This window comes from Elusimicrobiales bacterium (assembly GCA_041651175.1).
In the GTDB taxonomy this organism is placed as follows: domain Bacteria; phylum Elusimicrobiota; class Elusimicrobia; order Elusimicrobiales; family Elusimicrobiaceae; genus JAQTYB01.
On sequence record JBAZJT010000018.1, the window covers coordinates 1 to 43294 of the forward strand.

The following is a 43294-nucleotide window of genomic DNA, read 5'->3' on the forward strand; positions in this document are numbered from 1 at the left end:
TGAACCGCCCCGTAACGATAACCGCCCCCGGCGGGACGCAGTTCCAATTCACCTACGACGCCGCAGGCCGCAGAACGCGCATGGACATGGGCGTGGCGGTAGCGGCGGAATATGTTTACGACGCCGCCAATCAGCTTACCGGAATAACCTACCGCCGGAAAACCGACAATGCGGTAATCGCCAGCGTCGGCTACACATACGACAATGCCGGCAACCGCGCAACCATGGCTGACGATTTCGGCAGCCACGGATTCGCTTATGACGACCTGCACCGTCTGACAAGCGCGGTACACCCGTCCAGCGGCGCGCTGACGACGCAGAATGAAACTTTCGCCTACGACGCGGTAGGCAACCGCCAGTCGGATGCGGTACGCGCCGGTTACGCATACGACGCGGCGAACCGTCTGAATAGCGATTCGCTCTATACCTACAATTACGACAACAACGGCAACCTGACAACAAAAACGCGCATATCGGACAACGCGCAGACCGCATACATCTACGACGCGCAGAACCGGCTTACGCAAGTAAACCTGCCGTCGGGCTACAGCGAGACGCTCCGCTACGACGCAACAGGCCGTCGCATAGCAAAAACGATAACGCACAACAGCGAGACAATCCGGGAGCAGCATTACATCTACGACGGCGAGGACATCGCATTTGTAACCGACGCCGCCGGCGCACTGAAAAGCCTGTATACGCACGGCCCCGGCACGGATGAGCCGCTGATGTTAAGAAAAGGAGCAAGCGATTATTTCTTGCTGGCGGACGGCCTTGGCAGCATAATAGCGATAGCCGACCAGACGGGAACCGTGGTAGAGCGCACGCAATATCAGGCCTACGGCAGGCCGGTGTTCAAGAACGAGGTAACCGGCAGCACAAGCAGTTGGTCGCAGACGGGCAGTCTTTACAGCTACACCGCCCGGGAATGGGACGCCGAAACCGGCCTGTTCTATTACCGCGCCAGATACTACGCCCCCGACACCGGCAGATTTATCCAGAAGGACCCCATAGGCTTCAACGGCGGAGATACGAACTTGTATGCGTATGTGTACGATAATCCGATGAACCTAACAGATTCACTCGGCTTAAGCGCTGCCGATGTGGAAAGAATTAAGAGTATTTTCAATCGAACAGTGAATAGGATGAATAGGGAGAAAAAGCGTACTAGAATTTCACCGTTGAATAACTTGATATCGATTTTCCAAAGATTGGCACATGGGCGTTTTGGAAAACCGTATTTGTTTTGCTATGAACAGACTGATGAGCTTTTAGGTGCACTTAGGAAGGAACAGAAAAGGCAATCTTTTGATGATAAATGGGATTTTAACAATGTGAGCACCGAATTTCATGAGTATGCGGTTGCTTTGTCGCATAATCCAGTAGATCCATTTCTAAAACTGGATCCCTATTGGAATTTACTTAGAGAGGTTAACAGATGATAACTAAAAAAATCTTGTTTTTTTCAAACTTAGTAAGTGCGATTACAAGTGTTTTGTGCTTGTGTTTTGTGCTTTACGCCGGTCCATACATAATTAGATATCCAGGTTTCATATTTAAGAAATTGCTGGACAGCAACACTGGCAGTATAGCAGAACTGTTGCCAGAAACTGTTAGAAGGATGGATGCTTTACATTCATCTTCTGTATATTTTGTGGGAATCGTGATGGCAGAATTAATGATAATCGTTGGCATATCCTGTATGAATGTTTTTTTAGTGCATCGCTCATATCAGGAGGCCAGTAGAGATGAGAGGCAATAAATCATGGGTGAGCGATTATCAGCGATAAGAAGAACTGACACGTTAAGTTGGGTTGCTTGCGCTGTTAATTGCGCGAAAGGCAACAGTTTCGCGTTCGGCTACGATATCTTGGGCCGGCCGGCATCCGCGACTGGCCCCGACGGTCAGACGGCCTACGGCTACGACCTTGCAAACAATCTCACGAGCATAGAGGACCCGCGGACAAAGTTGCAATTCGGCTACAACGCGGCGGGAAGGGTAACGGCAACAAGCGCGCAGGACAAGATTGCAAACCTCGGCGGCGCGTTCACCTACACATACGACGCCGCCGGGAACCGGCTGGCGATGACGGCCTCCGGCTACACCTGGAGCTACAGTTACGACGCGCTGAACCGCCCCGTAACGATAACCGCCCCCGGCGGGACGCAGTTCCAGTTCACCTACGACGCGGCAGGAAGGCGCACGCGCATGGACATGGGCGCCGCTGTCGCCGCGGATTACGTCTACGACGCGGCAAACCAGCTTACCGGAATAACCTACCGCCGCAAAGCCGACAATGCGGTAATCGCGCAGGTTGGCTACACATACGACAATGCCGGCAACCGCGCAACCATGGCTGACGATTTCGGCAGCCACGGATTCGCTTATGACGACCTGCACCGTCTGACAAGCGCGGTACACCCGTCCAGCGGTGCGCTGACGACGCAGTCCGAGACCTTCGCCTACGACGCGGTCGGTAACCGCATGCAGGACGCGGTCCGCGCCGGTTACGCCTATGACGCGGCGAACCGTCTGAATAGCGATTCGCTCTATACCTACAATTACGACAACAACGGCAACCTGACAACAAAAACGCGCACATCGGACAACGCGCAGACCGCATACATCTACGACGCGCAGAACCGCCTTACGCAAGTAAACCTGCCGTCGGGCTACAGCGAGACGCTCCGCTACGACGCGACAGGCCGGAGAATCGCAAAAACGATAACGCACAACGGCGAAACAATTCGCGAACAGCATTACATCTACGACGGCGAGGACATCGCATTTGTAACCGACGCTGCCGGCGCGTTGAAAAGCCTGTATACGCACGGTCCCGGCACCGACGAGCCGCTGATGTTAAGAAAAGGCGCAAGCGATTATTACCTCCTTGCCGACGGCCTTGGTAGCATAATCGCCATCGCCGACCAGACCGGGAGCATCGCAGAGCGCGCGCAATATCAGGCATATGGCAGACCGGTGTTCAGAAACGAGGTAACCGGCAGCACAAGCAGTTGGTCGCAGACGGGCAGTCTTTACAGCTACACCGCCCGGGAATGGGACGCCGAAACCGGACTGTTCTATTACCGCGCCAGATACTACGCCCCCGACATAGGCCGTTTCATCCAAAAAGACCCCATAGGCTTCAACGGCGGCGATACAAATTTGTATGCGTATGTCGGGAATAGACCTAATAGATACATTGACCCCACGGGTTTAGTTCGCTGGGGTGATTTGGGCAATGCTTCTTTGGGGGCGGTTTCAAATGCTGCTGGTATAATCGGTGGAGCGGCTACTATTAGCGCATTTGGGTGGACTGGCATAGCTGGTATTACAGGTGGGGCCATCGCTTTGAAATCCGCTTATGGCTTGGGAGCAAATTTAGGCTTAATGGGGGAAGCCTTGTTGGATATGGACCCGACGTTTAAAGGCAGTTTGCTTGGGGAATTGGCGTATTTATATGACCCATGCAACAAAAGTTTGCAAAATCTCGCAACGGCAGCGGATCTTGGCATAGATTTACTGGGGTTGCAAGTGCCCAAGTATGTGACTATCCCAAATAAATATTGGGGAGGTGTGAGATTACTAGGCGGCGGCAAGATGGGAGATGTTTTTTACGGGCAAAAGGCGTTGGATGTGCTTGGTGGTGGTCAAGCGGTTAATGCAGCATTAATAGAAACTCGAGGCCACAAACAGAGGAGGTAGTATGATGCGGTTGCAGGAATTTTCGGAAAAGCATTTCTGTATTAGCGTAGAGGTGATGCATCCCGCGATATTTTCGACTATTGGAATTTTCGTGGGAAAGATAGCACTTGAAGTAATTACCCAACTAGGAAATATACACTTAAAATCCGAGACGAATATATTCACTTGGGTGATAATTTTCTCTCTGGCCGCGGGCGGTTTATCGTCATTGTGGATACTAAAGCCGCGTCTAAAAATGGGTGTGGCTGATAAACTGTTCTATTTTTTGCACGCGGGAGTATATTTTGCTTTGGCACTCTATGGTGTGATTGTGGAGATATGCTATCGCTAAGATGTTATTACCTGAATAGAGTCGACTGGATGGAAATGCGCTAATGGAACGCAAGAGAACAGCAATTTTAAGTTTACTTGTCGCGGCACTGTTAACCGCGCCGTATCTTCACGCCCGGACTCTGCCCAAATCTCCCACGCCCGAGACGTGCCAGTTGCCTTCCACGGAGGCTCCGTCGGACTGTCCGCGGTGCTACGACGAGGTGTCGGGCGGCGTTTCCGTCAGCGGCGATCCGGCGGTCTATGTCCCCAACTTCGCCGGGCCGGTGGATTTCCGGGTGTTCTACCTCAGCGAGAATTATGACATCGGCGACATCGGCAGGTCGTGGCGGACAAGAATATTTCAGATTAGAAATAGTGAAGGGAAGCCTATTTTTAGATTGGATGCTGATAAACGGGGATACATTATCGTCGGTGGCCTGAGATGAAACTACATAGGCCATGGGATGGTAGACTCTAAAATAGGGGAGCGCTATGAAAACGATAACAGTAGGTGGTTTTATGCAAGAGATGTCACACCAAAAAGCCGAACAATTGATACACATTTTTCAAGGGTTGTGTACTACAAAAAGAAAAGTGTTGTTTTTGACACAGTTACCGAGTGATTTAAAATCCAAAGTGTTTCAAAAGGTTGAATACAGTTCCTATAAAAATTGGCAAATTGGAATCATTGAAGTAAATGTATCCGGGGCAGATGACCTAATCCAGCGGTTGTGGAGTTGGTCATTTGGAACCCCCTTATTTTTTATTATTACCGATACTATATCCAGTGACGTTTTAGCAATAGCCAAGAACTGTGTTGATGATATTAGAAAAAATTTCAGGCAACGGCTTATTAGTTTTTTTAGAGGAGATGCTTATTCATTTTACTCTTCTGTTTTTTTAAAGCAGTTTGCCCTAGTGTTCGAAATGGGGCATGATGGTGAGACTTTAGAGATACATACAATTCAAAAAAATCCCAAGTTCGAAGAAATTCTAAATGGTTTATTAGGGTAATGGAAACAAAAAAGGGAATGAAAGGCATTAGGCGCAAGCGATTATCATCGATAAAAAGAACTGACCCGTTAAGTTGGGTTGCTTGCGTTGCTAATTGCGCGAAAGGCGGCAGTTTCACGTTTGGCTGCAATGGCAAGGGTATCTCCGCAGTATTAGATTTCAGATTGATTGGCGGTGTATATGGCAAATAATGGCAGGATGCTGATAAGCATGGCGGCAATATCGCTTGCGTGTCCGGTTTTGGTTGCCCGCGCAGCGGAGGTGAAGTATATCTCCTGCGATGAGCTTTCGGCGGTTATGTCCGGCGGCGCGGCGACCCCCATAGTGGCCGATGTGCGTGCGCGGGCGGATTACGGCATGGGGCATATAAAAGGCGCGGTATCCGCGCCGTTCAACCAGGTAACCTCCGCCGGGTGGCCGAAAACGGCGGACATTGTTGTTTATTGCGCGGGCGTGGGTTGTCCGCTGAGCGCAAACTGCGCCGCCCTGCTGGAGCGCGCGGGCTACGCGTCGGTCCGCGTGCTCAAGGGAGGATATGCCGACTGGAAAGCGCGCGGATATCCTGTAGAAGGGGATAGCGGCGCGGCGGCGCAAAAGACGGTCTGCGGCGCAATACAGCCTGCGGAGCTGTATGCGATAATCAAATCTTCGCCCGCCGCCGTAACCGTGCTGGACATCCGGCCCGATATGGAATATCGGGCGGGGCATATAGCCGGCGCGCGCAACGCGCCGCTTGAGGAGATTTTGAAGGCGTTCCCTGCGGTTCAGCAGGGGAGCGAGATTGTGCTTGCGGACAGGCAGCCGTCGCGGACCCAACAGGCATGCGAGGCGGCGGCAAAGGCGGGGATTCGGGCTAAACTGCTTAGCGGCGGCCCGGCGGTGTGGAATGCGCTGGGGTATCCGTTAAGCGCGGGAGCGGGGGATGGAAAATAAAAAATTCTCCATATTAAAGCTGTCTGCATGGCTGGCGCTGGCACTCGCGGCATTGCCGACGTGTCCGGGAATCGCTGTGTCCGGGACGGTGTGCGCGGTTGTAAATTTGCAGCTTAACCAGGAGGCCGCGTTGGAGCGGGAAGGCTTCATAGCCAAGCTGACGCTGACCAACAGCCTTGGCGACCTGCCGCTGAGCAATCTGCGCATAGATGTCGCCATAACCGATGCGGATGGCAACGCGGCGGACTCGCTGTTTTATTCCCGGGTTACGGATTTGCAGGGAGTGGGCGCGGTGGACGGGACGGGGCTGGTGCAGCCGTCGGCCAGCGCGGCGGTGCAGTGGCTGATAGTGCCTTCGCCAGGGGCGGGCGGCGGGGCGGCAGGCGGGGCAAAATACAATGTAAAGGCGCAGATGACATACAACACCGGCGGCGTCGCGCGGGTTACCACCACTTTCCCGGTTATAATCACGGTCAAGCCGCAGCCGCTTATACGGCTGGAGTATGTGCTTCCGTTCGAGGTATTCGGCGACGAACCGCTGACGCCGGAGGTCGCCGAATCCACAGTTCCGTTCTATCTGGGGGTGCGGGCGGTGAACGCGGGGTCCGGCACGGCGGTGAATTTCAGCATAGATTCGGCGCAGCCGGTCATAATGGATTCCAAGCAGGGACTGCCGGTGAATTTCATGATTGCAAATGCCTGGCTGCCCGGCGGCCAGCCGGCGGACAAGACGCTCAAAATCAACTTCGGCAATATCGCGCCGAATGTCAGCGCAATGGCGGCGTGGAGCATGGTCGCCTCCCTTTCCGGCAGGTTCACCAGTTTCGGCGCAAGCTTCACACACAGCGCCGCGCTGGGTGGGGCGCTGACCTCGCTGATAGACAGCGCCAGCACCTACACGCTTATCAAGGACGTTCTCGCAGACATGCCGGGGCGGGATTCGCAATTTGATTTTCTGATAAACAAAACAACGCCGCGCGAACAGATGGAAATTCTGCTTGCCTCCGGCCAGGATATCCAACCGGAATATGTGATGGAATCGGACCGCGCAGGCCTTTCGCCCGTGACCAACGTGCCGGCGCATCTGAACGGGACGCTTTCCGGTTCCAATGCGGTGCTGCATCTGGTCTATGACGCCGGCGTTTCAACCGGCGTCTGGATTCACGCATCGGTGCCGGCGCCGGCGGGCGGGCAGGCCGATATAGCCTCCGCCATGCGCGCAAACGGAAGCGTGATCAATCCCCGCGACATATGGGTAAGCAGGCATTTTGACAAGGCCTCGCTCTCGTATGTTTACCGGCTGCATATACTGGATTATGTGACGGAAGCCGCCCCGGATTATGCAATAACCTTCAATGCTTCTTTGCTGGATATGCCGCCTTCCGCAGTGGCGGATTTGTCGGCGGATGTGTCCGCCGGGGGCGTTGCGTTGCGCTGGACGGCTTCCGGCGAGGACGGTGCTGCCGGCGCCATTTACAACGGGAAAATAGCGGTGTTCCGCTCCACTGACACTGCGGCGGCGCCGCAGGCCGGCGCGGCGAACGTGGTTATATCCACCACGGTTCAGCCCGGCGCAGCGCAGTATTACGTTTTGGGCGATTTGCTGGGCAATGCCGCCTACCAAGCGCAGGTGTGGATGGCCGATGCGAGAGGCAATTATTCCGGTCCGTCCAACAAGGCGGTGTTTTTTACATATGCAAGGCAGCCATCGGATGTAGCGGTTTCGTCGGTTGCCACCACGGGGTTTTCGCTGGAATGGATAAACAGCGCCAATTTGCCGGGCGCGCAATACAGGGTAAAAGTTTCCTCGCAAGCGGGCGATGCGGGGTCGGAAAGCGGCTTTGCGGCCGATATAACTTCGTACACCTGCTCCGGTCTTGCGCCGGATGTTGATTACACGGCGTCGATACAGCCGCGGGATTTGGAAGGCCGCCTGTCGCCTTATTCCGACGCGGCGCATGTGACCACGTTGGCGAATGCTCCGGCTGCGGCGGATGCGCCGATTATAAACGTGGCGACCGGTTCCGTCGCAATAGCATGGAATGCAAACGGCAATCCGGCCCGGACTTTGTACCTTGTGCAGGCATCCACTGCGCCGGATTTCTCCGGGATAGCGGCTTCGGCGTCAGTGAGCGGCTCCTCTGCGGCGCTGGACAATCTCCTGCCGAACAGGATGTATACGGCAAGATCTGCGGCCATAAACGGCGCAGGAATGCGCAGCGCTTTCGCCACGATTGGCTCCACTGTCACTCTGGCCGCAATGCCGGCTTCGGCTTTGTTTACGGGTGTTTCCAGTGTTACGGCTTCGGTTTCATGGGACTCCGGCGGCAATCCGTACGATACCTTGTATCATCTGGATATTTCCACTTCGCCGGATTTCCTGCCGGTTGCCGGTTCGTCCGACGTTCTGCATGAAGGATTTACGTTTGCGGGTCTGGCGCCCGCCACCACTTATTTCGCACGGGTGAGGGCGGAAAACCGCGCCGGAGTTCCGACGGATTTTGCCGCCGCCATTTCAACAGTAACAGGCAAATCTTACGGTATGACCATAGCTTCGTTCTCGCCGCAATCGGGACCTATAGGGACGGTGTTTGCTCTGGCTGGGGGCGGGTTTGGGGCGTATAACGGGTCAAAGACGGTTGTTCTGATAGGCGGGGCGACGGCGCAGCTTTCGCTGTGGAACGGGACTACGATACAGGGGACCATTCCCGGCACGCTTGCGGCGGGGACTTATACCGTGGTCGCCCAGCGGATTTACACCAGCAGCGCGGATGTTTCCAATGCGGTGTCGTTCACCGTTACCACGCCTTCCGTGTACGGGGTGTCACCGTCTTCCGGGCCGATAGGGCAGACATTTGTTCTGGCCGGCGCGGAATTCGGGCAGTATGCCGGTTCGCTGACGCGCGTTTTGATTGGCGGGGCCACATGCCCGCTTTCTTTGTGGAACGGCACGACGGTGCAGGGGACCATTCCAGGCACGCTTGCCGCGGGGACTTATCCGGTTGTTCTGGAGCGGCGCACTTCGGACGGCGGGAGCGTGGTTGCCGGCACGGTCGCCTTCACTGTTGTTGCGCCGCGGTTTGATTCGGTTTCGCCGTCGTCGGGGCCGATAGGGATGCCGTTTACGGTTTCCGGTTCCGGGTTCGGCAGCTATGCGGGCAGCTATACCCGCGTGCTGGTGGGCGGGACCACCGCGGCGCTGTCTTTGTGGAATGACGGGAAGATACAGGGCCGCATTCCGGGGACGCTTGCCGCCGGGAGTTACGAGGTCGCGGTGGAGCGCGCCACGTCTGACGGCGGGCTGGTGCGCTCGTCCACCGCGTCGTTTACGGTAACCGAGCCTGCCATCACGGGGCTTGCGCCCGACAACGGGCCGATAGGCACGGCATTCACGCTGACCGGACATGATTTCGGGCCTTATGCGGGCGCGAACACTCAGGTGCGCGTCGGCGATAAACTGGCTCCGCTTTCGCTGTGGAACGGGACGACGGTGCAGGGAACCATCCCCGGGCTTGAAGCGGGCCAGTATCCGGTCGTCATAGAAATCGCCAGCGGCGGCGGGTTGGTGGCGACCAACACCTATTATTTCACGGTTACCACTCCGGCGGTAACGGCGGTAACGCCCTCCACCGCGCCGATAGGGCAGCCGTTTACGATTACGGGCAGCGGTTTCGGCGCATATGCGGGAAGCTATACCCGCGTGCTGATAGGCGGCGTAACAGCGCAGCTTTCGCTGTGGAACGGCACGACGATACAAGGCACAATTCCCGGAGCGCTGGCCTCCGGCGCCCGGAGCGTGGTGGTTGAACGCGCGGTTGCGGACGGGATGGTTGCGCGCGCTGTTGCGCCGTCAATAACGGTAGCCGGATTGGAAGTGTATTCGTTGACGCCCTCCACCGCGCCGATAGGCCAGCCGTTTACGATTACCGGCGGCAATTTCGGCAGCTACAGCGGCAGCTACACTACGGTGCTGATAGGCGGCGCGACGGCTCAGCTGTCGCTCTGGAACGGCACAACGATACAGGGCGTCATACCCAATATCGCCGCCGGCGCTCAGCCGGTGGTTGTCAGCCGGCGTACCGCCGACGGCGGGCTTGCGGCGTCGGCCACGATGTATCTCAATATCGTCGCGCCGGTTGCATATTCGGTGACGCCGTCCAGCGGTCCCATCGGCCAGCCGTTTACGATTACCGGCGATAATTTCGGCAGCTACAACGGCAGCTACACGACGGTGCTGATAGGCGGTGTTACCGCGCAGCTTTCGTTATGGAACAGCACGACGATACAGGGAACCGTTCCCGGTGCGCTGTATTCCGGGAGCTATCCGGTCGTCGTGCGGCGGACAACGTCCGACGGCGGCGTGGCGGAATCCGCGCCGCTGAGCTTTGCGGTGGTTGGCATCAATGTAAGCACGCTGACGCCGGTCGCCGGGCCGATAGGCAGCGTGTTCACTATAGCCGGCGAAAATTTCGGTTCGTATAACGGCGCGAATACCCGCGTGCTGATAGGCGGGACGACATGCCCGCTCTCGCTCTGGAACGGGACGACGATACAAGGCACTGTTCCCGGACTGCTGCCCCCCGGGCCGCAGCCGGTGGTTGTGGAACGTGCGTCCGGCGGCTATGTCATCCGCAGCGCGACGTCGTATTTTGAAATCACCGTGCCGGTGTTGCAGAGTGTCTCGCCCTCCACGGGGCCGATAGGGATGCCGTTCACGCTTGTCGGCGCGAATTTCGGCGCATATAACGGCTCCAACACGCGTGTCAAAATCGGAGGCGTTGTCGCGCCGCTGAGCCTCTGGAACGGGACGACGATACAGGGCACGGTTCCCGGCAGCCTCGCCGCGGGCGATTACGAGCTTGTGGTGGAACGCGCAACCTCCGACGGCGGGCTGCAGGCGTCGGCCACCGCATATTTCGGCGTGATTCTGCCGCAGCTGAATTCCGTGTCGCCGTCCACCGCGCCGGTTGGCGCGCCGTTTGTGCTGACGGGTTCGGGCTTTGGCAATTACTCCGGCGCGAATACGGCGGTGCTGATAAACGGCGCGACACAGCCGCTAAGCCTGTGGACGGATACAAAAATCCAGGGTTCGCTGACTTATTTCACGACGGGGCAGTACCCGGTCGCGGTGAAGCGGCTGGCGTCAGGCGGTGCGGCGCAATCGCAGGAATTGTCCATAGGCGTCATATCGCCAACGATAACCGCGCTGACGCTGGCCACAAACGGCAGCGGCACATCGTTTGTGCTGACGGGAACCGGCTTCGGCCCCTACAACGGCGCGCAAATCAACGGCAAGCCCGCCACCCGCGTAATGCTGGACGCGACAACTGTCTGTTCGCTAAGCGCGTGGACGGATGTTCAGATACGCGGCATTATCCCCGACAGCGCGGCGACCGGCTCGCATATGCTGACGGCGGTGCGCGAGGTTTCGGGCGGATTGCAAAGCTCAAACGGCGCAAGCTACGGTTCGGGAGGGGTTATCATACTCTCCGGCGCGGCAAAAGGCGGAACGCGCGGCGCGGTGGCGGTTTCATACGCCGGCGCCGCTGACCCGAACGCCGGGCTGCCGCTGCCCGCGGAATGGGGCGGGCGGGTGGAATCGTCCAACCGCGCGGCGGTAGACATTGCGCCCGGCGCTATGGCGGAGGATGCATTCATCACAATCGCCACCGCCGCCGTAACGGAAGAAATATCGCGGCAAATGATGCAAAGCGAAGCCAGGGCGCTGATAATGCCGGTCGGCCCGGCGCTGAACTTCGGGCCGGAGGGCATGAAGCTCGCCTCGCCCGCCGCATTGACCGTGCCGTTTGACCGGACGCAAATCCCCTACGGCAAGACGGAGCGCGACCTCGCGCTGTATAACTGGGATGAGGGTTCCGGCTCGTGGATTCCGGTCAATACCGAACTTAAAAACGGCAGGCTTGAGGCGAAGACAAGCCATCTCTCGCTGTATCAGCCGATGGTGCAGGGGGTTAACCCGCTGGCCAGCAACGCATTCGCGTTCCGGCAGTTTTATGTGTATCCCAACCCTGCCAAGAACGGCAACACGCCGAAACTGCACCTTGAATGCGGCGTGGGCGACGGCGCGGACATCCGCATCTACGACGTGTCCGGCCAGTTGCGCCACAGCGGCCACATGGACGGCGGGCCGAATGTGCTTTCACCGGAATACGCATACGAGTACGAGTGGAACATGTCCGGCGCGGGCTCCGGCGTGTACACGGCGGTGATTGAAGCGCATAAAGCCGGCGAGACAATCAAAGCCAAAAAGAAATTCGCGATAGTGAGGTAACTGTATGCGCAAATTATCAATAGCACTGATGGTTGCCTCCGCGCTTTCGCAGTTGGCGCATGCCGGCACGACGGGTTCGGCATTTCTGAAAATCGCACCCGGCGCGCGCGAGCAGGGCATGGCAAACGCGGTAACGGCGTTATCAGGCGGCGCGCAGTCGGTTTACATCAACCCCGCCTCCGTCGCGAGTGAGGGAACGGAAGCCGCGTTATCGCACGTGGAACTTGCGCAGGAAAACAAGCTGGAAAACGTCGCGTTCGCGCACAATGCGCTGGGCGGACGAATGGCTTACGGCCTCACATATCTGCACTATGGCGATTTAGACGGGCGCGACACCACCGGCGCGCAGACCGGCACATTTACCGCCTATGATATGGCATTGCAAGCCGCATACGCGCGCAGTTTCGGCAAGCTGTCGCTGGGCGGCGCGCTGAAAGCGGTGCGCAATAAAATAGAGGAAGAATCCGGCACAGGCTACGGTTTTGACGCGGGCGCGATTTACGATTTGGAACTATTCCGGCTGGGCGCGTCAATCGTCAACGTCGGCAAATCCGGCAAAGTGGGAACAATAGACGAGAACCTCCCCGCGACAGCATCATTCGGCGCGGCGACAAAAATCAAAGAGGTAACGCTGGCGGCGGATTTCAAACGCAATATCCCGGAAAATTGCAGCACACTCGCGGCGGGCGCGGAAGTCGCGTTGCACAGCATTCTGGCCCTGCGCGCGGGGTACAGCAAAGACATCACAAACAACAATATCCCGTCGGACAACCTGCTGGGTTTTAACGCGGGTTTCGGGATAGCGATAAGCAGGCTCCGCGTTGATTACGCCTACACCTCGCAAGGCGAGCTCGGCAACAGCCACCGGTTCACGCTCACCACGAAATTTTAAACGGTATCAGCGAGAAATTTTACGTCGGACTGTCCCCGCCATCCACCGTCTCGGTCCTCGCTCTCTATTCAATCTGGGGTCAATATCCGCAAAATCCTGAGCCGGCGCGCTGCCAACCGCGCGCCGTTATAGACCGGGATGACTACGCTGATTTCCGGCATAACTCGCGGTAGAGGCGCTCGTGCTCGTCCAGATAGCGGGCGGGCGCAAAATGCTTTTCGGCGAAGGCTTTGCCGGCGGCGCCCATCCCCGCGCGCAGTTCAGGCGCGGCGGCCAGCCTGCCCAGCGCGGCGGCCAGGGCGCGCGGGTTTCCGGGTTCCACCAGAATGCCGGTTTCATCTGAGACGGCCTCCGGCAATCCGCCTGCGCGGGATGCCACCACCGGCAGGCCGCAGGCCATCGCCTCGGTTACCGCCACGCTCATCGCCTCGGTGAGCGAAGGCTGGACGTAAATGTCCGCCGCGGCGAGGAAGGGGCGGGAGTCGGCGGCATTGTCCACAATGGCTGTGCGGGAGCCTGCGCCGGAGCGGGCCAGAATATCTCCGGTTTTGCGGCGGAAGGCGGCGCGCTGCGGGTCGCTTCCGGCGGAGCCCACGATTACCAGTCTTGCCCTGTCCGTCATTGCGGCGAAGGCTTCGGCCAGAATGTCCTGGCCTTTGACCGGATGAAAATTGGCCACGCAGATTATGGCGGTTTCGTCGCCGGCGATTCCGAGCGCTTTTCTGGCGGCGGTCCGCTCCTGTCCGGTTACAGGCATGAAAAACCGTTCCTGCGGGGAGTTAAATATTACTGAAAAGGGTTTGCCGCGGAAAGCGGGCAGTTCCGCGGCCCTGCCGGCAAGCAGGCGCGACACGGAAATAATTCTCCGCAACGCGCCGCAGTGCCTGGAATATAGGTTCTGCCGCCGCGACGCCCAATCTATATAGGAGAAACTATGCATGGTTATCACAAGCGGAATGCCGGTTTCAGCCGCGGCCCGGCAGGCCACCAGGTCCGCGTCAAAACTGTGGGCATGGATTATATCCGGCGACAGCCGCTTTATCAGTCCGCGTGCGCGGCGGACCGTCATCATCGGGCGCAGCGGGCCCAAGCCCGCCCCGATATTGTGCACTGCCGTGCCGGAACGGCACAGCTCCGGCGCAATGCCCTCGTCCGCGCCGTAATGCGCCAGCGCGGGTTCACAGCCGCGCAAGCTCAGGCCGGCAGCCAGCTGCCTGATGGCGGAAGTTACGCCGCTTAGCGCGGGGGAGGAAACTATATGCAGAATCCTCATGCGCGTCCCGCAATGCGCGGCAGAGGAAGCGCGGACAATTTCGCCTTAATGAGTTCCAGTTCCTCGCTCCGAAAAACCTTTTCGTGCCGCAGCAGCAGCGCATATGCCGCGCAAAACACCACGCCCCGCGCCGACAGCAGCGCAAAGCAGCTCCAGCGGCCAAGTTCGGTTATGCGGAAAGCAAAAGCGGCATCCAGGGCCAGCAGCGCGGCGGCGGCAATGGCCGCAGCCTTGAAAAAAGGCGTTACCGCGCCGGCAAGCGAGGAAAGCGGCAGCTTCATCGCGCGGTGCAGCATGAACCAGAAGCAGGCCGAACTTGCCAGCAGGGCAATGGCGGTGCCCCATGCTATCCCCTTCATTCCCAGGGCGCCTATGAGAATTATATTCAGTCCGAGGTTGAGTATTATATTAAGCGTCGCGCCGGCGGATATGATATGCGGCTTGTCCATGGCCTGGCAGGCCGTGTAGCCGGGCGCTGCCAGGACGCTGGCCAGCCAGCCCGACGCCAGAATCACGGTCAGCGGCCAGGCCCGGTCGTAGCCGCCGCCCAGCCACATCTGAAGCAGCAGCCGCGCGGACACCATTGTCAGCATAAACAAAGGCACCGCCATGCAGGACAGGTATTTTGTCATCCTGAGATAGACGTCCATCACCGCTTCTTTCCCGTAGCGGGCGTGCACTTCCGAAAAGGCCGGCGTTATGGCCGAGACAAGCACGTTGGCCATGGACGCCGCAGTAACCACCAGCACGCTGGCCAGTTGGAAATATGTAACCGCGCCCACGGACAGGAAGCAGGCGATGAGAATTTTATCCGTCTGCCCCGTTACCAGTGTGGAAATGCGGCCCACATGCAGTTTCATCCCGAATTTGAGGAAGTGCCCGAACATTTCACCGCTTATATGGCGCGGGGATATTTCCAGTTCCGGAAAAATTCGCCTGGCAAGGATTACATTGGCCGCGAAATAGCAGGCCAGCGTCAGCGCGCTGCGCCACATCATGCCGTGCAGCCCGTAGCCAGCGTTGAGCAGCCACACCAGAACCGCCGTCGTCGGGATTGAAAGGATGATGCTCAGTTTGTTGGACAGATCCAGCCGCTGCATCCCCGCCTGGAAATCCGAAAACACGTTGGCCACGCCGGTGAACGCGAATACTGCCATTGAAAACACCACCACATAATGCGCGTCCGCCGCGAGACGGGGCGGGGTTTTGAAAATGCCGGTGATTTTGTCGGCAAACAGCAGTGTCAGCGCAATGTAAACAATGCCCAGGACGCAGTAAAAAGCGGCCATGGTATTGACTGCCTGCTTGAGCCTGGCGCGGTCGCCTTTGGCCTCGTATTCCGCGACGTGGCGGATAAATGTCGCCGGCATGGACATATCCAGCAGATAGGCATAGCCCGTAAGCGCGACCGACACTCCAAGCACGCCGTAGGCGTCCGCGCCCAGCCGGTGCAGTATGAAAGGCGCAAGCGCGAAAGACAATGCCCCGTTCCACGCCATGCCCATGAAATTGTAATAGGTGTTGCGCACCACCTTGTCGGAAATGCCGCTCATGCGTCCGCCGTGAAAAGAATCGCGGCAACAACAATCGCCGGCGGCTGCGCCGCCGCTCCGCAGAAAAGCAGAGCAAGACAAAACAAGCTGTTCTCCGGCAATTCCGCGGAAATCTTTTGCATAGCCATAATTGTACGCTTTTTTTGCATAATACTGTTGTGAACAGGCAATGCGGCGATTTTCTGCTTCTTGAAACTTCCGGCTCCAGCATGAGGCCGTTTATGAAGGGGGGGGAACGGCTGCTTGCGCGCGCGGTTCCGCCGGCCATGCTGCGGATTGGGGATATGGTCGCCTACCGCTCCGGCGGCGGGCTTGTCTGCCACAGGCTTGTAGGACGCCGGGGCGGAAAGCTGTATCTGCGCGGCGACCGCCAGTTCGGCCCGGCGGAAGCCGTCGCGCCGGAGGCTGTGGCGGGGGTGGTCTGCGTTCTGCTGTCGGACGGCAAAATCATAATGCAGAATTCCGTTCTGCGCAGATGCCAGGGAATTTTAATCGCGTTTTTCGGCCCGTTGCTGTCCGCGTGCGCGGATTTCAGAAACAGGCTGTCCGGGCAGCAGGATTAACCTGAAACTTTCAGGGTAAGCAGCATTATTTTGCTTCGCTCAATGGCAATCTCCGGCGGCGATTCCTTTCGGATGTGCGGCGGTTTCTCCGGTGTTTCTGCCCAAAATCATAAGCACGGCTATCACCCCGAATATCAGCGCGCTTTGAGCCACCAGCAGCACGGTTCCCAGGCTTGTGCCGGTGTAGTGCATGGTCCAGGCTCCCAGACCCAGCATTACGTTGACAATGATTATAAAGGACGCCGCCTGAGGCACCGTCATGCCCAGATGTATAAGCCGGTGGTGGAAATGGTCCCTGCCCACGAATTCCAGCCATTGGCGCACGGTTTTCACGTCGCCGCGGCGCATGCGCGCCGCCGTTATATAGATAAGGTCAAATATCGGCACGCCAAGTATGAGAAGCGGCGTGCCGAACGCCACAAGCGGATTGTCCGTCGCCCAGCCGCCGTAAACCGCAAAACACGCCAGCATGAAGCCTATGAAGGCGGAGCCGCAGTCCCCCAGAAACATGCTGGCCGGGTGCCAGTTGACCCGCATAAATCCGGCGCAAGCGCCGAAAAGCGCAGCGGACATGAAAGCCAGCTCCATCTGATTCGTTCCCCAGGCCACTATTATGAAAAACAGCGAGCATACCATTCCCAGGCCTGAGGCCAGGCCGTCTATCCCGTCCAGAAAGTTGAAGGCATTGGTGATGCCGATAATCCACACCACGGTGAACGCGCAGGACACCGCCCTGCCGGCGGGAGTCGTCCCGGGAAAATTAAAACCCATGCCGGAACAGACCACGATAAGCGATGCCGCAGCCTGCCCCGCAAGCCTCGCGTATGCCGAAAGCCCGCGCGCGTCGTCCGCCGCGCTGAGAAGGAATACTAGCGTTCCGGCGGCGGCTATGCTCCAGCCCCTGCCGGTGAAATACTGGCTTCGCCACAGCGCGAACATGAAAGCCGCAAACACCGCCAGCCCGCCCAGCCGCGGCGTGGGCGCGGCATGAATTTTGCGCGGCGCCGGCATGTCTATCGCGCCCAGCCGCCTTGCCGACCATTCCGCCGCCGGCAGCAGCAGCCCGGCGAACAGAAACGCAATGCCGGCCACATAAAGCCAGCGCAGGCCTGTCAGCCAGGTCCAGGCGGAAATTCCTCCGGGCGGCAGTGTTGTCAGCAGCAGCGCCAGCCAGGCGATGGTGAATATTTTCGTGTCGCGCGTCATCTTATCGGAAGCGACAGGCGCTGCGGCATGAAACCCTCCGCGTATTTGACGCGGTACTGCCCGCCGCGGAACACCGCTGCGCTTTTCGCGGCCTCCAGTATGCACAGGCCGGGGATGTTGGTTTTTTCCAGCTGGGAACGATGGCAGCCAAGCAGCTCGAATTTTTTGTCTATCACGGGACCTATGTCCGAAAACACCGTCGGCACGAAGTTTATGCTGGTGGGCCCCTCAAAAAACAGTATGTCGCGCTCGTTGCGGGCGGCAGTCATCACCGCGCGCGAGACCGCGCAATGGTCCTGATGTGTGTCCTCGTAAAAATGGGTGAAAATCATTCCGGGGCAGGTTTTGCGCAGACAATCCTCTATCGCGCTTATCAGGGCCCGCTCTCCGGGCAATTCGGTGTCCCTGAAACCGGCCCGGATAAGCCGCGCTCCAATCAGGCGCGCGGCGGCGGCCTGTTCAACGCGCCGCAGCGCCGCGGCGCCGCCGCGCCCGCCGTCGGTCAGGACAAGCAGGGTTATTCTGCAGCCGGGGCCCGCCATTTTGCAGAGCGTTCCCCCGCAGCCGAACTCTATGTCGTCAGGGTGCGCGCCTATGCAGAGTATGTTCATTTCGGCGAAGCCTCCTCGGAGCAGTCCGCAAGCAGCGCTTCCGTTATCGTTTTTGCGCCGGACATGGAGGCATTCAGCAGCGCCAGATGGCAGATATTGTTGATGCTGCGCGGAATGCCGCCGCTCATTCGCGCGATGGCCGCGATATTATCTTCCGAAAATATGTTCTGATCGCCGCCGGCGTAAATGAGCCGTCCGCGTATATAGTGGCCCGTCCCCTCCTGCGAAAGCGGCACGAGGCCGCATTTTATGGCGACGCGCTGGTTGAGCTGCTTGTTGCGCTCCACCATTTCCCACAATTCGTTCTGTCCGGAGAATATAAGTGTCAGCAGATAGTCGCTGTCGGTCTGGAAATTCAGCAGCAGGCGCAGTTCTTCAAAAATATCAATGTCATTTATGGAATGCGCCTCGTCCACCATGATGACGCAATGCCTGCCCTCCTCCGCCGAGGAGGAAAGTTCGTTTTCCAGTCTCGCCAGCACATCGTATTTGGAGGAAGGCGGTTCCTCTTCCGTGAAACCGTGCAGAATGGCGCGTAGTATATCCAGCGCGGACAGGCGCGGATTGTTCACGAAAGCGAATTTGCAGCCTTTAGGCTCAAGCTCAAAGCGCAGCCTGCGCAGCACCAGCGTTTTGCCGCAGCCGTAGGTGCCGGCCATCAGGGCGCAGGCCCTTTTCTCCTGCACGGCGTACATCAGCCGGGACAGGGCTTCTATATGCTTTTCCGAGGCTATGAAATTGCGCGGGTCCGGCGTATTCTCAAAAGGCAGAAGCTTGAGCCCCCAGAATTTTTCGTACATAATAAGGGATTATACACATAAAATAGCGCGGCTGTGCGAAATAAAACATATTAGTGTACATACCCTTAACGCATTATTGTCTGGTATTGGTGAAACTCATAGACTATATAAGGGCGATATTCCTGCGTGGCATGTTATAATCCGGGAAAAAGTCGTCTGGAGCAGGTTATGAAATTCTCTTCCTTGTACAACAGGGACAATGACAGCGGCGGGACGAAATCGAATGACAACGTCGCGAGGGCTTCAGGCGAGTCCAAATCCCTGCCGTCCGGACGTCCGTCCGCACCGGCGAAGCCGTCCTCGTTTGTGTGCGCGGAGACGGCTGAAAAGACTGCGGCGCACGCTGTCTACGCGCTGCTGCTGGACCGTGTCGCGCAGTTGCTTTACGCCAGCGCGGGGAAGCAGCCGCTGTCCCTGAATTCGCATGACGCCGTTTTCTGCGAGTTGATGAACGTCCTGTCCGCCGGGAATCCGTATCTGCTTGTGCTGACGCTGAAGTATCCCTCGGTGCGTCCGTTCCTGCCATACCATATTGTGAACGCAGTCATTCTGGCGTGCCATCTGGGCATGAAGCTTAAACTTGCGGAGCAGGACCTTAAAGTGCTGTTTTTCACCACAATGCTCCATGATGTGGGAATGACGCGGGTAAGCCACCTTGCCAACGAACCGCGCGCGCTTACCACCGCGGAATACGAGGAAATCAAAACCCATGTGGTCTACAGCATGGAAGTAGTGAAGGCGCTGCTGGCCGAGAATCCCTGGCTGATGGAAAGCGTGCTTCAGGAGATTATCTACGTTCACGAGCGCATTGACGGGCTCGGCTATCCCCGCGGTTTCACCAAGGAAAAAATCAGAACCCTGGGCCAAATCATAGCGGTTACCGACACCTACGAGGCCATGTGCCATGAACGGCCCTGGCGCAAGCCGCTGCTGCCGCAGGACGTAACCCGCCATATAATCAAAGGTAGCGGAACGCAGTTCAGGCCGGATATAGTGAAATCGGTGACGGAGACATTTACGATATTCCCGCCCGGCTCATGGGTTGAGCTTTCCTCCGGCGACATCGGACATGTTATGGACACCAACGCCGGATATCTGACACGTCCCAAGGTATTCATAACCAAAAGCTCCACTGCGGGCTGCTCGGTGATAGACTTGCTGGGCAATCCGCTACTGCACATAGTCAGGCAGCTTCCGTATCTAGAGAGAAACGACGCCTCGCCCGTAGCTTTCAAATATCCTCCGGCAGGCGCGCAGCAGGACGTTTAGCGGCCTGGCGACCCGGCGCAGGACGGGGGATGCTTTCATTTTCTCTTCCAGGACATGCGCGGGGGGAAAGGCCGCGCGCCAGACAAGCGCCGGTTTATAAGCTGCGGGAAGAATATACTCGTACATAACGCCGCCGTCGCCGCGCGCCGCGCGCAGGAAAAGCGCCAGCATAGGCCGCTGAAGCGGCGCAAGCGCGAATTTGTCCGCCATTTCCGGCGGAGCCGGCGTTTTGCCGCAGGCGATTGCCGACGCCGCCAGCGCCTTCATTCCGAACTCCGCCGCGCGGAGGCGGAATTTTTCCCAGTTGAAATCCTTTGCCGCTATAAACGCGAAATCCCTGCGCGCCCGGGGCGGAAACCCGCCCTGGTGCAGCATGGCGTGCGCGACGACATGCAAAGCCATGTCCTCCGCAGAGGGAACAAGCAGCCGCCCGTTTTCGCTTTCAGCCCATTGCGCCTCCGCGCGCAGCGCGGCGTAATCCGCGTGCCAGAGTTCCGTATGCAGATCCGCTATGGCACGGCCTTTGCCGTAAGCCTGAAACACCCCGTCCAGTTTCCGGTAACCCAGCCGGGCCAGCGCGCGGCGCGCCGCGGTCCTGTTCTCCGGGCTTACAATGACGTCTAAATCGCTCATGGTGCGCTCGTGCGGCCCGCACATTCCGCGCGCCAGCAGAGCCGCGCCCTTGAGAAAAATAACATCAAAACCGCCGCGCGCGCACTCGCGCGACAGCAAATCCGCCTCCCGCATAAGCAGGATATTGCGGGCGGCGGTGTTATAGTCTGTCATCTTTTTTGGCGAAAGAGGCGGTGAATTCGCGGTTTTTTGAAAGCGCGGCGAAACAGGAGACAACTGCCGCTCCGTCTTTAAGCCACAGCACGGAGTCTGAAAGCGCGGCCGCGCTCATGCGGTGGGATATTACAAGCAGCCCCATGCCGGGATAGCCGGCGCGGATTGCGCGCATGATTTCAATCTCAAGCGGCTCCTCCAGCGAAGAGAGCGCCTCGTCCATCACAAGCAGCGCGGGTTTTGCTGCCAGCGCGCGCGCCAGCGCGACCCGCTGCCTCTGCCCGCGGGAAAGCCGCGAGCCGGCTTCGCCGGCTGCCGTATTGTATCCCTGCGGAAGCGTTTCCGCCAACACCGCGACTGCGGCGGTGGCGCATGCCAGAGGCGCGTTCGCGGCATCCGCGCCGCAGCAGAGAATATTCTCCATTATGGTTCCGTCGCAAAGCATGGGGTCCTGCAGCGCGGCGGAAATGTGTTCAGACGGGATGAGCCCGCATATATCCTCTCCGCCCAGCGTTACAACTCCGGCGCGCGGCTTGTAAAGCCCCAGCGCCAGGAGCGCCAACGTGGTCTTCCCCGCGCCGGAGACACCCGCCACCGCCAAATGCCCGCCTTCCGGCAGGCTGAAGCTGATTTCGCGCAGCACATCTGCTCCGTCGTAGCCGAAGGCGACCCGTTCAAAGCACAGCGCGCCTCCGGAGGGGTGCGGGCGCGGCCCATCCGTGCGGCGCGGCTGGCCGGATAATTTATCAAGCCGGCGGCAGGCGGCGGCGCCCTCCGCTGTTTCGGCGGACAGGGCGGCGGCCTCGCCCTGGGCTGAGATAAGCTGCGCCGTATAGGCCATCACCGCGGCCAGCTGCCCGGCGGAAAGGCCGCCTTTTGCCACCAGCCACATCCCCGTCAGCGAGACCGCGCCGAATGCGCATTTCACCGCCAGATTGAGCGAAACCTGGCGTTTTATGCGCGACAGAGCGAGAGCGCGCTCGGCCCGCAGATACCGCGCCGTTTTCAGGGCAAAACGGTTCGCCTCGCGCCTTTCCGCGCCGAAAACCTTGACCGCCAGCATTCGCGGCAGCGTTTCCTGAAGGCAGGAATAAACCGCCATGTGCGTTTGGTCCCGCAGAAGTATGGCGTCGTCCGCCGCCCTGCGCCACAGGCGCGAATGCGCGTAAACCAGCAGAGAGGCCGCAGCGCCCGCCGCCGCCAGCCGCCATTCCATGACGGCCACTATCAGAAATGTAAAAGCCAGCCGTGCCGCCAGCAGCAGCGCGGCGCGCGGGACTTCCGTCGCAAAGACAACCGCCGCGTCCGCATCGTTGAGCAGCGAGAATGCGCCGTCGCCGGATTTATGGCGGCGCAGCCAGTCCAGGCTCTGGCAGTAGAAGCCGCGCGCGAACTTGAGATGCAGCCGCAGCGCCGCTGCGCCGGAGAGTTTTTCCTGCGTCCATTCCCGCATGGCGGAGGCCAGTTCGGCAAGCAAAAAAATCAGCGCGCCGGCGACGCCCACCGCCAGAAACGTTCTCATGCTTTGCGGCAGCAGGGCCTTGTCAACGAACACTTCAAGCAGGTACGGCTTTACAAGCCCCAGCCCCAGCTCCAGCGCCGAAAAAGCCAGCACGGCGGCAAACGCGCGCCCGGAGGGCATGGCGTAGCCCATGAAACGCAGCAGCAGATTCAGCCTTTCGCGCACAATGCCTCCGCGGAGCGGCAGCAGTAGTCAACGGGTTTCTGCGGCGAACCCGTCTCCAGAATTGCCATTCCCGGACACCACATGCATTCATTTCTCATGCGGCAGACGGAACAGGGGGAGGGCAGCCTGTCAAGGCGGCGTGCCGCCGCCAGCAGAATTTTTCTGCAATGCGCCACTCCGCGCTTTAGCAGGCTTGAGGCGGGTTTGCGGATGAAGCCGCACAGGAACATCTCGCCGCGCGGATTGAGATGGATGGAATTGCACGCTGCCGCCGCGCATCGGAACAGCCCGCCGCCGCGCCGCAGGCGCGGCGGCCCGGGGTTGCCGCGCTCAAGACAGGCAAGCTGCTCCGGCGAAAGCCTCAGCCTGCAGGGGGACAGGCTGCCATCCAGTCCCGGAAACAGTTTTACCGACGGATTGTAACGCAGGCCCAGGGCTTGCGCATACCGTTTTATTTCCCGCCGCGCGGCAAAATTCTCCGACATAAGCTGCGTTTTCAGTTTAACGGCAATCCCCGCCGCCAGCGCGCGCCTTATTCCGGCGTCAACCGCGCGGAACGCGCCGGGCGTTCCGGCCAGCCTGTCAAAAAGCTCCGGTTCCGCGGCGTTGACAGTGATTTCAAGCGCAAACGGCGGTCGTTTTGCCAGCCGTTTCACCGTTTCCGGCGCAAGCAGCGTGCCGCTTGTGAATATCGTTATTATAAACCCCAGCGATTTCGCGTAATCGTATATTTCCGGGAAATCCGGCCTTGACAGCGGATCTCCTCCGGTGAGGCAGAGCCACAAAACCCCGGCGGCGGCAAGCTTGTCCAGACATTGCCGGACCTCTGCGGGATTCATGCCTGCTTCACCCGCAAAACAGGAGCAGTAGCAGTGCGCGCATTTGAGCGGGCAGCGGTATGTGAGTTCAAACTGGCAGGCAGGCGCTTCCCCGCGCAAATGCGCGGCGAGGCTGAATTTGCGGTATGCAATCTCTCTCATAATCCGCGGATAAAATCCAGGGCTTTCCGTCTTGGGGCGAAATGCAGCGCGAACGCGCGGACCGCTCCGGACAATTTCTGCATGAAGCCCAGCTGGTTTTCCTGAAGCCGCCTGTCCCAGAAAACCGGAAACAGCGCGGGGTATAGCCGCATAAACGTTTCCGGGGCGGAGAGAGGGACCGCATATTCGGTTCTCCCGTGCCGTATGAAAAACAGCGATGATATTTTGACAGGCCGGGTGTATTGCGCCGTGTAATCGAAAAAATCACCGTGCCAGGGGGATGAGTGCATCTCAAACCCGGCGCGCGCGCGGCGGATTATTACCCTGTCGTCGTTAATCGCCAGCGCGCCGGCGGCATGCCACAGCCGCGATATGGTGCTCTTGCCAGCGCCGGACTCTCCGGGAAAGACAAAGCCGCGCGCCCCGTCCCGGACTCCCGCGGCGTGTATTATTATGCCGCTGCCCCTTTCGGCCATGTAATGCACCATAAGCACCTGGAGAAAATCGTAAACTATGTCCTGCGCCAGCCAGCCATTGCAGCCCGGTGCAGCCTTAAGATATGCGGATACTCTGTTGAACCCGCGGTTTATGAAGTATATCTGCCTTTTGCCTTTCAGAGGGCATTGATAAACATAGCCCGCCCCGCGCCGGAACAGCCGCCAGTTGGGGTTATTGTCGCCGGGATGCAGCACGTTGAAAAGCGGCTTTGAGCGCGGCGGAGACGGCAGCGCGCGTACCGGGATAACCCGTATCTCTATATCGGGACTGCGCGCGGTTGTTATGAAATCGGCAAGACGTTCCGTCCCGCCTGAGACGCTGCTGGTTTCTTCCGACAGCGGAAACCGGCTTGAAAGCCTTGTGACAATCCCCGCTATTTTCAGAAACAGTTCATTCATGCCGTTGCTCTTTGTCCGCGCGGCGCGCCGCGGGCCGCATCCGCCGGTTTGCGGCGAGACGTTTATGCTCCGGCGCGCAGCCGGCGAAAACCTTTTTTTCAAGCCATACCCTGGCGGGGCAGCCTTTGCATTGAGGCTGCAGGCTGCATGCTCCGCAGTAAATCCCGTCGGGGCGGATGCTTTCGGCCATATTGTTTAGCATTTTCCAGGCCTTGCCAAATCCCAGCCGGAAAACCGGCAGCAGCGGATACGCCGTCATCGCGCAGAATTTTAATTCCCCGGCGGGGGTTATCGCGCATTGAACAGTTCCCGCTCCGCAGAAAAAAACCGGCATTTTGCCGCGCGCGGATACGCGCCGGGCGCCGGATGTTCCCGGCCCCGGACAGCATTCCACGGGCGAGCCGTCCAGCCGGCGAAACGGCAATTCATCCACGCGGTGCGCCAGGCCGGACATGCGCGCGTACCGCGCCACAGCGCGCGCCTGCGCCGCATTTTCCGCCAGCACGCATGTCTTTACAGCCGCCGGAACGTTCTGTTGCCGCAGCAGACGCAAGGCCCGGAACACTTTCCCGGCGGAGCCGGCCCTGCCGGTTACGGAATCGAAAATATCCGGCGATACCGCGGGCAGCGTTATGTCAATCTTGTTGAGCCCGATTCGTCCCAGCCGCCGCGCCGCCTTCGCATCTATCAGCGAGCCGTTGGTGTTCACGACGACCTGGAAGCCCAGCTTTACCGCCCGGCGCAGTATGGCGAAAATGTCGTGCCGCAGGAAGGGCTCCCCGCCGGTAAAACCCAGCACCAGACATCCCGCCGCGCGCAGGCTGTCCATAAGCGCCGACACCTGCGCCGTTGTCATCTCCCGGCGGCGGTATGCGGCCTTCCAGCCGTCCGGCACATAGCAGTGGCGGCAGCGGAAATTGCAGCGGTAGGTAAGCTCTATCAGCGCGCGCAGCGGAAACCGCCCGCGCCAGGCGGCGTCAAGCGCCCTGCTTTGGAACTCCCCGCAGCTTTTTTCTTTCATTCAATGACATTTTCGCTATTTCCGCGGCAGTTTCGCAATAATAGGGAACGGGGGCTTCTCCGTTTCCCGTTTCCAGCGCGGCTTTTGCCGGACATGTGCCGCATAGCGGGCGCAGCGGGCAGCTTATGCATTCGGACCCCGTTTTGAATTTAGCGCGTGCCAGACGCCGCAGGCCGGCAAGGCCTTTTTCAAGAGGGACCAGCCTCAAGTCCGCGCTGTATTCGTCCGTAAGCTGGCAGAAACTCATCACTCCGAAAGGGTTTATGAAAAACTGATCCTTCCAGGATGTGCATTGATACAGGAAATTCCGACCGCGTTCCAGCGGCGCGGCGGGAGAACGGAGACCGCAGCGGAATTCGGAGAGCAGTTCCGCGTCCCGCGAGAATGCCTTTGCGATATCCCGCGCGCCCAGCCGGTGGCGGCACGGCTGCATGCCGCCGTCCAGCCGGGGATGAATGAACGGGTCCACCCTGAAATTGTAACGACCGGGCCCGCGGCGGCCCGGCAGTCCCGAGGCCCATTTCTTCATGCCGGCCAGCTCTCCGGCATTTTCGCGCAGCAGATTGGCCTTGACGATTACCGGCACGCCCTCCCGCGCAAGCCTCGCCGCGTTTTGCCGGACACGGCGGAACAGCCCGGCAGTTCCGGTAACGCGGTTGAAAGTGTCCGCGCGGGCGCCGTTTATGGTCATCTCAACGGAAAACGGCGGCGATTTGGCAAAAAGCCGGAGAATCCTCCCGTCAATCAGCGAGCCGTTTGTCATCACCGACACTATAAAACCGCGCCGTTTTGCCGACATGTATATTTCGGCGAAATCCGGCCTCAGCAGGCATTCGCCCCCGGTCAGCGTCAGCCAGAGGCAGTTCGCTTTTTCCATTTGGGAGAATATGCCCGCTATTTCCGTCCAGGGCAATTCACGCCCCGCGTTTTCGCGGCCCTTGCAGTAGCAGTGCAGGCAGTTGTAATTGCAGCGGTAGGTCAGTTCCAGCTGGCAGTGCAGAGGGGGGCTTTTCAGCGAGTCCAGCCTGCCTTCAAAATAAGCCGTGCCTCTGGTTTGCATCGCATCGCTAACTGGACGCGGCGGACGAGGAGGTGTGCTTGTTGCAATAGCTGTTGTTTTTCCTGTTTTTCCTGCAGACAGTGTAAGTTACCGTCTTGGACGGAGTGGAACTGGTGATTTTGTTGCTGTAGCAGGAGCAGGCCAGCACCGCCTGTTCCGGGTTAAGCTTTATGCGGGTGATTTCCGGGTTGAATACCGGTTTTGACGGCATGATGCCTCACATTACGGCTTTTATGGATTTCAGCTCCGCCGCCAGCCGCGACAGGGTGGTTCGGATTTCGGCTGGGGAGGAGCGGAATTCGCCCGCGGCCTCACCGGCTATTTTGTCCAGTCCGGTTTTGCCGTCAATTCTCCGCCAGACCCAGGCTGCCGCCGGATTAAGCGTGTAAATGCAGTTGATTTCGCGCGAGTCGCGGTAAAGCGGCAGAAGCACGGTCTCGCCGCCGATTACGCGGCTTATCATGTTGCTGTTCCTGCGCAGCACCGTGTTTTGCACCATATCTGGGATTATAGCATGTTCTCAATAGCGCGACCGAATTTTACGTCAAAAATGGTATATTAGTACTGCTTTTTCAAGGAGGCCGGATGGCCAGAATTATTGTGGCGGCGCTTGTGCTTTTCAACTGCGTTTGCGGCGCATTTGCCCAGACCCCGCCGGAAACCAAAATACCCGCCCTGCCGGACACCGCATACCGTCTGCTTCAGGGCGATGTTCTCAATATAGTGGTTTTCCCCGCCAGGGAATTTTCACGCGAGGTCATGATTCAGCCCGACGGCACCGTGGAAATGGCCATGACAGGCCCCGTTCACGTCATGGGCGCCACCACGTCGGAGGTGGAAACCATGCTGGAACAGAAGCTCGCGGCCTATGTGAACAAACCGCAGGTTTCCGTAAACATAAAATCTTTTGCGGACAGAAAGGTCCTGTCCGCCGGCGAAATCACCACCCCCGGCGTCTATGATTACAAGGACGGAATGCGCGTCCTGGATCTCGTAAGCAGGAGCGGCGGCTTCAAGGATAACGCCCGCCTGTCCAAAATCAGAGTATTCCGCAGGCAAGGCGGCAGCACCACGATGATAGAGGTTAACATGGAATCCTTCCTTGCCGGGGATTTGTCCGAAAATTTTCAGCTTATGCCGCAGGATATCCTTTATGTGCCAATCAAGCCCGTTACAAAAAGCGCGCGCTGGATTTCAGACAATTTCGTGCCCTGGGCCACCTTGTTCACCTTCGGTATAACGCTGTCGCTGCTGGCGCATCGCTGATATGATAGCCGAAATGTCGCTCTATGATTACTGGCGGGTGCTAAGGCGCAGGAAGTGGGTAACGTTGACGGCGGCGGCAGCCACTGTATTTTTCACGCATTACTACACAAGCCGCCTTCCGGTGGTTTACAAAACCTCCGTGCTGATGCGCATGGTGCATTCCCAACTGCCGGAGTTTGACACTCCGCCCGCAGTGGCCGTTCATAATATGGAGGCTCCCCCCGTGGCGGAGGAGGCGGCAAGCCGGACGGGGCTGCTTTCCGGGGGGCTGATGTTGCCCTCCGTGTCGTATCGGGCCGACCTCCTTGAAGATTCGGAATTCATAAGGATAACGGTTTCCGGCAGCGACCCCGTCTATATCTCCAGATACGCCAATGCGCTGGCTCAGGCTTGCCTGGAATATGACCTGGAACAGAAAACCCGGCAGGTCAGAACCAAGCTCTCCAGCATAGACACGCGCGAGAAGCAGGTCAGGGATTCGCTGACCGGCTCCGAGAAGGCAAGGCAGCGTTTTCTGGAGAATTATCATGCCGCCAGCCATGAAAGTTCCCTGTCCTCCCAGTTGATGGAACTGGAGATTAAGCAGAAGGAACTGCTTTCCCGCTATACCGGCAGGCATCCGGACGTGGTAGACATAACGGAAAAAATCCAGGTCATCAAAGACAAGCTGGTCGAACTGCCCGCGCATGAGACCGAACTGTCCCGCCTCACACGCGAGGTCAGAAAGAACGACGAGATTTATACCACGCTCAGCAAGGAGTATGAGGAAACCAGGATATTGCTGAACTCGCTGGCGCCGTCCATGCAGGTGGTAAACCCCGCCGAGACGCCGTCGTCTCCGGCTTCTCCCAACAAGCCGCGCAATTACGCTACCGGTCTTATACTGGGCATCGTGCTGGGAGTGGCGCTGGCCTTTGTCATGGAAAACATGGACCTTTCCATAACCAACATTGAAGACCTGGAAAAGTTCACCCAGCTTCCCGTGATAGGACTTGTGCCTTCCATAGAGCGGGCGGACGGCGGCCCCGGATGGTCCTGGAAAACGCTGTTTTCGCGCTCCCGCGCGCAGCAGGGAGAGGCGCTGCGCAACATGCTGATTTTCAGCCACGACCCCAAATCCAAAATGGCCGAGCCGTTCCACATACTGCGCGCCAATATCCTGTCCAAGCTGGGCCGGCGCGAGGGCGGCTCCGCGCTGGTATTCTCCTCGTCCGGCGCGGCGGAGGGAAAGACGCTGTGCGCGTTGAATTTCTCCATAGCCGCAGCCAACGCCGGCCTTAAAGTGCTGCTGATAGACACTGACCTGCGCGGTTCCTCGCTTTACGGCGCGCTGCATTTATCGCGCGAGCCCGGGCTTGTGGACGTGGTGTCCGGCGCTGCGCGCTGGCAGGATGTTGTGCACGGCACGGCGGATTTCCTGATGGGCGGCATCGCGCCCGAAAAGCTCGCCTATTTCGCCGGCATAGACAACCTCAAGATACTCACCTGCGGCCGCCCCGCGCCCAGCAAGGTCAGCGTGCTGGAGAGCGAAAGCATCCCCCGCCTTATCAAGGAATGGTGCGCTGATTTTGACCTTGTTGTTTTTGACACTCCGCCCGTGCTGCTGTTCGTGGACGCCATAATCCTCTCCAAACTGGTTGACGGGATAGTGCTGGTCTACAGCGCCGGCAAGGTGAGCCGCATGGCATTGAAGCGGACAAGGGAGCAGTTGGGAGAAATAGGCAAAAGCAAACTTCTGGGGGCGGTGATAAACAATCTCACACCCGCAGACGATTCCTCTCATCATGCCACGCATTATTCCCACTATTCCTGATTTACCCGGCGCGCGGGGAGGCTTATTGATGTCTGCATAAATAAAAGCCTATGCGACTGAGCCGATTTCGCAGCGAAACAAGAAGCCAAAGGCTGGACATACTGTTCGTATGTCCGGCCTTTGGCGACGCGGTTGCAGCCCGAAAGCGGCTCGGCCCCTTCGGGGAGGCCCGCCTTCAGGCCGCGCGCGTCGTTGCGGCTGTTTGCAGTGCGGACAGCACAGCGGCGCAGCCGCGCCTAGCGCGCGGCCTGAATTCGGGCCTTCGCATAGGCTTTTATTTATGCAGACATCAATAATACTCTGGCAACTGCTGTTCGCCCTGGCCGCCGCCGCCGTTATGGGCAGGGTGGCCGTAACGGTCTCGGCCCCGCTGGGACTGGCCGCGCTGCTTGCCGCCGCGCTGATAGCGGTTACCCTGGTTTCGCCGCGCAGGGGACTGGAAACGCTGGTGTTTTCCATGATGCTGTCGCCGGAACTGGCGCTTGGCAGCGTGGGGGGGCGCTTACTGACGCTGCGTTACGATGACCTGCTTCTGTTAGCCGTATTTTTTACATGGTTTGCAAAAACCGCCGTGTCAAAAGAACTCAAGCTGTTCAGGCGGACGCCGGTAACCGCTCCGGCGGCGGCATATGCATTCGTATGCGCGCTCTCAACGCTGGTTGGAATACTCTCAGGCAGGCTTGACGCCGCCAAAAGCGCTTTTTACACGCTGAAATATATAGAGTATTTCTTCCTTTTCCTGATGGCGGTCAACGTGACAACAGACAAGGCCGAGGTTTCCCGCCTGCTGAAAATGTTCATTTTAACCGCGCTGCTGGTTACGGCCTACGCATACAACTACCACTTCCGCACCGGCGACCGCGCCACCGCCCCGTTTGACGACGGTTTGTACGGCATACGGTCCAGTTCCGAGCCGGGGACGCTGGGCGGTTATTACCTCGTGGTATTCGGGCTGCTTCTTGGCATGATGACGGAAATGTCCGGCGCGCGGCTGTACGCGGCGGCGGGCGTGTTCATGGCGATGTTTCCAGCTTTTGTTCTTACGCTGTCCCGCGCGTCTTACGCCGGGTTCGGCGTGCTGGTCGCGGCGTTGCTGGCCGGCGCGCGCAGGCGAGGCGTGGTGCTTGCGGCGCTGCTGGGGGCGGCGCTGTGTGTTTTCATAAATCCGTCGGTCCGCGACTCGTTCTACGACCGGGTGGAGCTTACTTTCAGGGGCGACCGGCAGTTCGCAACCCACGAAGTCAATCTGGCGGGCTACAACGTCAAACTGGAGGATTCCGCCGCGCAGCGCGCCTGGACCTGGAAATGGATACTGTTTCAGAAATTTCCGGAGCATCCGTTTCTGGGACATGGCGTAACCGGCGTCGGTTTCGTTGACACCCAGTACGGATTGATACTGGGTGAACTGGGGATTGCGGGACTGTGCGTTTTCATATGGTTAGCCGGCGCGGTGTATTATGCCGGCAGAAAATGCGCGCTCACGGCGGCTGCTCCGTGGGAGCGGGGATTGGGACTGGGCCTTATCGCGGCCCTTGCCGGGCTGCTGACGCACGCCATCACATCCAACTCATTTATAACCGTCAAAATCATGCAGCCGTTCTGGCTGCTGGCCGCGCTGGCAGCGGCGGTGGCCGCCAGTAATTCCGCTCCGCAGGCCGGCGGAGGCGGGGAATGAAAATTCTGCTGGCCACCTGCCGCAACCCGCATTTTGCGACCATAACCGAGTATATTGAATGGGCGATAACCGGCAATTCCCATCAACTGGATTTCTTTGACGACCGCGCTTTCCTCCTGCCCGGCAGATTGCGCGACGCGCTGCCGGCGCTTGCGTGCTGGGATATGGGGCGCATAAACAAAGCCCTGGAAAACGCCGTTTTGCGCGGAAAGCCGGACCTGGTTCTGGTGGCGGGTGGCTACAGAATATCCGGGGCAACCGTCCGCCGGCTGCGCGCTGCCGGAATTAAAACCGCGCTGTGGACCATAGACGCTTTTATGCCGCCGGAGTTGGCTGCCGCCGCGCCCGAATACGATTTCGTTTTTTGCGGCGGTACTGAGGCATTGGACTTGCTGCGCTCGCGCGGACTTCTTGCCGCGACATGGCTGCCGTTCGGTTTTGCGCGCGGTTTTCACAAACCGCAGCCACCTTCGGGCGAAAGCTGCGATGTCTGCTTTGTCGGCTCGCATTATCCCGCGCGGGAAAAGCTGCTTGAAGCCATAGCGAATATGCCGGTGAAGCTGCGAATTTCCGGCCCGGGCTGGAATAAACTCAGGCCCGGCTCGCCGCTGCGCGCCACCGCCCGGCAGGTTCCGCCGGAAGAATGGATGCACATATACGCCGGGGCGAAAATAGTTCTGTGTGCCGCACATCAGCCGGCGGAATATGCCTGTCATCAGGCCAGCCCGCGCATATTTGAAGCTCTGGCCACCCGCTCTTTCCTGCTGACCGACGCGCAGCGCGACGTTCTGGCGCTGTTCCGCGAGGGCGAACATATGGCGGTTTTCAGAACTGCAGCCGAACTGCGGGAAAAGATAACTTATTATCTGTCGCATGATGCCCAACGGCTAAGTATCGCCCGGGCGGGGCATGAATTCTCGCTGTCCCGCCATTCATACCATGACCGGATTAACCTGCTGGCTGATATCGTCTCCGGAGTGAAAAAGCGGGGTGAGGCTTATTATTAAAGTCGCGCATATAACCCAGGATATGGGAATGGGGGGGCAGGAAAAGGTGATTTATAACCTGTCTGTTGCCGCGGGGCCGGCGGTGCAGCCGCGGGTGTGGTGCCTCTGCGCCGGCGGCGTCATGGCGGGGGAGCTTGAGCGCGCCGGTGTCGGGGTGGAAATTCTGGGAATGGGCAGCAGGATTACGGCTTCCTTTGTTGCCTCTCTGCGCAGGAAAATAATTTCCGAGGATATAGACGTTGTCCATGCCCACGGCATGACGGCCCGCTCCGCCGCCGGGGCCGCCGCGGCGCTGGCGGGAAGGCGCGTATCGATAGCGCATCATCACACCACGTTAAGCGGACTTTCGCCTAAACAGAAATTGCTGGACAGAATCCTTGCCGGGGCCACGGGCGCGGTAATCTGCTGTTCCGAGGCGGTGCGCCGCTCCGTTGAAGCGGAGGAAAGTTTTCTGTATCCGAAAACGGCCGTGATTTACAACGGCGCGCCTCCCGCCAAACCGGCGGACAGGGAACAGTCCCGCCGCGCCTTGGGCATACCGCCGGGGGCGGGAGCGGTTTGCTGCGTCGCCTCGTTCCATCCGCACAAGGGGGTTGAATTTCTCATAAGGGCGGCGGCAAAGCTGGAAACGGAAGCATATATAATTCTGGCCGGAGGCGGCCCGCTTGAGGGCAGCCTGAAAAAACTGGCGGGCAGCCTGGGTATTGCGCACCGCGTCATATTCGCCGGGGTTGCGGCGGATTTGTCGCCGGTGTTTTCGGCGGCGGACGCGGCGGTCTCGCCCTCTTCGGAGCGGGAGGGGCTTTCCCTGTCGCTGGTGGAGGCCATGTCCGCCGGGAAACCTTTGATAGGGACCCGGCTGGGCGGAACACCGGAAGTCGTTGCCGACGGGGAGAATGGGCTGCTTGTGCCGCCTGCGGACGCCCCGGCCCTCGCCCGCGCGATAGACCGCCTTATCTCCGGCGGCGCGCTGCGCGAAAAAATGGCCGCCCGCGGGCTTGAGATATACCGCCGCAAATTCACGCTGGAAAAAATGCGGGACGAAGTGGAAAAAGTTTATGGAAAGTTGTTGCTGCGGTAAGCCGCGCCACGTGCTGTTTATCTCCGGCTTTTCGCGCATCGCGGGAGGCGGGCAGCGCAGCCTTCTGCTGTTGCTAAAGCACCTGGACCGCGCTGCCTTCGCGCCGTCTGTACTGGTCGCGGAGGACTGCGAGGTTGCGGTTCTGGCCCGCTCTCTGGGCGTGCCTGTCATCGTGCGCGAATATCCCATGCTGCGCCCGTGGCAGCTGGGGGGGCTTGCGGCGTTCTGCGCCTTCCTGCGCAAAACCGCAAGGGAGCGCGGCTTTGAGATAATTCACACCGACACGCCCGATATCGCGCTAATGTCCGCGCTGGCTTTTGCCGACGGGCTGGCGGAGACGGTGTTTCACGCCCGCGTGTCGGAGCGCAGCCGGCACGACCTGCTTATAGAGCTTTTTTCATCCGCCGTGATAGCGGTGTCTCGCGCCGTGTCCAGGCGGTTTTTCCTGGCGGATAATCTTTTCGTGATTTATAATGGCGCGGACTGCGCGCAATACCAGCCGCGCGGCGGCGCCTCCGCCAAAGCCGCGCTTGGAATCGCGCCGGACGCGCTGACCATAGGCTATGCCGGACAGCTTGAGCAAAGCAAAGGGCTGGACTGCCTGCTGGAAGCATTTGCCGCCTTGAAGCCGCGCCTTGGCAATGCCAAACTCGTGCTGGCCGGGCGCGGCGCAATGCAGGCGGAGCTTCCGTGCAGGATTTCCCGGCTTGGCATAGCCGGAGATGTCGTGATGACCGGGTTTGCGGCGGACACGGCAGCTTTGTATCCGGCTTTTGACATTGCCGCGCTGCCCTCGCGCGCGCCGGAGGGGTTTTCGCGCATGATAATAGAGGCTATGGCATGCGGAGTTCCCGTCATCGCCTCCGATAGCGGCGGCAACCCGGAGGCGGTGCGCGGCGGCGAAACCGGTTTTCTTTTCCCCGCCGGAGACGCGTCCGCGCTCGCGGAAAAAATCATGCTCCTGGCGGAAAATCCGTCCCTGCGCGCAAAAATGGCCGCTGCCGCGCTGGCGGCGGCGCGCGGCGGTTTCACGGCGGAGAAAACGGCGCGGGCCGTTGAGAACGCATACCGTATGCTGCCGCGCAGACGACGTTTTATCCGCTTTGCGCTGCTGACGCTGCGGCGGCTGCTGCTGGCTCCGTTTCACGGGCTGCGAGATCAATTACCCGAGGAGCAGTCAGCCTCCGGCCCGAAATCCCGGCGCCCGGACGCCGCGCCGGACGGCGGACGCGCAACCCCGGAAAAAATATTGCTCATACGGACCGACAGGATAGGGGACATGGTCCTGTCTACGCCGTTTTTCTCCGCGATGCGGAAGAAATATCCGGCAGCGGAGATAACTTTGCTTGCCCGGCCTTTTGCGAAAGAATTGCTGCGCGCAAGCCCTGAGATAGACCGTTTCATTGAATGGCGCGGCTGGCGCGCCGGCGATATATTCCGCTTGCGCGCCTGCGGCTTTGACATGGCCATAGACATGCTTGCCGACCGGGACTGCGGCACCGCCGCCCTGGCGGCGCTGTCCGGCTCGCGCGTTGCCGCCGGGTTTGATATGGAGGGGAGGGGACTGTTCCTGAACCTGCGCGCGCCACGCCCGCTGGGGCTGCATTTTACCGGCGAACTGCAAATACTGGCCGAAACCGCGGGGGCGGACGCCCCGCATGGCCTGCCTTTTCTGATACCGCAGGCTCATGCGCTGGATAAAATGCGCGGGCGGCTGGCGCAATCCGGCATCTCAGGCGGGGACAAGATTTTGCTCGTTCACCCGGGGGCGCATAGCCCCCTCCAGCGCTGGCCGGCGCGGCGTTTCGCGGAGGCCGCCGCGCTTTGCGCGGACGCGACAGGCTGCAAAATCGCCGTTGCCGCGCAGCTGCCGCATGAACTGGATGAAATCCGGGCCGTCCTGGGCGACGGCGCAGTGTGCTTCCATTCGCTCGGCCTGGACGATTTCACGGCGCTGGCTTTCCTGTCGGGCGCGTTTTTCGGCAACAGTTCCGGCCCTTTCCATATAGCCTGCGCGGCGGGCGCGAAATCGCTTTGCATAATGCCTCCGCAGGACGGAATCCGGTGGAAGCCTCTGCCGCCGGACTGCGCCATGCTGGAATCCCCGGACGGGTTAATAGCTTCAATCACGGCGGAGCAGGCGGTTCCCGTTTTGAGCGGCCTGGTCAGGCGCGCTTCCGCTGTTGACGCGAGGAGAGGCTCATAATGTGCGGAATTTGCGGTTTTTCCGGTTTCAGGGACGATGGTCTTGCCCGCGAAATGGCCAGCGCGATGATTCACCGCGGGCCGGATTCCGACGGTTTTTTGTTCTCTGACGATGTTACCCTGGCCATGCGCCGCCTTCGGGTGATAGACCTGCGCTCCGGCAATCAGCCCGTTTATAACGAGAACCGGCGCGTCTGCGTCGTCTTCAACGGGGAGATATACAATCACCGCGCCCTGCGCCGCGAGCTGGAGAAATGCGGGCACCGTTTTTCCACGGAAAGCGACACGGAGGTCATAGTCCACGCCTACGAGGAATTCGGCCCGCTCTGCGTCAGGAAGCTGGAGGGGATGTTCGCTTTCGCGCTCTGGGATGCGGACGCGCGCTCCCTGCTGCTGGCGCGCGACCCGCTGGGCATAAAGCCTCTTTATTATTATCTGGGCGGCGGGAAACTGGTTTTTGCCTCCGAATTAAAGGCGCTTCTGAAATGGCGCGGCCTGCCGCGCGCTATGGACCATGAGGCCGTGGACGCATATCTCAATTACCTTTACATCCCGGAGCCGCGCAGCATTTTCAAGGATGTCCGCAAGCTGGAAGCCGGGCGGATAATGCTATTCAGCGGCGGCAAGGCGGAGACCCGGGTTTACTGGCGTCCGCCGGAGCCGGGATCGCTGAATCTGTCCGGGGAGGACGCTCTGCGCTACGCGGAGCAGCTGCTGGAGCAGACCGTCAAAAGCCATCTGTCCAGCGATGTGCCGCTGGGCGTTTTTCTCAGCGGCGGGCTGGATTCGGGGGCGGTAACCGCCTTTGCCGCAAAGCATTCACCCGGGCGGCTGAAGACCTTTTCCATCGGCTACAAAAACCCGAGCGAGAAATCCTATGACGAACTGGACATGGCCCGGCTTGTTGCAAAGCGCTACGGCACGGAGCATAGCGAGATAACGGTCAGCCCGGACATAACGGAACTGATTCCCCGCCTCGCCTGGCATTTTGACGAGCCGCACGCCGACTCCGGCGCGCTTGTTAATTATCTGATTGCCGCCGAGGCGCGAAAGCATGTAACCGTCGCGCTGTCCGGCGCCGGCGGCGACGAGTTGTTTTGCGGATATCCCCGCTATCTGGGCATGAAACTTTATCCGGTTTATAACCGCCTGCCCGCTTCCATGCGGCGCGCCGCCGCCGCGCTGGCGGACAAACTCCCGGAAAGCGGCAAAAGCCGCGACCTTGCCAACTGGGCCAAACGTTTCACTCGCGGGGCGGAACAGGGGCCGTTTGAATGCTATAATTCGTGGATTTCGTTCCGGGGCGGGCATGGCGGGCTGTATTCGCCGGATTTCCGTGCCGCGCTTGAAAACGCGGACCCGTCCGCGGCGCACCGCGCCGCATTTGGCGCGGCCTCCGGAAGCCTGGCTATGCGCGCGGTCCAGCTGGACATGCAAACCTATCTGCCCGGCGACCTGCTTATGATGTCCGACAGGATGAGCATGGCCTCCTCTCTGGAGTTGCGCGTGCCTTTCTGCGATGCGAAGCTGGCGGAATTTGTCTGCGCGCTGCCGCAGAGCCGGCGCTTTGGCGGTTTTGCGTTAAAGCCGCTGCTGCGTAAAATTCTGGCGCCGCATTTGCCGGCAAAAGTGCTGTCGGGGCGCAAAAAGGGGTTCATGGTTCCGCTGCCGCTGTGGCTGCGCGGCGGTATGGGGGAGCTTGAGAAACGATACCTGTCGCCGGAAACGATAAAGAAGCGGGGCCTGTTCAACCCCGCCGCGGTGAAAGCTATAATCAGGGAGCACAAAAGCGGCGCCCGCGGCAATGCGGATTTAATATGGTCGCTTGTGATGCTGGAGGCATGGCAGCAGGCTTATGAAGACTCCGCCGGAACCGGGCCGCGTTGAGCGGCTGCTGGTTATTCTGTCCGCCGGAATAGGCGATTTCATAATCGCGGTTCCGGCTCTGAAGGCTTTGCGGCGGCTCTATCCCCGCGCGCGGATGACGCTGGCCATTTCCTCCAGGACGCTGGAATACGCGCGCGGCTTCGGCGCGGAAGAGACCGTTGCGATGGACAATTCCGGGCTGCTGCCGCCTTCGCGCTGGGCCGCCTGCTTCAATGCCGCGCTGGGACTGCGGCGCGGGCGTTTCGATCTGGCGGTGAATTTATACCAGATAAGCTCCGCCGCGGGAATGCTTAAAATGGCGGCATTGTTCCTGGCGGTTGCGCCCTCCGCCAGCGCGGGGCGCGACACCGACGGGCGCGGTTTTTTTTACGGCATAAAACTGCCCGACTCTTCCGCCGACGGTGTCTGCCAGGGCGAGCATTACGCGCGGCTGGTCGCGCGCCTGGGCGGGCGGGCCGAGCCGCGCGAGAAGGCCGATCTCTGGATAAGCGCGCCGGCGCGGCGCGCGGCGGACGATTTCCTGGCGCGGAATGGGCTTGCGCCGGGACGGTTCATTGGCATCAATCCCGGCGGAGCCCAGCTGTCCCACCGCTGGACGGCGGACGGCTTTGCCGCCGTGGCGCAAATGCTTAAACTGCGCGCCGGAATGCCTGCGCTTATAACCGGCGGCCCGGGGGAGGAGACTCTCGCGGCGGAGATAGCGGCAAAGATACCCGGCGGGGCCGCTGTGTCCGCAGGGAAATTCGGTTTTGACGGAACACTGGCTCTGGTCAAATCCATGCGGCTGCTGGTAACCACGCATTCCAGCCTCATGCACGCGGCCAATGCGTTTGAAACGCCTTTTGTCGCGCTGGCGGGGATAAGCGACATCCGCCGCGACGGGCCGTATGCGCCGGCTGCGGGGCGTTTTGAATTCATACAGCATGCGGGTTTCCCCTGCGGGGATGAAAACCGCCCAAGCCCCGCCATGCTGGCCATAAGGCCGGAGGAAGTGTTCGCCGCGGCGGAGCGGCTGTTATGAAAGTTGCGCATATAATAACGCGGCTGGAGGCGGGCGGATCCACCGCCAATGTGCTGGCGTCGGCGCGGACGGGGGAGACCGTGCTTATATGCGGCAGAACGGAGGCGGGCGCGCTCAGGACCGCTGTTCCGGCGGGTACGGCGGTTTGGGAAATTCCCATGATGCGGCGCAGCGTGAATCCCGCGCTAGATTTTCTCGCTTTTTTGAAAATCGCCCTGCTGCTGCGCCGTGTCAGGCCGGACATAGTGCATACACACACCTCCAAGGCCGGCATTCTTGGCCGCTGGGCCGCGTTTGCGAGTAATATGACGCTGCCGCGCTCGTGCCGTGCCGCCGTGGTTCACACTCCGCACGGCCATGTGCTCTACGGCTATTTCGGCGGGCTGAAAACCTTCATATATGCCGTTGCCGAGAAAATCGCCGCGCCGGTTACCGATGCATTAATTGCACTCTCCTCCGGCGAACTGGAGGAAAGCCTGTCCGCCGGAATAGGGAGCAGGGAGCAATGGGTGGTAATACCCAGCGGCGTGGACTTCCCGCCGCCGGAGCGGGAGGCCGCAATCCTGCGGGCGGGGCGCAAAATCCGCGCGGAGCACGGGATTGCGGAGAACGATATTATCGCAGGCACGGTCGCCCGGCTGGAGCCGGTCAAAGGCGTGCGCTATTTCCTTGAAGCGGCAAAACTCGTGCGCGCAAGCGCGCGTTTTATGATAGTCGGCGGCGGTTCGGAGCGGGAATTTCTGGAAAGGCGCTGCGCGGAACTGGGGCTTGCGGAAAAAATAATATTCGCCGGGCACAGGGATAACCCGCTGGACTGGATGGCAGCCATGGATATTTATATCCAGCCTTCGCTTAACGAGGGGCTGGGACGCACTGTGATAGAGGCGCAGTTTTTGCGAAAACCCGTTGCGGGGAGTAATGTGTGCGGGATAAAGGATATAGTGAAAGAAGGCGTCTCCGGCTTTCTGGTCCCGCCGGCGGACCCGTCTGCGCTGGCCGGCGCGGTTGATAAGCTGGCCGCGGACGCCGGGCTTCGCCGCGCATTCGGCGAGGCGGGCCGCGCGGCGGTAATCCGCCCGGACGAAAACGGGCTGCCTTATTTCAGCGGTCAGGCCATGGCGCGCAATCTGGACAGGCTTTACGGAAAGTTATGCGGAAGATAATTGCATTGCTGCTTCTTGTCTGCTGCCCCTGCGGGGCCGCGGAACTTAAAACTGTTGCGCACGTGCATACCCAATTCAGCGCGGACGGCGATGCGCAGCCGCTTGGCAAAACGCTGGAGCTTGCCTCTGCGGCGGGGATAGACGCGGTGGTGCTGGCTGACGACGCCGCCGCATGCATGGAATACGGCCTGCCGCCGCTGCGCCGGCTGCTGAAGGCCTCCGTTTCAAGAAAATCCGTGACGGGCGGCGGCCCGTCCGCGTTTCTGGAAGAAATCGCGGCGCAGCGCGCGAAATTTCCCGATATAATCATCATTCCGGGCGTGGAGGCCGCCGCTTATTACCGCTGGTCCGGCAATATAATTCAAGGCCTTACGGTGAATGACTGGCACCGGCATATGGCGGTGGCCGGCATGGAAAAGGCGGAGCTCTACCGCCGCCTGCCGGTGTCCGGCAACCCGGGCGGCTTTCCCTTCCGCGTCTGGACGTTGTTGCCGCTGCTGATGGTTTTACCCGCATGGCTGCTGTGGCGGCGCGGCGCGCGAAAGGCGGCCGTTGCTATTGCGCTGGCCTGTGCTGTTTTGCTTGCGCAACTATGGCCATTCCGCCCATATCCGTATGACATTTACGCCGGGCGCACGCCGGATGCTCCTTATGCCGCCCTGGCTGAATATGCGGACAGAAACGGGTTTCTGTGCTTCTGGCATCACCCCGAAGCGCCCAACTGGCGGACGCCGGCGCGCATAGCGCCGCGCGTCAGCGCGCAGACCGGGCTTTATACGGACTGCCTTGAAATAGCGCCCTATACGCTGGGTTTCGGCGCATTCATGGAAGGCAATAAATACATGACTGTTGCCGGCGGGCCGTGGGACAGGGCGCTGTTGGCTTTTGTAGAGGGCCGCCGCCCCAGGCCGGCCTGGGCTTTCGCCGAGCTTGATTATCACCGGCAGGGCAAGGACGGCACCTGCATAGACACCAATTACATGATGGTCCGGGCGGAAAACCGTTCCCCCGCTGCGACGCTGGCTGCGCTTAAGGAAGGCAAATTCTACCCGGTGCAGCCGGACGGCGGCGAGGCGCTGCGGCTGGACAATTGGCAGGCCTCCTGCGGCGGGCGGACCGCGCAGTCCGGGCAGAAGCTGAACTGCGGCGGGCGGCATGAAATAGCGTTCGCGCTTTCCGGTAATGCGCCACGGGCGCATATAAGGCTCATTCGGAACGGCACGGTCGTTTTTGAGACAGAAGCCGCAATTCCGTATTCCCATGAGTTTCACGGCGCGGCTGAAAAAAGCAGCTATTACCGGCTTGCGGCCTCGCACCGCGCCAACGGGGCGCTGCTGTCCAATCCCATTTTTATTGAGGGCCAACAGTGATACTCTCAGCCCACCAGCCGCAATTCATGCCCTGGACGGGATATTTTGACAAAATGCGCTCCTGCGGCGTATTCGTGCTGCTGGACGATGTGCAGTTCAAGAAAAACGAGTGGCAGAACCGCAACCGTATCCTGACGCCGCAGGGGCCGCAATGGCTTACAGTCCCCGTGATTCACGAATCCGGCGCGTGGATAAGCCGCGTCAGGATCAACAATTCCAGCGACTGGAAGCGCAAGCATTTGAAAACGCTGGTCCAGAATTACGGGAATACGGATTACTTCGCGCGGATAATGGCGGAGGTGGAAAAAATATACTCGCAGGACTTCGAATATCTGTCGCGGATAAACACGGCGTCTGTTCTGTCCCTGGCAGGGATGCTCGGCGTGAAAACACGGACAGAGATGCTCTCCGCCAATCCGGTTGAAGGCGCCGCCAGCATGCGGCTGGTGAATTTGTGCCGCAAATTCGGGGCGGACACATATCTGGCCGGCGCGGGGGGGAAGGAGTATATGGATATGAAACTTTTTTCCGACGCGGGGATAAAAGTGGAGTTCCAGAACTACGCCCCGCCCGCATACCGGCAGTCAGGCGGCGAATTCGTTCCCGGACTATCCGCGCTTGACCTGTTGTTTCACTCAGGAGGCAGTTTGCCATGAAAATTCCTCATTCCAGGCCATGCCTCGGCGAAAAGGAGACGGCGGCTGTTATCCGCGTCATCAAAAGCGGAATGCTGGCCCAGAACGGCGAAACGGCGCGTCTTGAAGCCGCGGCCCGGAAAATCTCCGGCATAAAACATGCGGCGGCGGTTTCCTCCGGCATGAAGGCGCTGGAGCTTGCGCTGGCGGCGCGCGGCGTCGGTCCCGGAGACGAGGTTATAATCCCTTCCTATTGCTGCAGCGCGCCCTGGCATGCGGTTATGGCGCGGGGCGCGCGCGCCGCGCTGGCGGACTGCGACCCGAACGCTTTCAACCCGTCGCGCCGGGACATAAAACGGGCGATGACGCGCAGGACCAAGGCGGTTATCCTGCCCAATATGTTCGGCCTGCCCTGCGACCCGGGCGATATCGCGCCGGATGCGCCTTTCGTGATACAGGACTGCGCGCACTCCTTCGGGGCCACCGTAAACGGGCGCTTTGCCGGCGCGCTTGGCGATGCATGCACAGCGTCTTTCTATGCGACAAAACTCATGGCGGCGGGCGAGGGGGGAATGGTTCTCTCCGATTCCGCAGAAATCGCCGGAGAGGTTCGGGATTTGCGCGAGTATGACAAAAAACCCGCCGACAAACCGCGTCAGAACGCCAAACTGACGGATTTACAGGCCGCGCTCGCCCTTGTCCAGATGCGCAGGCTTAGGGAATTCATCTCCGCCAGACAGGCCGCGGCGGACATGTATGATGCCGCGCTTTCCGGCTCCAGTCTGGTTTTGCCGTTGCGGCAGGAAGGGCGGATATATTTCCGGTATGTTGTCCGTGTGCCGGGAGGCAAGGCGCAGGCTGTCATTGAAAAGCTGAACAAGGCGGGAATAGCGGCGCACAGGCCGGTTTTCCGCCCGCTGCATCTGGATGCGGCGCAATCGCGCGCCTTCCCGGGAGCGGACGAGGCGTTTTCTTCCGCGGTGTCTCTGCCTCTGTATCCGGGCATATCCGGACGCGATATTGCAAAGGTTTGCAGCGTTCTGCTGGCTTGCACAGGCTTGCGGTAAATCCGGGAACTTGCCGCGCTCCCCGCTCCTTGCCCCGTTCCGAATGTGGGCAGCCAACCGTCAGCTAACCTGAATGTTTCAGTTGGTTGCGAGGACCGAGGCGAAAAAGCGCGAAAGGATAACTTTCCTGACTTCGCCAATCCTCTCTAAAATCAGCCCGTCCTCGTCGGAGGGGTATTGGAATTTGGGTGTCCCGTTGATAAAATATAGTTATGTTTGTCAGGAAGAAACGCAACAAAAGCGGTTCTGT

The 43294-nt window shown here is 59.6% G+C and carries 34 protein-coding genes; 21 read left to right on the forward strand and 13 right to left on the reverse strand.

The window, feature by feature from the left end; translation table 11 throughout:
* The 7 genes from WC421_09540 to WC421_09570 form a co-directional block, all read left to right on the forward strand.
* The coding region (locus WC421_09540; protein ID MFA5162476.1) for an RHS repeat-associated core domain-containing protein at positions 1–1442 on the forward strand (1442 nt) is incomplete at its 5' end.
* Positions 1443–1870: 428 nt separating this feature from the next.
* Positions 1871–3706 (forward strand): RHS repeat-associated core domain-containing protein, encoded by a 1836-nt coding sequence (locus WC421_09545; GenBank protein ID MFA5162477.1) that lies wholly within the window; start codon positions 1871–1873, stop codon positions 3704–3706.
* A 374-nt stretch (positions 3707–4080) separates the two neighbouring features.
* On the forward strand, positions 4081–4464 hold the full coding sequence (locus tag WC421_09550; protein MFA5162478.1) for a hypothetical protein: 384 nt from the start codon (positions 4081–4083) through the stop codon (positions 4462–4464).
* A 46-nt stretch (positions 4465–4510) separates the two neighbouring features.
* A complete protein-coding gene (locus WC421_09555; GenBank protein MFA5162479.1) occupies positions 4511–5032 on the forward strand; it encodes a hypothetical protein in 522 nt (173 codons plus the stop codon).
* A 180-nt stretch (positions 5033–5212) separates the two neighbouring features.
* The gene (locus WC421_09560; GenBank protein MFA5162480.1) at positions 5213–5965 is read left to right on the forward strand and encodes a rhodanese-like domain-containing protein; all 753 of its coding nucleotides are present in this window, start codon (positions 5213–5215) and stop codon (positions 5963–5965) included.
* Positions 5955–12257: an IPT/TIG domain-containing protein gene (locus WC421_09565; protein MFA5162481.1), complete on the forward strand. Its 6303-nt coding sequence runs from the start codon at positions 5955–5957 to the stop codon at positions 12255–12257. The genes WC421_09560 and WC421_09565 overlap by 11 nt, the downstream gene beginning before the upstream one ends.
* Positions 12258–12261: 4 nt before the next feature.
* A complete protein-coding gene (locus tag WC421_09570; GenBank protein MFA5162482.1) occupies positions 12262–13149 on the forward strand; it encodes a PorV/PorQ family protein in 888 nt (295 codons plus the stop codon).
* Between the two features lie 142 nt (positions 13150–13291).
* Here the strand turns inward: WC421_09570 and WC421_09575 are convergent, their stop codons facing one another.
* Together WC421_09575 and WC421_09580 are read right to left on the reverse strand one after the other, a co-directional pair.
* A complete protein-coding gene (locus WC421_09575) occupies positions 13292–14422 on the reverse strand; it encodes a glycosyltransferase family 4 protein (protein MFA5162483.1) in 1131 nt (376 codons plus the stop codon).
* Positions 14419–15975 (reverse strand): oligosaccharide flippase family protein, encoded by a 1557-nt coding sequence (locus tag WC421_09580; protein ID MFA5162484.1) that lies wholly within the window; start codon positions 15973–15975, stop codon positions 14419–14421. Before WC421_09580 ends, WC421_09575 begins: the two co-directional genes overlap by 4 nt.
* 158 nt (positions 15976–16133) lie before the next feature.
* Here WC421_09580 and WC421_09585 point away from each other — a divergent pair, with 158 nt between their 5' ends.
* Entirely contained in the window at positions 16134–16538 is a 405-nt protein-coding gene (locus WC421_09585) for a S24/S26 family peptidase (GenBank protein ID MFA5162485.1), read from the forward strand.
* Between the two features lie 39 nt (positions 16539–16577).
* Here WC421_09585 and WC421_09590 read toward each other — a convergent pair whose 3' ends face one another.
* The 3 genes from WC421_09590 to WC421_09600 are packed head-to-tail and all read right to left on the reverse strand — an operon-like array spanning position 16578 to position 19155.
* Complete coding sequence (locus tag WC421_09590) at positions 16578–17744, reverse strand: MraY family glycosyltransferase (GenBank protein ID MFA5162486.1); 1167 nt, start codon at positions 17742–17744, stop codon at positions 16578–16580.
* A complete protein-coding gene (locus WC421_09595) occupies positions 17741–18355 on the reverse strand; it encodes a PIG-L deacetylase family protein (protein ID MFA5162487.1) in 615 nt (204 codons plus the stop codon). The genes WC421_09590 and WC421_09595 overlap by 4 nt, the downstream gene beginning before the upstream one ends.
* The gene (locus WC421_09600) at positions 18352–19155 is read right to left on the reverse strand and encodes an AAA family ATPase (GenBank protein ID MFA5162488.1); all 804 of its coding nucleotides are present in this window, start codon (positions 19153–19155) and stop codon (positions 18352–18354) included. The genes WC421_09595 and WC421_09600 overlap by 4 nt, the downstream gene beginning before the upstream one ends.
* Before the next feature lie 168 nt (positions 19156–19323).
* Between WC421_09600 and WC421_09605 the strand changes: the two genes are divergently transcribed.
* Entirely contained in the window at positions 19324–20424 is a 1101-nt protein-coding gene (locus WC421_09605; protein ID MFA5162489.1) for an HD domain-containing phosphohydrolase, read from the forward strand.
* Here the strand turns inward: WC421_09605 and WC421_09610 are convergent.
* Genes WC421_09610 through WC421_09645 form a run of 8 tightly spaced genes read right to left on the reverse strand, consistent with a single transcriptional unit; the run spans position 20356 to position 27353 of the window.
* Complete coding sequence (locus tag WC421_09610; GenBank protein MFA5162490.1) at positions 20356–21210, reverse strand: nucleotidyltransferase family protein; 855 nt, start codon at positions 21208–21210, stop codon at positions 20356–20358. The genes WC421_09605 and WC421_09610 overlap by 69 nt on opposite strands.
* Positions 21197–22897, reverse strand: a complete 1701-nt coding sequence (locus WC421_09615) for an ABC transporter ATP-binding protein (GenBank protein ID MFA5162491.1) — start codon at positions 22895–22897, stop codon at positions 21197–21199. The genes WC421_09610 and WC421_09615 overlap by 14 nt, the downstream gene beginning before the upstream one ends.
* Positions 22882–23877: a radical SAM protein gene (locus WC421_09620; protein MFA5162492.1), complete on the reverse strand. Its 996-nt coding sequence runs from the start codon at positions 23875–23877 to the stop codon at positions 22882–22884. The genes WC421_09615 and WC421_09620 overlap by 16 nt, the downstream gene beginning before the upstream one ends.
* Positions 23874–24773 carry a hypothetical protein gene (locus WC421_09625; GenBank protein MFA5162493.1) on the reverse strand — a complete coding sequence of 300 codons (900 nt, stop codon included), beginning with the start codon at positions 24771–24773 and terminating at the stop codon, positions 23874–23876. Before WC421_09625 ends, WC421_09620 begins: the two co-directional genes overlap by 4 nt.
* Positions 24766–25794, reverse strand: coding sequence for a radical SAM protein (locus WC421_09630; protein MFA5162494.1), 1029 nt, complete (start codon positions 25792–25794; stop codon positions 24766–24768). Before WC421_09630 ends, WC421_09625 begins: the two co-directional genes overlap by 8 nt.
* Positions 25751–26854 (reverse strand): radical SAM protein, encoded by a 1104-nt coding sequence (locus tag WC421_09635; protein ID MFA5162495.1) that lies wholly within the window; start codon positions 26852–26854, stop codon positions 25751–25753. The genes WC421_09630 and WC421_09635 overlap by 44 nt, the downstream gene beginning before the upstream one ends.
* A 7-nt stretch (positions 26855–26861) precedes the next feature.
* A complete protein-coding gene (locus WC421_09640) occupies positions 26862–27065 on the reverse strand; it encodes a hypothetical protein (protein MFA5162496.1) in 204 nt (67 codons plus the stop codon).
* A gap of 6 nt (positions 27066–27071) precedes the next feature.
* Positions 27072–27353, reverse strand: coding sequence for a PqqD family protein (locus tag WC421_09645; GenBank protein ID MFA5162497.1), 282 nt, complete (start codon positions 27351–27353; stop codon positions 27072–27074).
* Between the two features lie 86 nt (positions 27354–27439).
* Between WC421_09645 and WC421_09650 the strand changes: the two genes are divergently transcribed.
* The 12 genes from WC421_09650 to WC421_09705 all read left to right on the forward strand — a co-directional run bounded on the left by WC421_09650 (position 27440) and on the right by WC421_09705 (position 43044).
* Entirely contained in the window at positions 27440–28120 is a 681-nt protein-coding gene (locus WC421_09650; protein ID MFA5162498.1) for a polysaccharide biosynthesis/export family protein, read from the forward strand.
* A gap of 1 nt (position 28121) precedes the next feature.
* Positions 28122–29933 (forward strand): GNVR domain-containing protein, encoded by a 1812-nt coding sequence (locus WC421_09655; protein ID MFA5162499.1) that lies wholly within the window; start codon positions 28122–28124, stop codon positions 29931–29933.
* 280 nt (positions 29934–30213) lie between these two features.
* Complete coding sequence (locus WC421_09660; GenBank protein MFA5162500.1) at positions 30214–31608, forward strand: O-antigen ligase family protein; 1395 nt, start codon at positions 30214–30216, stop codon at positions 31606–31608.
* Positions 31605–32615 (forward strand): glycosyltransferase, encoded by a 1011-nt coding sequence (locus WC421_09665; protein MFA5162501.1) that lies wholly within the window; start codon positions 31605–31607, stop codon positions 32613–32615. Before WC421_09660 ends, WC421_09665 begins: the two co-directional genes overlap by 4 nt.
* Positions 32599–33696, forward strand: a complete 1098-nt coding sequence (locus WC421_09670) for a glycosyltransferase family 4 protein (GenBank protein MFA5162502.1) — start codon at positions 32599–32601, stop codon at positions 33694–33696. Before WC421_09665 ends, WC421_09670 begins: the two co-directional genes overlap by 17 nt.
* Entirely contained in the window at positions 33674–35902 is a 2229-nt protein-coding gene (locus tag WC421_09675) for a glycosyltransferase (GenBank protein ID MFA5162503.1), read from the forward strand. The genes WC421_09670 and WC421_09675 overlap by 23 nt, the downstream gene beginning before the upstream one ends.
* Entirely contained in the window at positions 35902–37788 is a 1887-nt protein-coding gene (gene asnB, locus WC421_09680) for an asparagine synthase (glutamine-hydrolyzing) (protein ID MFA5162504.1), read from the forward strand. The genes WC421_09675 and asnB overlap by 1 nt, the downstream gene beginning before the upstream one ends.
* Complete coding sequence (locus tag WC421_09685; GenBank protein MFA5162505.1) at positions 37757–38809, forward strand: glycosyltransferase family 9 protein; 1053 nt, start codon at positions 37757–37759, stop codon at positions 38807–38809. Before asnB ends, WC421_09685 begins: the two co-directional genes overlap by 32 nt.
* A complete protein-coding gene (locus tag WC421_09690; protein ID MFA5162506.1) occupies positions 38806–39972 on the forward strand; it encodes a glycosyltransferase family 4 protein in 1167 nt (388 codons plus the stop codon). The genes WC421_09685 and WC421_09690 overlap by 4 nt, the downstream gene beginning before the upstream one ends.
* Positions 39960–41342, forward strand: a complete 1383-nt coding sequence (locus WC421_09695) for a hypothetical protein (GenBank protein ID MFA5162507.1) — start codon at positions 39960–39962, stop codon at positions 41340–41342. Before WC421_09690 ends, WC421_09695 begins: the two co-directional genes overlap by 13 nt.
* Positions 41339–41998 (forward strand): WbqC family protein, encoded by a 660-nt coding sequence (locus tag WC421_09700; protein MFA5162508.1) that lies wholly within the window; start codon positions 41339–41341, stop codon positions 41996–41998. Before WC421_09695 ends, WC421_09700 begins: the two co-directional genes overlap by 4 nt.
* Positions 41995–43044 (forward strand): DegT/DnrJ/EryC1/StrS family aminotransferase, encoded by a 1050-nt coding sequence (locus tag WC421_09705; GenBank protein ID MFA5162509.1) that lies wholly within the window; start codon positions 41995–41997, stop codon positions 43042–43044. The genes WC421_09700 and WC421_09705 overlap by 4 nt, the downstream gene beginning before the upstream one ends.
* The last annotated feature ends 250 nt before the right edge of the window (positions 43045–43294 follow it).

Excerpts from the sequence above, each read along its gene's own strand:
- WC421_09550 (MFA5162478.1), top strand. The coding sequence starts at position 4,081 with ATGGAACGCAAGAGAACAGCAATTTTAAGTTTACTTGTCGCGGCACTG.
- WC421_09555 (MFA5162479.1), top strand. The coding sequence starts at position 4,511 with ATGAAAACGATAACAGTAGGTGGTTTTATGCAAGAGATGTCACACCAA.
- WC421_09560 (MFA5162480.1), top strand. The coding sequence starts at position 5,213 with ATGGCAAATAATGGCAGGATGCTGATAAGCATGGCGGCAATATCGCTT.
- WC421_09565 (MFA5162481.1), top strand. The coding sequence starts at position 5,955 with ATGGAAAATAAAAAATTCTCCATATTAAAGCTGTCTGCATGGCTGGCG.
- WC421_09570 (MFA5162482.1), top strand. The coding sequence starts at position 12,262 with ATGCGCAAATTATCAATAGCACTGATGGTTGCCTCCGCGCTTTCGCAG.
- WC421_09575 (MFA5162483.1), bottom strand. The coding sequence starts at position 14,422 with ATGAGGATTCTGCATATAGTTTCCTCCCCCGCGCTAAGCGGCGTAACT.
- WC421_09580 (MFA5162484.1), bottom strand. The coding sequence starts at position 15,975 with ATGAGCGGCATTTCCGACAAGGTGGTGCGCAACACCTATTACAATTTC.
- WC421_09590 (MFA5162486.1), bottom strand. The coding sequence starts at position 17,744 with ATGACGCGCGACACGAAAATATTCACCATCGCCTGGCTGGCGCTGCTG.
- WC421_09595 (MFA5162487.1), bottom strand. The coding sequence starts at position 18,355 with ATGAACATACTCTGCATAGGCGCGCACCCTGACGACATAGAGTTCGGC.
- WC421_09600 (MFA5162488.1), bottom strand. The coding sequence starts at position 19,155 with ATGTACGAAAAATTCTGGGGGCTCAAGCTTCTGCCTTTTGAGAATACG.
- WC421_09605 (MFA5162489.1), top strand. The coding sequence starts at position 19,324 with ATGAAATTCTCTTCCTTGTACAACAGGGACAATGACAGCGGCGGGACG.
- WC421_09610 (MFA5162490.1), bottom strand. The coding sequence starts at position 21,210 with ATGACAGACTATAACACCGCCGCCCGCAATATCCTGCTTATGCGGGAG.
- WC421_09620 (MFA5162492.1), bottom strand. The coding sequence starts at position 23,877 with ATGAGAGAGATTGCATACCGCAAATTCAGCCTCGCCGCGCATTTGCGC.
- WC421_09625 (MFA5162493.1), bottom strand. The coding sequence starts at position 24,773 with ATGAATGAACTGTTTCTGAAAATAGCGGGGATTGTCACAAGGCTTTCA.
- WC421_09630 (MFA5162494.1), bottom strand. The coding sequence starts at position 25,794 with ATGAAAGAAAAAAGCTGCGGGGAGTTCCAAAGCAGGGCGCTTGACGCC.
- WC421_09635 (MFA5162495.1), bottom strand. The coding sequence starts at position 26,854 with ATGCAAACCAGAGGCACGGCTTATTTTGAAGGCAGGCTGGACTCGCTG.
- WC421_09640 (MFA5162496.1), bottom strand. The coding sequence starts at position 27,065 with ATGCCGTCAAAACCGGTATTCAACCCGGAAATCACCCGCATAAAGCTT.
- WC421_09645 (MFA5162497.1), bottom strand. The coding sequence starts at position 27,353 with ATGGTGCAAAACACGGTGCTGCGCAGGAACAGCAACATGATAAGCCGC.
- WC421_09650 (MFA5162498.1), top strand. The coding sequence starts at position 27,440 with ATGGCCAGAATTATTGTGGCGGCGCTTGTGCTTTTCAACTGCGTTTGC.
- WC421_09655 (MFA5162499.1), top strand. The coding sequence starts at position 28,122 with ATGATAGCCGAAATGTCGCTCTATGATTACTGGCGGGTGCTAAGGCGC.
- WC421_09660 (MFA5162500.1), top strand. The coding sequence starts at position 30,214 with ATGCAGACATCAATAATACTCTGGCAACTGCTGTTCGCCCTGGCCGCC.
- WC421_09665 (MFA5162501.1), top strand. The coding sequence starts at position 31,605 with ATGAAAATTCTGCTGGCCACCTGCCGCAACCCGCATTTTGCGACCATA.
- WC421_09675 (MFA5162503.1), top strand. The coding sequence starts at position 33,674 with ATGGAAAGTTGTTGCTGCGGTAAGCCGCGCCACGTGCTGTTTATCTCC.
- asnB (MFA5162504.1), top strand. The coding sequence starts at position 35,902 with ATGTGCGGAATTTGCGGTTTTTCCGGTTTCAGGGACGATGGTCTTGCC.
- WC421_09685 (MFA5162505.1), top strand. The coding sequence starts at position 37,757 with ATGAAGACTCCGCCGGAACCGGGCCGCGTTGAGCGGCTGCTGGTTATT.
- WC421_09690 (MFA5162506.1), top strand. The coding sequence starts at position 38,806 with ATGAAAGTTGCGCATATAATAACGCGGCTGGAGGCGGGCGGATCCACC.
- WC421_09695 (MFA5162507.1), top strand. The coding sequence starts at position 39,960 with ATGCGGAAGATAATTGCATTGCTGCTTCTTGTCTGCTGCCCCTGCGGG.
- WC421_09705 (MFA5162509.1), top strand. The coding sequence starts at position 41,995 with ATGAAAATTCCTCATTCCAGGCCATGCCTCGGCGAAAAGGAGACGGCG.